Genomic DNA, 54056 nt, shown 5'->3' with positions numbered 1-54056 from the left:
GGGGTTGGATGCACAGCCGCTGCTGACCGGCGAGTTTATTCTTGCAGGTTGCCTCGGCAGCGTCGTGGCAGGAGTGGCGGTTTATTATCTGATTGAGCGGCCGCTCGTTGCGGCGTCCAGGAACGCGTGGGCGGCGGTCCGGCGCGTGCCGCCAACCGCTGCGAAACAAGTCACCTGATGCTAATCAGCACCGTCAGTGCCGTCCCCAACGCCGGGTCCGCTGGCGCTGCTGCCGAGCACGCCATAGTCGCTGGATTTCATTCCCGTACGGGTCACGGTCCCGGCAGACGCCAGACCGAGCTTGAGAAGTTCCCGCACGGCGGCGGCCCGGGTCGGCATCCGGTGGTTGAAGCGAAAGTCGTCGACCGCGGACAATTCCTCAGGCGAAAGCATGATCTGCAGGCGTTCGCCGCGCAAATCGCTCATTTTAGCCTCCTGTGGGGGGCGCTTTGTTGCCAAGGTCTTGGCGAGACGATGGGTTAGTAAATTACTCAATTCACTCACGTGGACAAAGTTCCCCACTCCGCTGCGGAATCCCAAAATTAGTAAAAAACTCCTTTAATTTCAATTAGTTAAGTCTTGTCACATGGTTCGTTCAGTGCGATATTGGCTCAGGAGGGGCGCTCACGTCTGATTGGATATTTCGATGCTCAACAATAATTCCGCTGAACTGCGCGAATGGGCAGCGCGCTGTGAGAAGATGGCCGCATCGGCGACCAGCGAAAACGAGCGCGCGGACCTGCTCCGCAAGCGCGACGCGCTGCATGCCTTGGCAGACTCTGAAGACTGGCTGGCAGGGCTGTCGCCAGGTGAAACGCCGGCAATTTCCTCAATCTGAGGGCTGATGGCCTGATCCCGGCGCCGGAAAAAGCCGCTCTAAAATCCGCTCATTTCCTTGTGTTTCTGGCCCTTTGGGGCTAAGAACCCGCCACGTCAGCGGCCCCCGCACCCCTGGAGGCTCGCCGCGATGTAAAACCGGGCCGCTTTGCGGCCCTTCACTTTTAAATCTTGAGGAACTTAACAATGGCGACCGTCAAGGAATTGAAGGCGACCGCTCGTCCGAAGGCCGGCAAGGGGGCCGCCCGGGCTGAACGTCGCGCTGGCCGTATCCCTGCAGTGATCTATGGCAACAACCAGCCCCCGCTGACCATCTCGCTCGACGATGCTGAACTGCGCCTGCGCATTCAGGCCGGGCGTTTTCTGACCACGATTCACGACATCGAACTCGACGGCAAAAAGCACCGCGTGATTCCGCGCGACTTCAGCCTCGATCCGGTGCGCGACTTCCCGCTGCACGTGGACTTCCTGCGTCTCGGCGAAGGCTCCAAGATCCGCGTCAGCGTTCCGTTGCACGTGCTGAATTCGGAAACCTCGCCAGGCGTGAAGCGCGGCGGCACGGTCAACATCGTGACCCACAACATCGACCTCGAAGTGCCGGCGGACAACATCCCGCAGTATCTCGAAGCTGACGTGGGCAAGCTCGATATCGGCAGCTCGCTGCACATCACCGACATCAAGCTGCCGAACGGCGTGAAGCTGTTCACCCGCGAAGACGCGACACTGGTCACCATCGTTCCGCCGTCGGGCTATAACGAAGAACTGAAGGCTGCGGCTGCTGCCGGTGGTGCTGCGCCTGCGGCCGGTGCTGCTCCTGCGGCCGGTGCTGCGGCGGCTGCTCCTGCGGCTGGTGCTGCGAAGGCTCCCGCGGCTGCTGCTGCCAAGGCGCCTGCTGCCGACAAGAAGAAGTAAGCGGCCGGGAGAGCCCGTGCCATGCGTCTGTTCGTCGGACTGGGGAATCCCGGCGCGAAGTATCAGGGCAACCGGCACAACATCGGGTTCATGGCTGTCGACGAGATCGCACGGCGTCACGGATTTGGTCCGTGGCGCCGTCGCTTTCAGGGGGAGACCTCCGAAGGCAATCTCGGCAACGGGCGCGTCATTCTGCTGAAGCCCACGACTTATATGAACGAGTCGGGCAACGCTGTCGGCGAGGCAACCAAGTTCTTCAAGATGGGCGTCGGCGACATCACGGTGTTTCACGACGAGATCGAACTGCCGCCCGCGAAGCTGCGGGTCAAGATCGGCGGCGGCATCGCGGGACACAACGGACTTCGCTCGATCTCCGCGCATGTCGGCAACGATTATCGCCGCGTGAGGCTCGGTGTCGGGCATCCCGGCGTCAAGGATCTGGTGCATCAGCACGTTCTGTCCGATTTCGCCAAAAGCGAAATGCCCTGGATCAGCGCGCTGTGCGAGGCGATTGCCGACAACGCGGCGTTTATCGTCACCGGGCAGGACGCGTCGTTTGCAAACAAGGTGCATCTTGCAATGGATGCAAAGGGATTCACATCGAAGGACGACAGCGAACCGTCGCCCAAAAAATGATTGTCATCGCCGGACTTGATCCGGCGATCCATCTTTCCAAAGAAGATGGATACGCGGGTCAAGCCCGCGTATGACGAAATGAAATCGAAGCGGTCACCGCACGTCAAAGTCGAAAGAAGATCATGGGTTTCAAATGCGGCATCGTCGGACTGCCCAACGTCGGCAAGTCCACACTGTTCAACGCGCTGACGGAAACGGCGGCGGCACAGGCGGCGAACTATCCGTTCTGCACCATCGAGCCGAATGTCGGCGCGGTCGCGGTGCCTGATCCGCGTCTCGACAAGCTGTCGGCGATCGCGAAGTCGCAGCAGATCATTCCGACACAATTGACGTTCGTGGACATCGCGGGTCTGGTCAAAGGCGCGTCGAAGGGCGAAGGCCTCGGCAACCAGTTTCTCGCCACCATCCGCGAAGTCGATGCGGTGGCGCATGTGGTGCGCTGCTTTGAGGATTCCGACATCACCCACGTCGAAGGCAAGATCGCGCCGCTGGCCGATATCGAGACCATCGAGACCGAGTTGATGCTGGCCGATCTCGACAGCCTCGAAAAACGCGTCGACAGCCTGTCAAAGAAGGCCAAGGGCAACGACAAGGACGCCAAGGAGCAGCTCGAACTGGTCGAGCGCGCGCTGAAGCTGCTGCGCGACGGAAAGCCGGCGCGTTTCCTCGAGCGCAAGGCCGAGGAAGAGCGCGCATTCCGCATGCTCGGTCTTCTGACGTCCAAGCCTGTTCTTTATGTCTGCAACGTCGAGGAAGGCGCGGCCGCCACCGGCAATAGTTTCTCGCAGCAGGTATTCGAGCATGCGAAAAAGGAAGGTGCGGTCGCGGTGGCGATTTCCGCCAAGATCGAATCCGAGATCGCGACGCTGTCACGCGAGGAGCGGGTGGACTTCCTCGACACGCTGGGACTGGAAGAAGCTGGTCTCGACCGCCTGATCCGCGCCGGTTACGAGTTGCTGCATCTCATCACGTATTTCACGGTCGGTCCCAAGGAAGCCCGCGCCTGGACCATCACCAAGGGCACCAAGGCGCCTGCGGCGGCCGGTGTGATTCATACCGATTTCGAGAAAGGCTTTATCCGCGCCGAAACCATCGCCTATGACGACTACATCGCGAATGGTGGTGAAGCCGGCGCGCGCGACACCGGCAAGCTGCGGCTGGAAGGCAAGGAATATGTCGTCGCCGACGGCGACGTGATGCACTTCCGGTTCAATACGTAATTGCACGGCGGTCCGTCATCCGGAGGTGCGGGTTCTTGCGAGCCTTGAAGGATGACGGATAAACAGAAGGCCATCGCCCTTCGAGGCCCATAGCCGTTCGAAGAACGGCGTTCTTTCGAACGCCTGTTGCTTCGCTCCGGCACCTCAGGGTGACGGCGGGAAAATATCTACCGTTCGTGGTCGCGGCCCTGGTCGCGGATCGCGCCGAGATGTTCGTTGATCCTGAATATGATCAGGATCAGTTCGGCGCTGATGCGCGAGAAAATGATTCCGACGACAATGCCTGCCAGTGCTGACAGCAACTGGATGAAGCCGCCGAACGGGCTGATCGCCATCAAAGTCAGCGCGGAGAATATTCCGGCGATGCCGAACAGGATGATCAGTGCGATCACCAGCCAGTAGAAGACCTTGATGATGGTGGGCGTGATGAACCTGTCCCACTGGAAGAGATCCTGGAAATGAAACATGGGCTTTCTCCAGATGAGGCGCAAAAGATCGAGGACGGTAGGCGAATCAGCGACCGGCTGAATCGCTCCGGATGGTGAAGGTTGTCGCATATCGCCGAAAAGGACGGAAGCTGACCGCGAAACGCACCGCTTGAGGTGTCCTCAAATAACGGCCAAACTGCGCCTATCCACAGCACGATAGAAACGATGAAACTGACATTCGAAGACTTCAAGCCCGGCCATTTCGGCACATTCGGCCCGCACCACGTCTCCCGCGACGATATTATCGCCTTCGCTTCAGAGTTCGATCCGCAGCCGATGCATCTGGATGAGGAGGCCGCCCGCCGCACGATCCTCAAGGGGCTGTCGGGCTCAGGCTGGCACATGTGCTCGCTGCTGATGCGGATCTGCTGGGACGGTTTCATCCACAACATCGCCTCCGCCGGCTCGCCCGGTGTCGATGAGGTGCGCTGGGTTTCGCCATTGCGTCCTGGCGACGATCTCACGATATCCGTCGACGTGGTCTCGACGCGTGAATCCAAGAGCCGTTCTGACGTCGGGTTCGTTTACATCAAGAACGACATGCGCAACGCATCTGGACAGACGCTGATGCTGGCGACGCTGCCTCTGATGGTGTTGCGCCGCGCCGCGGCCGGCGCGAAGTAGGACAAGCCATGCCATATTTCGAAGACATGAATATCGGCGATCGCCGCGAACTCGGATCGTTCACGTTCACGCCGGAAGGCATCAAGGCCTTCGCCGCCAAGTTCGATCCGCAGCCGTTTCATCTCGACGAGGAAGCCGGGCGCCATTCCGTGTTCGGCGGTCTCGCTGCTTCGGGCTGGCATGTGGCGGCGACTTACATGCGGCTCACGGTGGCGAGCTTCCAGCGTGAAGCCGCTGAACTGGCGGCGCGCGGCGAGAAGCCGATCGTGTCGGGACCGTCGCCGGGATTTCGCGAACTGAAATGGCTCAAGCCCGTGCTGGCGGGTGATACGCTGACCTACGTTTCCGAGATCACGTCGAAGCGCCCGCTGGAGTCGCGGCCGCAATTCGGCTTCGTCGGTTTCTACAACACCGGCGTCAATCAGCGCGGCGAACTGGCATTCTCGTTCATGGGCTCGGTGTTCGCAGCTCGGCGCCCCATCTCCTGACAGAAAAATGCCGCCCGCTCTGTTCGAGGGGCGGCAAGTCTCAGGGAGGTTACCAAGGCACGATCCGCGGGATCGTGCAGCGGTCAGAGTATCGTTCAGTATCGTTTAGTCCTGGCGCGGCTCGGGAGCCGAGCGCTTCCACTGCGCCAGATTGTCGGCGATCATTCGGGTTGATTTCATCGCGGTCTGCCCGAGCTGAGCATAGCCCGCCAGTTCGCGCTGGATGCGCTGACCTTCATTATGCATCAGTGTGCGCAGCCCTTCGAGCTCCGCAATCAACGTTTCGATTTCGCTAACCGAAGCTCCTGCGACACGGTGGATCAGCGTGTTGACGCTGCTGACAGCGGCCTCGGCGGTGGCGTCCGAAGGTGTCTCGGTGCCAGGAGCGGCCGGCGTGCGCCGAAGGTAGGCGACATCCTTGCGGACGAAGTCGCGAATGCCCGCTTCGACGTCGGTGACGGCGGCGAGGGTCTTGTCTTCATCGGTCATTTCGGACTTTTCTGCTGGCAAAGCGTTCATCGGCTGTTCCTTGTTTCGCAGGTTGAGCGAGCGCGGAGTCCCCCGCACGACGAGTACCGGTATAAGTGTCCAGCCGATCGTGACCGAAACGCGGCGAGGATGCGGCTAAGGCGCATTCATACAGTGGACAAAACGGGAAAGCCCGGGATGGTAGCCACCCGGTTAAGTGGAACCTACCAGCGTGTCTTGAAGCCAGCGGTCAGGCTGCTGTTTGGAGCGCCGCTTGGGGTTTCGCTGACCGATCCGGTCACAGTGACGCCGCCGAACAGTTTCTGCTCCGCACCAATCCGGCGCAGCCATTTGTCGTCGGCGCTGGAATGTGTCTGGCCTGCGATGAAACTGGTGCCGGTTTCGGCGATGCCGAGCTTGGCGGACTGATCGATTTCATAAATGCGCGATGACGCGCCGAGGCCGAACACCGGCACCAGCGTTTGCTGTGTGACATTGTATCCGTGCTGCAGGGTGAGTGCGTACTGATCGCCGCCGAACGGCAGCGACTTGCTCAGCGACGTTCCGAACTTGCTTTGCTCCTGCGACGGATCGGTGCGCGCCTCGATGGCGGTCTTGTCCCAGATCGAGCCGACGCCCGGCGCGGTCATCGCAGCCCATGCGCTGCCGGATGATTGCGAGATCTGATTGTTGTGCGCGATTTTTTCCGCGAGCACTTCCGACGATGTCATCGGCATCTTCGTTGTGACGTTGAGGTCCGCGCCGACGCGGGTGTCCAAGAAAGGAGTAATCGGCTGCTTGATCGCGACGGCGGAGGAGCCGTCGGGTTTGTCGGTGCGGCTCCACGACCACGGGTCGTCGATCGCGGCGCGGATCTTGCGGTCGATTGCAGCGGGGGATTCGTAAAGCGATCTCGGATCGCTGTTGAGCACGCTCCAGTCGAGATCCGCCGGTTCGACGAATTCCGGCGCGGCTGTCTCGGTGTTTTCCGCAGGCGTGCCGTCTTCCGCCCGTGCATGCCCGGCTACGGCAGCCCAGAGGCCGCAGGCAATCGCCAGTGCGGTCACGATCCTTGGGGATTTCGCTGGCTGCGGCATTTTCGGCGTCATTGCATTGCGTCCGGCAAATCGATCAGGCGGATCAGGCGCTATGCAGGTTAATATCGTCTTTCGACGCAGCAGTCGCGACTTCCGGCGATCATCTTTCAATGGTGTTTGTCGCAATTGTGTTGCGCGGGTTCAAGCCGCTGTGATCGTCGCGCGTTATCCCGTCCAAACAAAAAGCCCCGCGCGGGCGGGGCTTGTCATCCAGCATTTATACACTTGGTTAGGCGATCTTCGGCAGATGAATCTGGCGGCCAAGAGTCTGTTCGACGAGGTCGAAGGTATCGATCACGGCGCGGAGGCTGCTCAGGCGTCCCGCCTTGAACTGGACGAAGAGGGCGACGCGGACACTGATCGGATTGCCGTTGGCTTCCGGCATCAGCGAATACCTCATCATCGACGCAGCCGAGTCCTCGCCGAGCATGATGGATTCCCGTTCGCTGCGGTGGAGTGTCACGATGCTGGAAATCTCGCGGACGACATCGACCACGGCCCGCTTGCCGCGCCGGGGCCCGAAAAAGGCAAACATGTCGATCGGGCCATAGATCGCCCAATCGACATTGTCGTCGAGGACGGATTCAAGCTGATCGGTCTGACGCTCACTCAGCGCGCGGTGAAACGCGCGCGATACACGCCAGAGACTGTGCTCTGTCATTTTTTTGAAGTCCTGAAATGTAACTTAACAAACAGCAGACGGTCTAAGGGCGTCCGCGCTGACGCCGTGCCAGAAAGCTGGAATTCCACTTGATGATACGGGTCATAATGGATTTCAGCAGATTGACCACTCGTGATATTGCAATGCACAAATGCCCAAAGCGCGGGTTCGGCTTAAATTTCAATCAAGGCGTGTGGAGCGCCCAAAGCAGTGGCAGGCGATCGGCTGATCCGGCTCTAGGCGTCGCCTTCCATGCGGATTCGTGCGCGTGACGCGGCATAGGCAGCCCAAATCGCGCCGGTAAGTCCGCCGAACAGGGCGCCGACCGGGGCAAAGGTAAAAAACACCAGCATCGCGCTGTAACCTTCGAAATCGCTGATCCCGAAAATGCTGACCCAGGCGATTCCGGCCAGGATGCCGGCCGCGGCGCCGAGAACGAGACCGACAACGGTCCCCAAGGTGGCGAGAACAACTGCTTTCATCATATCCCCCGTGATCCGGGGGCTAACTCCCGGACAACGGTTGGTCGGGCGAGGGGGCCGGCAGGTTCATCCGCTTGAACGCCGGACCGTCCCGCGCCATCCTCGCTGCATAATCACGAAGGGCTTTTCAGCAAACCTCCGAGACACCGATGACATTTTCATCCGCTCTGTATTCGTTACGTGCGGCGGCATGCGTCTGCGTGCTGCTGGCCGGTGGCGCGTCTGCAAAGGCGGCCTGCGAGCCGTCATTCTCCCGTTCCGGACCGGATGCCGAGGCCTATGGCGCCGCCGAAAACTATCCGCTTGGCACCATCGCCGACCGCACGAAGCAGAACTACATGGTCGCGACATTCAGCAATTTCGACAAACTGCTTCCGGCCCATGCGGTGTTTCCGCCAGCCACGCCTTCGCCGCTGGCCCGCGACTGCGATCGTACGGCCTGGACCTATGACTTCGATGGCGAGCGCCGCACCATCGATCAGTACCTTGCCCGTCATCCCACGACGGGACTGCTGATCGTCAGGGATTCGACGATCCTGTTCGAGCGCTATCAATACGGACGCCGCGACACCGATCGCCTGCTGTCCAACTCCATGGTGAAGACCATGGTGGCGATGCTGGTGGGGATTGCCATCAAGGAAGGCAAGATCCGCTCCATTGAGGACAAGGCGCAGGACTATGTGCCGGAGATGAAGGGCAGCGCCTACGGCCAGACCTCGCTGCGCGCGCTCCTGACCATGAGCGCGGGGATCGAATTTTCCGAACGATACGACGGCACCGATGATGCCTTTGCGTTCAGCCGCGACCTGCGCCGCTCCGATCTGCCGAGCGCCGCTAACCTGCTCCGCCGCTACAACACCCGTGCCGCGCCGCCCGAGACGAAATTCGCCTATGCGGGATCGCAGACCGAAACGCTCGGCCTTGTGCTGATGGCTGCGACCGGCAAGCGCCTGTCGGATTATCTGTCGGAAAAAATCTGGAAGCCGATGGGCGCGGAAGATGAAGCAAGCTGGACCGTCGACGGGCACAATCAGGAGCAGGCCTATTGCTGTCTCGCTGCGCGGCTGCGCGACTATGCGCGCTTTGGTCTTCTGCTTGCGCGAGACGGCGGCGGAATCATTCCGGAAGCATGGGTGATCGAGGCGACCACCGCGCCTGAAGGTTCATTCCGTGCGCCGCGCGTGGCGACGCCGTTTTATGGCTATGGTTACCAGACCTGGATCATGCCGGCCAAGCGCCGCATGTTCGCGATGCTAGGGACCAATGGCCAGGCGATCTTCGTCGATCCGGCGTCGAAGCTTGTGCTGGTGCATACCGCCGTCCGGCTGAAGCCGAGCAAGGATCCAGCGGCGCGCGAACTGACTGCGCTGTGGTTCGGACTGGTGCGGGAGCTTGGCGTCTCGGCGGCGCGGTGAGACCCGGGTCGAGACCGCGCGGCGTGGCTACTGCCGCATCGCGTTTCTGACGCGGATGGAGAATTCACCGGTCAGATCTTCACCGATCAATTGCTGTACCAGATCGAAGGAATCGAACAGCGAGCGATATTCGACGATGAGGCCGTCGCGCAGTGTAAAGAATTCTCCGATATTGAGCCGGATGATGCGCTGATCGCTGCGTTTGGTCAGAGTCGCCTGCACGAATGCTGCGCCGTGCGTTTCATTCGCGATCACAAAATCGATGATGTGATGCCTGCTCGAATAGCGCTCGCGCTGGATCTGGATGGCCTTTGCGATCCACGCCTTGCTTTGCTTGAGGCCGAGATGCGGAAAAATTTCCACGGGCGCATAGGTGATCGAGGTAAACGCGTCGTCGCAGCATTGCTCCATGCGCGGCGCGTCACCGGCATAGAAAGCGTCGAGAAAAGTCCGCACGCACTGTTCGGACCGATGATCGTTCATTGCGTTTGTCTCCCCAAGCTGGCGGTTCCGTAAGTGGGAACCGCCGGAGGATCAAGCCGCATGCGATGCGAGGTTTAACGAAGTCTCTCTAATGTGCCGACGATTTTCGCGACGGCATCCGTCGCGTGCGGACGGCGACGCAGCGAAAATTTACCGATAGTTGAGGCTCCACTGCAAAACCTGTGGGCGCACCCGGCGCAGAAGCAGATTCTTCGAGACGATGAGTTGGTCTCCCGTTACCGCCGCAAAACGCGGCGGCAATGGACTGGCAATGCCGGGCTCGAAACGGATCTTCAGCGTGCAGTCCCCCGCCAGGTTGACGAACGGACCGCTGAGTTTCGACACTTCGCCGCCGCCGATGCCGCCAAATCCGGTGATGCTGAAGGTCTCGCCGTTGAGCTTCTCCAGTTCTTTCAGCGACAGGCCATTGCGCACGCCGCCGGGGCCGGTCCATGTCGAAGGCGCTTCGATCGAGATGGAGGCGGGTCTGGCGCGGGCCTTGTCGTCCTTCCAGTAGATCACCAAGCGCCGGGTCGGATCATCGTCGAAAATGACAGTCGCCTTGGTCAGGACGCCGCTGGTGACTTCGACGTCCTTGAACACGACGTGTTTCGTGCCGAATTCGGTAACCAGCTTGGCGTGCGTCGCATCCTTCGCAAATGATCCTTCGCAGGCCAGCGACGGAGCCTTCGGCGCATCCTTCACATTGTTAAGCGACGTATCCTGCGCCATCGGCTCCGCCGGTTTGGCGGGCTTGTCGGCTTTCTTCGCGGCGTCAGCGGGGGCTGCCACAACGCAAAACAGGACAAGAAATGCGCAAAGGCTGGCCGGTCGCAGATGCATCGTCATGTGTCCGTCGAGAGCCGGAGTCAGCAATAGTCATATGAGAAACTGTTACCCCCGCCAAGGCGCGATGACGTGATCGGTCACGATGAAACCACAACTTCCAGACAAACCCAATCAGGCGCTATATTTGCGCCAGTCCAGGCGCAAGCTCTGGACTTAGCAATGCCAAGGGGCCTCATGTCCGATACTCTCGATTTGCCCACCCGCCAACTCGTCCAGCCACCAGACATCGACCTTCGCCGCATCGGCTCACATCCCGATCACTGGTACCCGCTGGCGTGGTCGAAAGAACTCAAGCCCGGCAAGACCTATGCCGCGCAATTCGCCGGCGAGCCCATCGTGCTCATCCGTCCGAAGGACGGTGGAGCGGTCTTTGCACTCGAGGATCGCTGCGCCCACCGGCAGGTGCCGTTGTCGAAGGGCGTCGTGGAAGGCTGTGCGGTGCGCTGCTGCTACCATGGCTGGACTTATGACGCGTCCGGCAAATGCATTGATGTGCCTTATCTGGGCAAGGACAAGCTGCCGAACGGCGTTCGCGCCTATCCCTGCCGCGAGCAGGACGGCCTGATCCTGATCTGGCCCGGCGATCCGAAAGCGATAACCGAGCTGGGCCCGCTTGGCTCGGCGCATGACAAGGCTTTCAAGACCCGCCGCTTCGGCAAGCAGGTTCGTTGTCACTATACGTTCATGCACGAGAACCTGATGGACATGAACCATCAGTTTCTGCATCGCCGCCAGATGGGCAAGATCGCGCCGCGCTATCTTGGCCGCCGCAAGGGCGAGGACTGGATCGAAGTCGATTACAGCTTTGCGCGCACCGAAGGCAGCCAGCCGCTCGGGGAAGCGCTGATCCTGAGCAGCCGCCGCGGTGCTTCCAAAGTCAGTCAGGATCTGATGACGATCCGCACCGAGTATCCCTATCAGACATTGCGGATCTGGACCTCCGGCGACGAGCCGGTGATGCACCTGTGGATCGCCTATACCCCGGTGGATGCCGAGCAGAAATTCAATCGTACGTTTGGATTGCTGTCAGTGCGCCGTCCGAAAATACCTGGTCTGCTCGATCTTGCGTGGCCGGCCTTGGTTTGGTTCACCGAACGGATCTTCGCCGAGGATCGCGAAATCGTCGAAATGGAGCAGCGTGCGCACGATGCCCAGGGGGCGGATTGGAATGTCGAGGTGTTTCCGCCCATTCGCGATCTGCGCGCGCTGCTGGCGGCCAACGGTCAGCCGATGACGGGCCCTGCCAAGTCTGTCTAGACCCGCTCCCGAAACGGAAGCCGTCGTCAGGAACGGGCTGTTGTGTCATGCGTTGTCGTTCTGCCGGAGGCATCATAGAGTCCGGGTGATCCGGTTCACGGGGCACGTTTCATGAAAGCAATTGCGATTCTGACCAGCGGCGGCGACGCCCCCGGCATGAATGCGGCGATTCGTGCGGTGACGCGTAGCGCGCTCAATCGCGACATCGCGGTCTATGGTGTGCGTGAAGGCTGGCAGGGCCTGATCGACGATCGCATGACCCGGCTCAGTGCGCGCGATGTCGGCGGCATCATCCAGATCGGCGGGACGTTTCTCGGCAGTGCGCGCTCGAAGGAATTCCGCGAGGAAGGCGGCCGTTCGAAAGCGCTGCGCAATCTGGCGACGCGCGGCATTGATGCCCTGGTGGTGATCGGCGGCAACGGCTCCCAGACGGGCTCCGCAGCGCTGCATGGCGTCGGCTTCCCCGTGGTCGGCATCGCATCGACCATCGACAACGATCTTTACGGCACCGATGTCACCATCGGCTGCGACACCGCCATCAACGTGACGGTCGGAGCCATCGACAATCTGCGCACCACGGGCTCGTCGCACACCCGCGCGTTTCTGGTCGAGACCATGGGGCGCAACTGCGGCTATCTCGCCATGATGGCGGGCCTTGCCGGCGGCGCTGAGGTTATCTCGACGCCTGAATTCGAAGTGTCGGCGTTTGAGATCGCCGAGCGGCTGCGCGCGGCTTATGAACGCGGCAAGACCCATGCGATCGTGGTGCTCGCCGAAGGCGTCAAGGAGAATGCCGCGCGTATCATGCAATATTTCGAAAGCAACGGCGGTATGGCAGGATTCGAACTGCGCGCGACCGTGCTTGGCCATGTCGTGCGCGGCGCGCCGCCGACGGCCTTCGACAGGCTGCTGGCAACGCGGCTTGGCGTCGCTGCGCTCACGTCGCTGGCCGAAGGCGTGTCGGGTGTGCTGATCGGCGAGCAGCGCGGGGAAATCACGCGCACGCCGCTGGCGGAGATCGCCGGACGCACCAAGCCGATCTCCACCAATCTGATCGAACTCGCCCGCGTGCTGGCAAAGTAGATTCTGCGGGTCACGCGTCAGTAAACCTTCGCGCCGGGTGCTACGATGTCGTAGCCGGAGTCATCCTTGCGCGGTGACAGCAGGATGACCTTTCCGTTGGCATCAGGTGCGCCAAGGATCAGCACCTCCGACATGAAGCCTGCGATATTGCGCGGGGGGAAATTGCTCACGCATATCACCAGTGAACCAACAAGCTGCTCCGCCGTGTAGTTGGTGATCTGCGCGCTCGACCATTTCTCGCCAAGCTCACCGAGATCGACACGCACCTTCCACGACGGGTTGCGCGCTTTCGGAAACGGCTGAACTTCAAGAACACGTCCGACGCGCAGGTCGACCTTGGCGAAGTCGTCATAGGTGATGGGGGAGGAGGTCATAGTCCTCGATTGCATTCGCGTCTCGGAAACAAATGCGTCCTGTAGACGCATGTTAAGTGGAACACCTGGGTTCCAGATAGACAGGATGATGTCCGGTGCTAATATGCTTTAGCTCCCGACGGGACGATGGGACCGCTGTCCTTAACCAGAGACAGCATGATCGCTGCAATCCGTCCTGTCCGGCGCACCGAGTTTTCTCGGAGAAAGCCCGCGATGACGCGGTGCGAACTGAGAATTCAGGCGAAAAACGTGGCGACGAAAAACGTCGGCGGCGGGATTTGTGATGAGTCCCTACGTTTCGCCAGTTTCGGCTATCGCCATTGAGGCATCCGCCCGTCATTACCGGGCTTGACCCGGCAATCCATCTTCAAGGACTTGCAGCAGGGCGGCGTAACTTCCATTCAGCTTCCGGATTTCACCGGCTTTTTCTTCGTGCCCTTCTTCGAAGAGGTCTTCGGCTTGCCGTCCTTTGTCTCCTTCACGGCTTTCTTCGCGGCCTCCTTGGCCGCGTCAACCGCCTGCCGCATCGATCGTGCGTGGCTGTAAGCGGCATTGTCCGCCGACATCTGCAGCCGCTTCACCGTTGAAGTGCCGATCTCCAGCGCATCCTTTGCAAGCTGCCTGTTGAGCTGCCTGCCCTGGGCGTCCTTCGCCTTGGCGGCGAGGGCCGCGTAGCGGTCCCGCTGCTTCTTGACGGCGGCGGTCAGAGTCTTGTGCTGCTGCTTCGCAAGCTGCCGGATGAGCGCATCGAGATCGGCGTCGGCCATTTGGTCAGTCCCCCAGGTCGGAAATCTGACGATGACCTAGCAGGGGGCGAGGGGGGATGGCAAATCTGTCATCACGCAGACGTTGTGCCGTCGTTCCGTTAACGGGCCGCGTCGGCGATCATCTCAAACGACCTCAAGCGCGTTGGATGGTCATAGACATCGGAGACCACGATCAGTTCGTCGGCGCCGGTCTCTTTCACCAGCGCATCGATCCCGGCGCGAACCGTCTGCGGCGAGCCGATGATGGAGCGTGCGAGCATGCGCATGGCCTGCGCCTTTTCCGACGGCGTCCAATAGGTCTCGATGTCATCGATGGGCGGCTGGCTGAGGCCGCGTGCGCCGCGGAAAAGATTGGTGAAGGACATCTGCTGCGTCGTTGCGAGCCGCCGGGCTTCGCCGTCGCTTCCGGCTGCGATCACATTGACGCCGACCATGGCGTAGGGCCGGTCCAGTTGCTCCGAAGGCTTGAAGCGGCTGCGATAAATCTCCAGCGCCGGGATCAGTTCGTCGGGTGCGAAATGCGAGGCGAATGCATATGGCAGTCCGAGTTCAGCGGCGAGCATCGCACCGAAATGGCTTGACCCGAGAATCCACAGCGGCACGTTCGTGCCGGCAGCGGGCACCGCCTGGATGCGCTGGTTCGGACCGGCGGGCGCCAGGAAGGCCTGCACTTCCAGCACGTCCTGAGGAAAATTGTCGGCAGCTTCGGGCGAGCGCCGCAACGCGCGCAGCGTAAGTTGATCGGTCCCCGGCGCACGGCCCAGCCCAAGATCGATGCGTCCGGGAAACAGCCGCTCCAATGTTCCGAACTGCTCGGCGATCACATAGGGCGCATGGTTCGGCAGCATGATGCCGCCTGCGCCGACGCGGATGGTCTTCGTTCCGGCGGCGATATGCGCCAGCACGATCGAGGTCGCGGCGCTGGCAATCCCAGCCATGTTGTGATGCTCGGCCACCCAGATGCGGCGATAGCCCCAGCCTTCGGCGTGAGAGGCAAGATCGCGGGCGTTGTCGAGCGCGCCGCGTGCGTCGGTTTCTTCCGTGACGCGCACAAGGTCGAGGATGGACAGAGGTGTCATGGTGCTCTCGGGCTGGAAGCGGGCCGTCAGGAGGATGCGCGGAGCGGCGTCCAGCGAGACAAGCACGCGGGATGGTCTGATCCCGCTTTATATGGAGACGGATTCTACAACCGCCATGCCGCCCAGTAGGCGAAGTTCGCCTACCGCTTCTTCCATCCGCCGCGCTTGCCCGGCGCGCCGCCGGTGGAGCGGCCGGAGAATTCAGGCCCGGACTGGCGCGAGTTGGTGGGCTGGAAAATCTTGCTTTCCATCCCCGGACCCATCTCGTCCAGCGTCGGCTTGCGCGCGCGCGATTTCATTTTAGCCGCGGCCTTGTCCAGTTGCGCCGGTAAATTCGCAGCGTCGCCGTACTTCTTCTTGCCGGCATAGGCGCCGGCCTTCGCCGCGACGCCGCGCTGCTTGATGGTCGGATCGTCCACCACGGCCAGCTCAGTGGCGCGCAGGCGCTTGACCTCGTCGCGCAGGCGTGCGGCTTCTTCGAAGTTCAGATCGGCAGCGGCTTCGCGCATCCGGGTCTCGAGATCGGCCAGCACCGCCTCGAAGTTGTGGCCGATGGCGACCGCGTCGTCGGCCATGCCGCCGTCGCCGATTTCCACCAGCACATGGTCGCGCTCATAGACGCTGCCGAGAATATCGCCGATGTCGCGCTTGATGCTTTCCGGCGTGATGCCGTGGGCGGTGTTGTATTCAACCTGCTTCTCGCGGCGGCGATCGGTCTCGGCGATGGCGCGTTCCATCGATCCGGTGATTTGATCCGCATACAGGATGACCTTGCCGTCAACGTTACGCGCGGCGCGGCCGATGGTCTGGATCAGTGAAGTTTCAGAGCGCAGAAAACCTTCCTTGTCGGCATCGAGAATGGCGACCAGCGCGCATTCCGGAATGTCGAGGCCTTCGCGCAGCAGGTTGATGCCGACCAGCGCGTCGAATGCGCCGAGGCGCAGGTCGCGGATGATCTCGATGCGCTCGATGGTGTCGATGTCCGAGTGCATGTAGCGCACGCGTATGCCCTGCTCGTGCAGATATTCGGTGAGGTCTTCCGCCATGCGCTTGGTCAGCACGGTGATCAGCGAGCGATAGCCGGCCTGCGCCGTGGCGCGGACCTCGCCGACCAGATCGTCGACCTGCGTGCGGGCGGGGCGGATATTGACCGGCGGGTCAATCAGTCCGGTCGGGCGGATCACCTGTTCGACGAACACGCCGCCGGACTCGTTCAACTCCCAGGCGCCGGGCGTCGCCGATACTGCGATCGACTGCGGGCGCATCATGTCCCACTCTTCAAAGCGCAGCGGACGGTTGTCCATGCAGGAGGGCAGGCGGAAGCCGTATTCGGCGAGCGTCGCCTTGCGGCGGAAGTCGCCTTTGAACATCGCGCCGATCTGCGGCACGCTGACATGGCTTTCGTCCGCGAAGACCAGCGCGTTGTCCGGCACATATTCGAACAGCGTCGGCGGCGGCTCGCCCGGTTTGCGGCCGGTGAGATAGCGGGAATAGTTTTCGATGCCGGCGCAGCTTCCGGTCGCTTCCATCATTTCGAGATCGAAGGTGGTGCGCTGTTCAAGGCGCTGCGCTTCGAGCAGACGGCCCTGCGCGTTCAACTGGTCGAGCCGCCATTTCAATTCGGTCTTGATGCCCTTGATGGCCTGGATCAGCGTCGGCCGCGGCGTGACATAGTGCGAGTTGGCGTAGATCTTGATGAATTCGAGCTCGTCCTGCTTGTGGCCGGTGAGCGGATCGAACTCCTCGATGCTCTCGATGGTGTCGCCGAACATGTTCACGCGCCAAGCGCGGTCTTCATAGTGCGCCGGGAAGATGTCGAGCGTGTCGCCGCGCACGCGGAAGGTGCCGCGGGTGAAATCCGCCGAGGTGCGCTTGTATTGCAGGGCGACGAGGTCGGCGATGAGCTGGCGCTGGTCGACGCGCTCGCCGCGCTTCATCGCGAAGGTCATCGCGGTGTAGGTCTCGACCGAGCCGATACCGTAGATGCACGACACCGAGGCGACGATGATGACGTCGTCGCGCTCCAGCAGCGCGCGCGTCGCCGAGTGGCGCATCCGGTCGATCTGCTCGTTGATCGAGGAATCCTTCTCGATATAGGTGTCGGTGCGGGGGACGTAGGCTTCGGGCTGATAGTAGTCGTAGTACGAGACGAAATATTCCACCGCATTGTCGGGAAAAAAGCTCTTGAACTCGCCGTAGAGCTGCGCCGCCAGCGTCTTGTTGGGCGCGAGGATGATCGCGGGGCGCTGCGTGGCCTCGATCACCTTCGCCATGGTGTAGGTCTTGCCCGAGCCGGTGACGCCGAGCAGCACCTGCGTGCGGTCGTTGCGCTGGATGCCTTCGACCAGTTCCTTGATCGCGGTCGGCTGGTCGCCCTTCGGCTCATAGGCGGACTTGAGCTCAAAGCGCACGCCGCCTTCGGATTTCTCCGGGCGGGGCGGGCGATGCGGCGTCCAGACCTTCAGTGAGCCGTCATTCTTGCGAAATTCAGGGCGGCCGTCGCGGATCAGGTTTTCCAGTGCGTCGGCGGTGGCCTGAACGCCCAGCGATTCCATCTTGTTGCGTGCCGGACGAAACGAGTCGTCGTCATCGACATCGTAGCCGAGCTGCTTCGCCAGTTCAGGATCGAGGGTCGGGATCGGCGCGCTTGTGCCGTAGTTGGCCTGCGGGGCTTCGTCGAACCCGCGGCTCGCACCGGCTGGCTGCGGAGCGGGCTGGAGCGGGGTCGGGCGGGGCTCGCCCTCGACAAAACCCTTCGGCGTCGATTTGCGCGCGCGATGGATCGCGGCCTCGCCGCCGGAGCGCCGGTCCTTTGAATTGTCCGGCGGCGGCTGCAAACCGGTGCCGGAGCCCATGCCTGCATCGCCGCGGTTGATCGCCGGGTTCAAAAGCTCCGCCAGCGCGGGCCCGATCGGCTGCACATCTGGACGATGGGCTTTCGATTTCGGGGTTTTGGGAGGCTTCTTCGCGGAATCGGGGTTCTTCGCCATGAGCGGAATATGGGGCGCGGAGTGCGGAGAGAAAAGGGCGTTTTCTTCGCCGCCGTGAACGAAGTTTGCGATGAAATTTACGCGTTTGTCCTGATAGGCTGGAACCAACGCGTGGCGCATGCCGAGGACCACGCGGCAGCCGGGAGTGTTTCATGTCGTCATCGCGCATCGCCAGCCTGCTGGCCGCCGCTTTGTTTACCGCCGCACCGCTTCCCTCCGCATTTGCACAGTCCAAGGACGCCGAACCCGCGAGCCGCGCGGTGAACGACGCTTTCCTCAGGACGCTGCCGTTCAGCGACCGCGCCGATTTCGAAGATGCCAGGCGCGGCTTCATCGCGACGCTGCCGGACGGCATCATTCCAGGCCCGACTGACAAGCCGGCGTTCAATACAAAGCAGTATGATTTCCTGAAAAACGATCAGGTGCCGGCTACGGTCAATCCCAGCCTGTGGCGGCAGGCGCAGCTCAACGCCATCAACGGCCTCTTCAAGGTGACCGAGCGCGTCTATCAGGTGCGCGGACTGGACATCGCCAATCTCACCATTATCGAGGGTGACAACGGCCTGATCCTGATCGATCCGCTGCTCTCCAACGAGACCGCGAAGGCCGCGCTCGACCTCTATCTGAAGAACCGCCCCGCAAAGCCGGTCGCGGCGGTGATCTACACCCACAGCCATGCCGATCACTTCGGCGGAGCCAAGGGCGTCATTACCGAGGAGGATGCCAAGTCCGGCAAGGTGAAGGTGATCGCGCCGGACGGCTTCATGGAGCATGCCGTGGCGGAGAACGTCATCGCCGGCAACGCCATGTCACGCCGCGCGCAGTATCAGTTCGGCAGCGCGCTGCCGGTCGGCGACCGGGCGCAGATCGACACGGGCCTCGGCAAGGCGCTGGCGCGAGGGTCGATTTCGCTGATCCCGCCGAACGACGTGATCAAGCAGGCGTCGGAGAAACGCACCGTCGACGGCGTCGAGATCGAGTTTCATCTCGTGCCGGGATCGGAAGCCCCGAGCGAGATGATCATGTACTTCCCGCAGTTCAAACTTCTGAACATGGCGGAAGACGCCACCCACAACATGCATAATCTCTACACCATCCGCGGCGCGGAGATTCGCGACGGACGGCTGTGGTCGCGCTATATCAACGATGCGCTTGCGCGCTACGGCGACAGGACCGAGATCGTGATCGCGCAGCATCACTGGCCGATCTGGGACAACGCGCGCGTGGTCTCGTTCCTGAAAAAGCAGCGCGACCTTTACAAGTTCATCCACGACCAGACGGTGCGGCTGCTCAACCATGGCCTGACGTCGACGGAAATCGCGGAGCAGTTGAAGCTGCCGCCGTCGCTGGCGAACGACTGGGCCTCACGCGGCTATTACGGCACGCTGAGCCACAACGCCAAGGCGGTCTACCAGTTCTATCTCGGCTGGTACGACGCCAATCCCGCCGATCTCAATCCGCTGCCGCGCGCCGAAGAAGCCAGGAAGCAGGTGGAGTATATGGGCGGCGCGGAGGCCACGATCAAACGTGCGCGCGAGGACTACAAGGCCGGGCAGTATCGATGGGTCGCCAGCGTGATGAGCAAGGTGGTCTTTGCCGATCCCGCCAACAAGGACGCGCGCGAGCTTGGCGCCGATGCGCTCGAACAGCTCGGGTATCAGAGCGAGGCGGCGACCTGGCGTAACGCCTACCTGCTAGGCGCGCTGGAATTACGTGGCGGTGTCGGCCCGCAGCCGCCGGCGCTGGTCAATGCAGAACTGCTGAAGGGCATTTCGATCGATCTGGCGTTCGATTTCCTTGGCGTGCGGCTCAACGCAGCAAAGGCCGAAGGCAAGACCATCGTGATCAACTGGACCTTCACAGATCTCAACGAGACCTATGTGATGAATCTGGAGAACTCGGCGCTGACGCATACCGCGGGCAAGCTGTCCGACAAGGCCGACGCCAGCGTGACGCTCACCCGTGCCGCGTTCGATGCCATCACGCTCAAGCAGCGGACCTTCCTCGGCAGCGTGCTGACCGGCGATGTGTCCGTCGGCGGCAATCCGCTGAAACTGCGCGAACTGTTCGGTCTGCTCGATGAATTCTCCACCGGCTTCGAGATCGTGGAGCCGAGAAAGGTGAGCGTGGAGTAAGATAAATGTCAGCCGTCATTGCGAGGAGCGAAGCGACGAAGCAATCCATTTCCTTTGAATTCAAAGAGTGGATTGCTTCGCTTCGCTCGCAATGACGACCCGGGGTCGCAATGACGACCCGGGCTGGCATGGTGAAACGAGCGTGGACAGCCGCGATAAGCCCGGCCACAACGAAATTGTTTACCGCTCCGCGCTACCCCTCACATGCGGCCTGATCATCTCGACCAGCCGCGGCGCATCCGTGCCGGGCGGAAAGAAGCCGAGATACCTGCCGTCGCGGTCGACAAGATAGATGAAGGCGGAGTGGTCCACGGTGTAGTCGCCGGGCTTGTCGCCGGTTTTGACCCGCTTGTAGTAAACCCTGTAGGCGTCGGCTGCTGTCGCAATATCAGCGTCGCTGCCGGTCAGGCCGAGCAGCCGCGGATGAAACAGCGGGACGTATTGCGCGAGATGCTCGGCCGTGTCGCGCTCGGGATCGAGCGTGACGAACAGCGGCTGGACATGCTTCGCATCGTCGCCGAGTTGCTCCATCGCCAGCCCGATTTGCTGAAGATCCGTCGGGCAGATGTCCGGGCAATACGTGAATCCGAAATAGACCAGCATGAACTGGCCGCGGAAATCGGCGTCAGTCCGCGTCTTGCCGGTCTGGTCCTTGAGCGTGAACGCGCCGCCGATCGGCTCGCGATTCCACATCACCGCGTCCATCAGTTCGGCGGCGGAGCGCGTGGAGCCTTGGGCCGATGCGGGGGATACAGTCAGGACGCCAAACAGCAGCGCGGCCATCAGGGGCGCGCTGCGTGTCAGAGGATGGCGAATGCTCACGCGCTGAAAGTCAGGCGGCTGCCGGTGGAGACGTTGATGACGCTGCCCGGCATCTGTTCCCGCGCTTCGAGCAGGAAGTTCAAGCCGCTGCAATGCATCGGAATCACCACGTCCGGCTGGAGCGCCTTGATCTCGCCGACGATCTGCTTGAGGTAGCCGGCGGGCGCGGGGCCCAGATGGAAGCCGCCGACGATGGCGTGAACCTTCTGCACGCCGGAGACCTCCTGTGCCTGCCGCACCGAATTGACAATGCCGACATGGCCGCAGGAACTGATCACCACGAGGCCTTTGCCACGAATGTTGAAGCAGGTGGCATGTTCATGGACATGCTCGTCCGGCGTGAACTTGCCCTGCAGTTCGGCGGGCGTGTAGTGGCCGTAGTCACAGCCCGCGCTGGCCGGGGTGTAGTCGACAAAGCTGTTCGGAAGAATCTTCTCCACACTGTTGCGCTTGATCTTGCCGGTGGTGAAGGCGTGGCCTTCGATCACGGTCGGCGTCTCGCACAGCACGGTCTGCACCTTCTGGGCGGTGATCTGCTTGCGGTCGAGAATGCCGAACTCGCCATACTGTCCGGTCGATGTGCGGCTGACGCGGTGACAGAAGTTGTCTTCGCCGCCGGCATAGAGCTTCACGTCGGCGGGAAGCACGCTGCGGTACTTGTCGAGAAATCCGATCAGGCCGCCGTAGTGGTCGATATGGCCGTGGCTGACGATCAGTGCGTTGATCTTCGACGGGTCGACATTCAGCAGGCCGATATTGTTGATGATCGCCGGCGAGGTGTAGCCGAAGTCGAGAAGGATGTTCCGCGCTTCCTGTTCGCGCTGCGATTCAAGGAACAGCGACAGGCCCCATTCGTTATGCAGGACGTTGCGGGCATCGGCGCTGCGGCCGCCGCCTGGACCCTCGTGCACGACACCGTTCACGGTCGAGCCTTTCAGGAACTGATCGTGCTGCTGGTCGACAAGCACGCGGATCGACAGCTTGTCGATGGTCGGCACCTGGATCGGCGCCGCGCTCGCAACGCCCATGCATGAGAAGCCGCCTGTCGCGGCGAGCCCCATTGCGGTGGAAAGTTTCAGGAAATCACGCCGTGCGAATTCTTTCGTCATTGTCGACCTTTCTTGATCCCGAGTCGGGATTTTCCGGAACTCTATCGTCAGGACGCGAGAGGGACTGTTTCTTGTTTGGAGTGAAGCGATGAAAATCTTTCACGAGCCTCGGCTCCGGGCAATGAAATTTACTTGATATGCGCGGCGCGGCATTGACTTCGCAGGCGCGAAGCGCAAGGTTCATGCAATCGCATTGACTTTGCGTCGCCTGCCGACGCCCTGCATCCAGAGATAACGACAAGGATAGCAAGATGATCGACCTCTATTATTGGCCGACGCCGAATGGCCACAAGATCACGATGTTTCTCGAAGAAACCGGCCTCGCCTACACAATTCATCCGATCAACATCGGCACCGGCGACCAGTTCAAGCCGGAATTCCTGGCGTTCTCGCCCAACAACCGCATGCCGGCGATGATCGATCAGGCGCCGGCCGATGGCGGCGCGCCGGTGAAAATCTTCGAATCCGGCGCGATCCTGATCTATCTGGCGGAGAAGACCGGCAGGTTCATGCCCTCCGATCTGCGCAAGCGGTTCGATGTCATTCAGTGGCTGATGTGGCAGATGGGCGGCCTCGGCCCGATGCTCGGCCAGAACCATCATTTCAGCAACTATGCGCCGGAGAAGATTCCTTACGCCATCGACCGTTATGTCAACGAAACCAACCGTCTGTACGGCGTGCTCAACAAGCGGCTGGCGGATCGCGAGTTTGTCGCGGGCGATTATTCGATCGCGGACATGGCGGCGTATCCGTGGATCGTGCCGTATGAGCGGCAGGGCCAGAAGCTCGAGGACTTTCCCCATCTCAAGCGCTGGTTCGAGGCCATCCGCGCCCGGCCTGCGACGGTTCGCGCCTACGCGGTCGGCCCGACGGTGAACCCCAGCCTTGGCAAAACCTTCACCGACGAGCAGAAGAAGGTGCTGTTCGGTCAGACCGCCGCAGTCGTGAAGGCCTGAGTCCTTTTAACCCCTCCCCGCACGCGGGGAGGGGGATTCAGCAAGCGAAAATCAACAAGGTGAGGGATGACACGAAAACTGTTCGAACTTTGCGGCACGGAAACCGAGCGTGTGTTCAGCCCGTTCTGCTGGCGCACGCGTATGGCGCTGGCGCACAAGGATATCAAGGCTGAAACGATCCCGTGGCGCTTTTCGGAAAAAGACGCCATCGCGCCGCATCAGTCCGACAAGGTGCCGGTGTTGATCGACGGCGAAACGTCCATCGCGGACTCGTGGGCGATCGCGAACTATCTCGAAGACACCTATCCCGACCGCCCGTCACTGTTCGGCGGCGAAGGCGGCCGCGCCATGGGCCGGATGCTGAACTGGTGGGGCGATACGGTTGTCCTTGGCGGCATCTTTCCGATGATCGCAGCAGATATTCACGGCCTGCTCCGTCCTGCCGACCAGGCTTATTTCCGCAAGACGCGGGAAGCGCGTCTGGGCAAAACGCTGGAAGAAGCCGCGGCCAATCGCGATCAGGCAGTCGAGGGATTTCGCAACGCGCTGAACCCGATGCGCCTGACGCTGAAGACGCAGACTTATCTCGGCGGCACCTCACCGAATTATGCCGACTACATCGTGTTCGGCCCGTTCCAGTGGGCGCGCGCCACCAGCCCGTTCAAGCTCTTGAAGGAAGACGATCCGGTCTATGCCTGGCGCGAGAAATTGCTCGATGCCTTTGGCGGCATGGCGCGGAATTCGCCGGGATACGTGGTATAGTCTAATGTCATTCCGGACGGCTCGCGAAGCGGGCCGATCCGGAATCCGGAAATGAAAAACATGGATTCCGGGTTCGCTCGTTTCACTCGCGCCCCGGAATGACGGATGGGGTTACTGTGGCTCGTTGGCCGCCGCCGCCCGCAGGCAGGCCTGACACAAACAATCCTCACCCTCGGCGGGCATGGGCAGCTTCGCGGTCTCGTCCATGCACCAGCAATGACCGGACAGGTCGCAGGTGAAGGGCATACCGCAGCGTGCGCAGCTCAGCGTCCGCTGCGTTGCGGGATTTTCTGACGTTTTTGTCACGATCCCGTTCACGATTCTGCCGAATCCTTCATGTGACGTTCATGCCCCGGAAGCGCATAATTTACGCGATCGATTCAGAGTTGGCCAACCCGTTTGCGGCTTCAAGCATGAGAATCAGCAATGGCGCGTGACCCGCAAGGTGCTCTTGTCGCACTCAACCGCTTCGGATTCGGCGCGCGCGGCGGTGCGGCCAGCGATTTTTCCAGTGCAGCTTCCGATCCGCGCGGCTTCGTGAAGGCGGAACTGGGACGGCCCAACGCGGCTCTGCTCGATGCGCCGGGTTTGCAGCCGACGCCTGTTCTGGCGCAGGCGGTGTTCGACTATCAGAAAGACGTGAAGCAGCAGCGCGAGAACGCCGCGAGGACTGCCGAAGCGATGGCATCCTCATCTGCCGGAAAGCCTTCCGAGACGAAAGCTGCGGCGGGCGGCGAGATACAGGGCGAGTCAAGGACGGACATGATGTCCAACGGCGCAATGCCGGATGCGATGTCGCCAGAAGCAGCACCGCCCAAGGAACCGCCGAAGCCGCTCAACATCATCCAGAAAACATTCCGCGCCGAGGCGCTGGCCCGGCTGCAGCGCGCCACCATGGCGGAGAGCGGATTCGTCGAACGGCTGGTGACGTTCTGGTCGAACCATTTCTGCACCTCCGCCAACAAGGGCGAACTGGCGCGAATATGGGCCGGTGCATTCGAGCGCGAAGCGATCCGGCCCCATGTGCTGGGAAATTTCGGCGAGATGCTGCGCGCGGTCGAGCAGCATCCGGCGATGATCTTCTTTCTCGACAACCAGCAGTCGATCGGGCCGGACTCGCGCGCCGGGCAAAACCGTAAGAAGGGCCTGAACGAAAACCTCGCCCGCGAGATCATGGAACTGCATACGCTCGGCGTGAACGGCGGCTACACCCAGGCGGACGTGACGTCGCTGGCGCGCATCATCACCGGCTGGACCTTCGCCGGGCGGCAGGCAAAGCTGGGCGCGCCCGGCACCTTCATCTTCAACGCCAATGCCCATGAGCCAGGACCGCAGAAGCTGCTCGGCAAGGTTTATGAGGACACTGGTCTGGCGCAGGGCGAGGCGGCGCTTGCCGACATCGCGCGGCATCCGGCGACGGCAAAATTCATCGCGACGAAATTCGTGCGTCATTTCATAGCCGACGATCCGCCGTCCGCGCTGGTAGCGAAGCTCGAAGCCACCTTCAGGAAGACCGGCGGCGACCTGCGCGCCATGACGCTGGCGCTGGTGGACGCGGACGAGGCGTGGCGCGCGCCGATGACCAAGATCCGCATGCCGTATGAATATCTGGTGGCGAGCGGGCGGATGATGGGACGCATCCCCGAAGACCCGCAGCGTTATCTCGGCGGCCTCAATGTGCTCGGCCAGCCGCTGTGGACGCCTGCCGGGCCGAATGGCTTCGCCGACACCAATGCGGCCTGGGCCGCGCCTGAAAACATCAAGCTGCGGCTCGACATCGCCTCGCAGATTTCGTCGCGCATCGCCGACAGCATCGATCCGCGCGGGCTGCTCGATGTGGTCGCCGGAGAGGCCGCCTCGACCGAGACGAGGCAAACCATCGAGCGCGCGGAATCAAAACAGCAGGCGTTCGCGCTTTTGCTGATGTCGCCCGAATTCCAGAGGAGATGAGCATGTCCAGCTTTCCGACCGATTGCTGCGAAAGCCATACCGCGCGCGGGCTGACGCGTCGCTCGCTGTTGCTCGGCTCGGCGACCTTGGCCGCCTGGGCCTACCTGCCAAAATTCGCCCGTGCGAAAGACGGCCGCGATCCGCGCTTCGTCACCATCATCCTGCGCGGCGCGCTTGATGGTCTCGCCACTGTCGCGCCGGTCGGCGATCCCGATTATGCGGCCTTGCATGGATCGATCGCGCTCTCGCTGGATGGCGCGCATGCCGCGACCGCACTCGATTCCTTCTTCGCGCTGCATCCGTCGATGCCGGAATTCGCGCGGATGTATAGGGACAAGAAGGCCGCGGTGGTTCATGCGGTCGCGACATCGTATCGCGAGCGCTCGCATTTCGACGGGCAGGACGTGCTGGAGAGCGGCTTCGGCGGACCGGGCCGCGTGCAAAGCGGATGGCTCAATCGCGCGCTGGAGGCACTGCCGCGCGGCGAGCGCGTGATGAGCGGACTGGCGGTGGGCCCCACAACGCCGCTGGTGCTGCGCGGTGCCGCCCCGACGGTGGGCTGGGTGCCGCCGACATTGCCGCAGGCCGCCGACGACACCGCGATGCGTCTGATGAATCTTTATACCCACCGCGATCCCGCACTGGCGGCTGCGCTGTCGCAAGGCCTGCAGATCGACAAGATCGCGGCGCGCGACGATGCCATGAAGCCGAAGCCCGGCATGAACGGCGCAGGCGCGATGCGGCTCGCGGCGAAGGGCGCGGCTCGCCTGATGGCGGCGGACGACGGTCCGCGTATCGCGGCACTGGCGTTCGACGGCTGGGATACCCACGCCAATGAGGGCGGGCCGGTCGGGCGACTCGCGCAGTTGTTGAGCGGACTCGACGGCGCGCTGGCGGAATTCGAGAGCGGTCTCGGAGACCGTTGGAAGGACACCGTGATCTTGGTGGCCACCGAGTTTGGCCGCACCGCGCGAATCAACGGCACCGATGGGACCGACCATGGCACCGGCACGATTGCGCTGCTGGCAGGCGGCGCGGTCAATGGCGGGCGGGTGATTTCGGACTGGCCGGGACTGAAGCTGGCGAATCTTTACGAGAGCCGCGATCTCAAGCCGACCACCGATCTGCGCGGTGTCATCAAGGGTGTGCTGCGCGATCACCTCGGCCTCGGCGAGCGCGTGCTGGCGGAGGCGGTGTTTCCCGACAGCGGGGCGGTGAAAGCGATGCAGGGGCTGGTGGTTTAGCGCAAGATTGGAGGAAAGCCGTCATTGCGAGGAGCGCAAGCGACGGAGCAATCCAGCTTTCAGGAGTGGATTGCTTCGGTTCGCTCGCAATGACGGGAGCGAGTGAAACAGTCAGCCCAGCGTGATCTTGTCTATCTGCGCCATCTCGTCCGCAGTCAGCTTCCAGTTGATCGCCTTGGCATTCTGCTCGATCTGTTCGGCGCTGGACGCTCCGGCGATCACGCTCGACACCTGCGGCCGCGCCGCGAGCCACGAGAACGCCAGCTCGATCATCGTCTTGCCATGGGCATTGGCGAAGTCCTGAAGCTTCGCCACGATGTCGAAATTCCTGTCCGTCATGTAGCGCTCGCCGAGAGACGTCACCTTGCCGAACCGGGAGTCGGCGGATGGCTTCTCGCCGCGTTTGTATTTTCCGGTCAGCAGGCTGCTGGCCAGCGGGAAGAAAGGCAGCAGGCCGAGATTGTAGGCCTGCGCTGCCGGCAGCAGATCCTTCTCGATATCGCGCACGATCAGGCTGTATTCGTCCTGGCACGACACGAAGGCATGAGTGTTGATGCCGCGCGCGGTGAACTGCGCTTCGGCAATGCGCCACGCCGGAAAATTCGAGCAGCCGATGTAGCGCACCTTGCCCTGACGGATCAGGTCTTCCAGTGCACGCAGCGTCTCCTCGATCGGCGTCAGCGGATCAAAATCATGCTGCTGGTAGAGATCGATGTAATCGGTCTTGAGGCGGCGCAGGCTGTCTTCCACGGCGGTCATGATGTAGCGGCGCGATGCGCCCTGCCTGGTGCCGTCGTCGCTCATCGCCTTGGAGTACTTCGTCGCCAGCACAATGTCCTTGCGCCGGTTGCCGAGCACTTCGCCAAGCACGGTCTCCGAGCCGCCGCGCCCGGCATAGATGTCGGCGGTGTCGAACAGCGTGATGCCGAGATCGATGGCCTTGTGAATGATCTTGCGCGAAGTCTCGAGATCGCTGCGCTGGCCGAAATTGTTGCAGCCGATGCCGACGGCGGACACGCGCAGGCCAGAGCCGCCGAGATTTCTGATTTCCATGATCTTACCTGTCAGGTTTGGTCGAAGGCTGGGACGGCCGGAGGCAGTCCTTCTTCCGTACCTGACGGCAGCGCCGGAGGCGAGCGCAAAGCGCGCGCTGTCATTCGCCGCACTGCGGTTTCGGCATCCCGCGCGATGTCCTTGCGGTTCGCAGTCATGCCATACGCAACGGCTTCGCCCCAACTGACAGTCACGTCGACAGCGCCGGTCGCCAGGATGTTCAGCAGATGCGGCACCAGTTCGGCTTCGCCGTACCACGCCACCTTGTCGCGCAGCGCGCGGCCGACCGGGACGCCGCCATAACGGACATAGGCGATCGATACCGGTTGCACCGTGACGCGATCGTGATGGGTGGAATCGCCGATGGCGTGATGCACCGCGCCGATCAGCGCCGACCGGAACGGCAGGATGCGGATGCCGTCGCTCGACGTGCCTTCCGGAAACAGCACGACAGCGTCGCCGCCGAGCAGACGGTCGCCCATGGCCCGCGCGGCATCGCCGGTCTTGTGGCGGCGTTCGCGCTCGACAAAAACCGTGCGCTGCAGTTTTGCCAACTGGCCGAACAGCGGCCAGTTCGCGACTTCGGACTTCGCGACGAACACCACCGGCGCCACCGCGCCGAGCACGGTGATGTCGAGCCACGAAGCATGGTTCGACAGGATCAGCACCGGGCTTTCGCGCGTGCGCTCGCCGACCTGCGTGATGCGGATGCCGATGATCGCGCAGGCGGCGCGATGAAACAGGTTCGGCACGATGCGCTGGAGTCTGCTGTTGAACAGGATGCCGGCCAATTGAAACGGCAGCAGCAGAAGGGCGATGAGAACGAGAAGGGCGCTGGTGTAGATAGTTCGGATCATGAAGTGTTCGTCAGTCTCAAGGAAGGCCAGCTCGTTGGTGCATTGAACCCGTATTATACCGGACGCTGTGCGACTGGCGAAAGCGAAACCCGCAACGGGCAGGGCGGCAGTTCAGGTGGTAAAAAAGCGCGGCCCCGGTCGGATACGGCGCAGAGGGGATTTACGCGACCAGGGCCGCTTGAGCGCGTGATCGATGACGGGGGGCGGACCACACGCCATTGAAACCTAGGGGCTGACCGTAACAGGGCTGTGACAGGCCGAGTTGTCCACAGGGCGGGAACCATTTTCATCACCGGACATTTCCGATGGTGCGTAGAAGGAAGCCCACCAGGTGCCACCCATCGCTGCCCAGCAAGCCCAGCGGCCCCTGGACGCGCTCAACTTCTTTCTGGCCGATGTCCGTGATGGACTTGGGCCGTATCTGGCGATCTATCTCCTGACCGAGCAGAAGTGGAATGAAGCCAGCATCGGCGCTGTCATGTCGATTGCCGGGCTGGCCGGAATCGCGGCGCAAACCCCGGCCGGCGCACTCATCGACATCAGCAAGGCCAAGCGGGGCCTTGTCGTTGCCGCTGCCATCGTTGTGACGATTGCCTGTCTGGTGCTGCCACTGGTCCCGCAGTTCTGGCTGGTCGCGGCGACACAGGCTGTCGCGGGTGCATCCGCCGCGATCTTCGCGCCGGCGGTCGCCGCTATCGCATTGGGTATCGTGGGGCCCAAAGCATTTGCCGCACGTATCGGACGCAACGAAGCCTACAATCACGCGGGAAACGCCGTGTCTGCGATCCTCGCGGGTGGGCTGGCTTATTTCTATGGACCTGTCGTGGTGTTCTGGCTGCTCGCCGCAATGGCCGTCGCCAGCATCTTCGCGACGCTGTCGATTCCGGCCGAAAGTATTGATGATCGCATGGCGCGGGGGCTGGCCGATGTGTCGCATGGCGGCGAACAGGACATGAGGAACAAAGCGTCCGGATTCCGCGTTCTCCTGACCTGCCGACCGCTTCTGATTTTCGCAGTTGCCACCGTGCTGTTTCATTTCTCGAATGCGGCGATGCTGCCACTGGTCGGGCAGAAACTGGCGCTGGCAAATCCCGCACTCGGCACCACGCTGATGTCCGCCTGCATCGTCGCCGCTCAGCTTGCGATGGTGCCGGTGGCGATCGTTGTCGGCAAGAGGGCCGATGTCTGGGGGCGAAAGCCGATTTTCGCGGTGGCGCTGGCCGTGCTGGCCTTTCGCGGAGCGATGTATCCGCTTTCCGACAATCCCGCGTGGCTGGTCGGCGTGCAACTGCTCGACGGCATCGGGGCCGGGATCTATGGCGCGATGTTTCCGCTGGTGGTGGCGGACCTCACCAGAGGCACCGGCCATTTCAACGTCAGCCAGGGGGCGATTGCGACGGCGGCCGGTCTGGGCGGCGCATTGAGCACGGCGGTCGCCGGAATAATTATCATGGCCGCCGGATACAGTGCGGCATTCTACTTTCTCGCCGCTGTTGCCGGGACCGCTCTCGTGCTGTTTTACCTATGGATGCCGGAAACGCTTCCAGACCAACCCGTTCCTGCCGTGCCGCTACAACCCGCGGTTCAACCTTAGCTCGCCAGATCATTACCCGAAAGGACACCCATGCCCACGACGGTCTCGCCGTTTCTCCTGCCGATCCTGATGTTGCTCGCCTCCAACGTTTTCATGACCTTCGCCTGGTACGGCCATTTGAAGTTCAAGGATCATTCGCTGCCGCTGGTCATCATGGTGAGCTGGGGCATCGCTTTCTTCGAATACTGGCTCGCGGTGCCGGCCAATCGCTGGGGCAGCGCGGTCTATTCGGCGGCGCAGCTCAAGACCATGCAGGAAGTGATCACGCTGATCGTGTTTGCCGGATTCTCGGTGCTGTATCTGAAGGAGCCGCTCGGCTGGAATCACGCGATCGGCTTTGCCTTCATCGCCGCCGGTGCGTTCTTTATTTTCCACAAATGGTGAGTGCCGCCGTCATAGATGTCATGGCCGCGCGCCTGCGTCGCGATCAGGAATCCTGCGACGAGGATGATCGCGAGCGTCAGCGACGCTGAAACCACAACGAGAGACGTTTTCATCCGTTATCTCCACCGCGCACGTCATCGCGCGGCCGCGGGGCAGTCTCGGTGTGCAGGGGAAAGTGGCTCAGCCGGCGATCGGCATGGCGGCCACGACCTTGATCGACAACGCCGTGACGGTGACGAGCAGGCACAACGACAGCGACGCCACCGCGAGCGAGGCGGCGACGGCATTCGTCAGTCGGAACGATGCAACACGCGCGGACCGCAGTCCGAAACCAATTCCTGAAACGGGCGACCGGATCATGGTCGGGCATCCTCAAAATCGGGCGGCGAATCACCACTGCCCGGAATGTATCAGGAATCGCTGTCGAGATTGCGGCACGCCGCGGTCAAACGTGGCGGAAGCGAGGCAAGATGAGGAAAATCAGCAGGTTATGCCCGCTATCCTCCCGCGAATCGGCTGGTTTAAGCCTCGGCAGTCAGGCCGGTTTCGGTTCCGGGAGCCGTTTCCGGGGCCGCGATTTCGGCGGGCTTCCAGGCCATCGAAACGAAGCGCGGCTCGCTTTCCACCCGCTTCAGCCAGGCCTTCACGGACGGATAGCCGGAGAGATCGAAGTCGCACTGGTTGGCAACGTGGGTGTAGCCATACATCGCGATGTCCGCCACGGTCAGATGCCCTGCGGCGAAGTAGTCGTTGGTCTTGAGGTGATTTTCCATCACCCGCAGCGCGGCGTAGCCCCGCTCCATCCAGTCTTCCAGCGAATGGGTCTGCAGGTCGCGGCCGCCGCGCACCAGCACCAGCCAGAAATATGCAGCGCCGACGCTCGGCTCCAGCGCGTGCTGTTCGAAGAACATCCATTGCAGCGCCTGCGCGCGATCGATGCGGTCTTCGGGCGCGAGCGATGTGCCGATCGCGACATACCAGAGGATCGCGTTGGACTCTGCGAGATAGCGTCCATCGGCAACTTCGAGCAGCGGCACCTGTCCGCTCGGATTGCGCGCGAGAAACTCCGGCGTGCGGCTTTCGCCGCGCAGAATGTCGACCTCGATGGCTTTATACGGCGCATTCAACAGCGCCAGCGCAAGGCGGACCTTGTAGCTGTTGCCGGAGCGCTGCATCGAGTAAAGTTTGTACATACAGGCTTTCGAAAGTACCGCCGGAGACATGCGGCGCGAACCGGACTGCCACCCCTGCCTGCCCCCAGGCCGGTGTAACAATGAGGTTCCGGGACCCTCGCCGCAAGGCCTTTGCGTTAGAAAAAGTCAAATCGCGCACAGCCGCGCAGCCATAAGAGATTTTATTCTGCGGAGCATGCGCGCGGTGTCAATTTCACGCAATTTGGCGTGAAAAAATGCCGGTAATCCGTGATCGTCAGGGTTTGTTCGCAACTGCGTCAAGATCGAGATAGCGCATGCGCTTGGCTTCGCGGCGGCCCTGCGCAATGGCCTCAAGCACGAGACCGATGGCGAAAGAGAGGAAGCCGAGCTGCGCGATGGCGGCGGCGAGTATCGCGGTGGGAAAACGCGGCACGAGGCCGGTTTCCAGATACGTGACGATCAGCGGTGCACCGAGACCAAGGCAGATCAGCAGCAGCATGGCGCCGATCGCGCTGAAGAAACGCAGCGGCCGCGTCTCCTTGTAGAGTTTGATCAGCGTCAGCAGGATTCGCGTGCCGTCGCGATAGGTCCGCAGCTTGCTCTGCGAACCTTCGGGCCGCGTCGCATAAGGCAGCGGCATCTCGCCGGTGGCGATCTTGAGATCGAGCGCATGAACCGACAGTTCCGCCTCGATTTCGAATCCGCTGGACGTGACCGGAAACGATTTCGCGAAGCGCCGCGACAGCACGCGGTAGCCCGAGAGAATATCGGTGAACCCGTCGCCGAACATATTTGCGAGAATGCGGTTGAACAGGTGATTGCCGAAACGGTGTCCGCGCGGAAACGCGCCGTCGCCGCCGTTGCGGGTGCCGACCATCATGTCGAGATTGCGCGTCACCAGCGCCTCGATCAGCGCGCCGGCGGCGGTCGGATCGTAGGTCGCATCGCCGTCGGCGAGGATGTAGATGTCGGCCTCGATGTCGGCCAGCATGCGGCGGACCACGTTGCCTTTGCCTTGCAGCGTTTCGCGGCGGACGATGGCGCCGGCAGCGACTGCGGCCTCATAGGTGCCGTCGGTGGAATTGTTGTCGTAGACGTAAATCCGCGCGCCGGGCAGCGCGCGCTTGAAGCCGTCGATCACGCCGGCGATGGCGGTCTCTTCGTTGTAGCAGGGCAGCAGCACCGCGATGGAGCGGTTGCGCACCATCGCGCTGTGCGGGAACAGGTCATCGATTTCGTCGCGGACGCGATCAAGCTTTGACAAGACGGCTGCTCCCGATTGCATGAATGCCGAGGTCGCTCGCTGCGCGGCGCAGGGTCATGGCGTAAAGCGCGATCATGACGAGGAGGCCGAGCGGAATGCCGCTGAGGCCCGCGATGCTGCGGGTCAGGAACGGCGCAGCCCAGGCCAGCGCGAGCAGCGAGATTTCATAAGGATGAAAGCCGCGTGCGAAGCCGTGACGTGCAAGAAACGCAATGGCGATGCCGAGCACGACGAGGTCGTAATCCAGCACATAGGGCGTCGCCAGAAGGCTCGCGATGGCAAGCGCCGCGGCCTTGAGTTCAAACGCTGCCTGCGAACGCCACAGCCTGATGATCGTCACCGCGAGCACCAGCGCGAGCGCGGCTTGCGCGGCGTAAGCGAGATCGATGCCGCCGCCCCACATCCGCACGGCGGAGAACAGCGACTGGATCTTCTCCCAGCCGGTGCCGCCTGCCTCGAGTACGATCGTGCGCGTGAAGGTCGCGGACTCGGCGAAGGCGTGCCAGACATTCATGCCGAACAGCAGCGTCGACATCGCGATCAGCGCGATCACGGTCGCGGCGGCGCTGACGATCGTGGTCCAGCGACCGGTCGCGAGCAGCACGAGCGGAATCAGGATTCCGAATTGCGGCTTGTAGGAGAGAAGGCCGAGGCACAGGCCTGCGAGTGCGGGGCGCCGGTCCAGCAAGGTGAGAAAGCCACCGAGCAGGGCCGCTGTGAAAAATCCGTTCTGGCCGTGGCCGACATTGACGAACACTGCCGGAAATGCCGCCGTGACCAGCCATGTCTCGCGCCTCGGCACGATCGAATGGACGGCTGCCATGAAAGCGGGGAGGGACACCGCGAGCCAGCACGCGAGCGCGAAGCCGTAAGGCATCAGCGCCAGCAGCGCGGCCACCATCAGGAAAAACGGCGGATAGTGCCAGCCGAAGAACGGGACATCGCGGCCCTCGAACACGGCGATTTCGGCGGCGTGCTGAAGCTTCGGATCGTAGGCATCGGACGCCTTGCCTGACAGGGTCAGGACACCGGCCGCGTAGACATTGGAGAAATCGGTTCCGATCGGCTTGCCGTTGCGATCGATCATGTGATCCGAGGTGGCGAGCAGCCCGATCAGTCCGGCCACCGAAATGGCGAGGACCAGCAATGCATAGTTGCGGATACGGGCCGGCGTGAGCCAGTTTCCCGTCCGCAGGTCTTGCCAGATATGGCTCATTTTCTCGCCAGGATTTACGAATGTTACAGGGCGCGGGCACATCGGCCCCTGGGCGCATCGACCCTAAGGCGGGCGCTTTAAGGTTTCCTTAGTCTGCGGCGCAATTTCGTGTGTTTCGGGCGAAGTTTCTTGCGATGCAGCGTCGCCCGTTTTAGGGTGCCCCGCCCGCTAAAACCTGCGAATCCGGGCCTTCGCGACCCTCACCATCCTTTAGGAGAACACGATGCCGTTTCTGTCCGCTGCGCTTGACCGTGTGAAGCCGTCCGCGACCATCGCGGTCACGGATAAAGCACGTCAGCTCAAAGCTGCGGGCCGCAATGTCATCGGCCTTGGCGCAGGCGAGCCGGACTTCGACACGCCCGCCAACATCAAGCTGGCGGCGATCCATGCCATCGAGGCCGGCAAGACCAAATACACGGCGGTGGACGGCATTCCCGAACTGAAGGACGCGATCATCGCGAAGTTTCAGCGCGAGAACGGCCTGACCTACAAGCCGAACCAGATCACGGTCGGCACCGGCGGCAAGCAGGTGCTGTACAACGCGCTGATGGCGACGCTGAACCCCGGCGACGAAGTCATCATCCCGGCGCCGTACTGGGTGAGCTACCCGGAAATGGTGGCGCTTGCCGGCGGCGAGAGCGTGCCGGTGGTCTGCACGGCGGAGTTCGGCTTCAAGCTACAGCCGGCCGCGCTGGAGAAGGCGATCACGCCGAAGACCAAGTGGATCATCCTCAACTCGCCGTCGAACCCGACCGGCTCGGCCTATACGCACGCCGAACTGAAGGCGCTCACCGACGTGCTGGTGAAGCATCCGCATGTCTGGGTGATGACCGACGACATGTACGAGCATCTCGTCTACGACGATTTTGAGTTCACCACCCCGGCGCAGGTCGAGCCGAAACTGTTCGATCGCACGCTGACCGTGAACGGCGTATCGAAAGCCTACTGCATGACCGGCTGGCGTATCGGTTATGCGGGCGGGCCGCAGCAGCTCATCTCGGCAATGGCGACCATCCAGTCGCAATCGACCTCGAACCCGTCGTCGATCGCGCAGTGGGCGGCCGTCGAGGCGCTCAACGGTCCGCAGGACTTCATCGCGGCGAACAACAAGGTGTTCAAGGAGCGCCGCGATCTCGTGGTCGCCATGCTCAATCAGGCGAGCGGCATCGACTGTCCGCGCCCCGAAGGCGCGTTCTACGTCTATCCGTCCTGCGCGGGCACCATCGGCAAGACCGCGCCATCGGGAAAAAAGATCGCGACCGACGAGGACTTCGTAACCGAGCTTCTGGAGACCGAAGGCGTCGCGGTGGTGCAGGGGTCCGCATTCGGCCTTGGCCCGGCGTTCCGCATCTCCTACGCGACGAAGACCTCAGACCTCGAGGAAGCCTGCAAGCGCATCCAGCGTTTCTGCGGAAACCTGCGCTGAGGCGCTGATGATATGTCGAGGCTGCTGTCGTGACCGCGCCTCGACATTTCGCTCACGGCGTCTATCGCCCTGACGTCGATGGCCTGCGCTGCATTGCAGTCCTCGGCGTCATCTTCTGTCATCTCAAGTTCTCGGCGCTGCCCGGAGGATTCGTCGGTGTCGACGTGTTCTTCGTCATTTCCGGTTACCTGATTTCGCGAAATATCCTGAACGATCTGCAGGATGGCCGCTTCTCGCTGCTGACTTTCTACGATCGCCGGATCCGGCGCATTTTCCCGGCGCTGTTCGTCACCATCGCAGCTTCGTTCGCAGTGGGGCTGGTGCTGTCTTCGCCGGAGCAGTTGCGTGTCCTGGCCGGCGACGTCGTCTCGTCGCTGTTCTCCATCGTCAACATCCGTTTCTGGAAAGGGGCGCACGACTATTTCGCCGCCTCGAGCGACGAGCGCACGCTACTGCATTTGTGGTCGTTGTCGGTGGAAGAACAGTTCTACCTGGTCTGGCCCGCGCTGCTGCTGCTCCTGACAAGGGCGAAGCACTCGGCTTTCCTCTTTGTCGCGATCACGACGCTCGCGGCTGCTTCATTGATCGCGGCCCAGCTCTGGCTGCCGCGCGACACTGCAGCCGCCTTCTACCTGACCCCCTTCCGCGTGTTCGAGTTTGCGTTCGGGACGATCGTGGTTCTGGCCGAGCGGCGCGGATCTCCCGGACCTCGACAGGCTATTGCGATGTTCGCAATGGGGCTGGTTCTGATCTTCGCGTCCATGATCTTCTACACGGCGGCGACGCCGTTCCCGGGACTGACCGCTGCGATCCCTGCCGCCGGGACTGCGCTTGCGATCTACGGTGGCCGCGGCTCCACGCAGTTGCGCATTCTCGGTAACCCCGCCGCCGTCTGGGTCGGGACCATCTCCTATTCGCTGTATCTGTGCCATTGGCCCGTGATCGTGTTCGGCCGCCATGTCATCGGCGACTGGATGGAGGTGGTCTGGGTCAAACTCGTGGCCCTTGCCGTGATGTTCGGGCTGGCGACGATGCTTCATCGTCTGGTCGAAGTGCCATTCCGGTCGCGTGCGCCTGAGGTGAGGCCGTTCTGGAAACTTCTCGGTGCCTGCGGTGTGGCGATTGCCGTTGTCGCTGTTCCGGCGCACACAGCCTTCCGTCAGGATGGCTGGTCATGGCGCTTCAACGAGGCGCAGCGAGCGGTCATGCACAAGCAGGCTTTCGCCTTCGCGCCGTGCTCGGAGTATCTGTGCGTGTTTGGCGACACGGCCGGACCGCTCGGCGTGCAGATCATCGGCGACTCCTATGCACAGCAGTATGTCGCCGCGTTGCAGCCGCTGCTGCTCAAGCTTGGCATGCGGGGCGAATCCTACGCTTACGGCGGGTGCCTGATGCTCGACGGCATCCGGCTGGGCCATGCTTCCACCGCGGCGCGTTGTGCCGCCGAGCGGGACGCTACATTCGACAAGGTACGCAGCAGCGCTGCGCCAGTGTTGATCGCACAGGCGTGGCGGTCCTATCGCAATCTCGCCGGAGAGGATGGCCGCCCGCTGCCGGCGAACACCGACAATCAGTACCGCGAAGCGATTGCGGCGGCGCTGTCCCGGACGATTGATAAGATGGGTGGCCCGGACCGGCGCATCTTGCTGATCGGCGGCGAAGTGCTGACCCACTGCAAAAAGTACGAAACGGAAATCAGGCGTCTGTCCATCGCCCCGCCGCCGGATTGCGCTCCTCCGACCCTGGCCGAAGTGCGAACGCAGACGGCGCCATGGAATGAGACGTTCCGCAGTATCAAGGCGCGGTATCCTGACAAAGTGACGACACTGTTTCCGGAAGATTACCTCTGCCCGAGTGTGTGCGAGGTGATGAATGGCGGCCTTTGGCTGTTTCGGGACACCGGTCACCTGACTGTGATGGGATCGGAGCTTCTGGGCGCGCGTGCAGAAGACACTTTGGTGAGCTTCTTGCTAGGCAAACCGGCAACGAGCGTTGGCGGACACCTGCGATAAGGCAACACTGCTGAATAATGTCGGCAGTTTGATAGGAAATAAGCAGGCTGCCATGTTTTTGACACGGCGCTTCCCTTTTGTCCGCGCGCCTATCAAAACAAGCAATCCGGAGTTGAATTCCATGCGTCTTTCATCAGTTCTCGGTACCGCGTTCGCGGCACTCGTCGCCTCGTTCGCCACGGCGAACGCACAGCAGGCCGTTCAGGTCGGCGTGCTGGAATGCCGGGGCGGCCCGAACGTCGGTATGGTCGTCGCGTCCAAAACCACGCTTGAGTGCGTTTTCCGCAGCGAAGGCCGCCGTCCCGAGCCTTATCTGGCGCATGTCACCCGCGTCGGCGTCGACCTCGGCGTGACCGAAAACACCAGCTTTGCGTGGGCGGTGCACGCCCCGACCCAGCGTCTCGGCCGCGGCGATCTTGCCGGCAACTACGGCGGCGTCGGCGGCAACGTCTCCTTCGGTCTCGGCGGCGGCGGCAACCTGATGTGGGGCGGCTCGCAGAATTCCTACGCGCTCCAGCCGCTCAGCCTGCAGGGCCAGACCGGCCTGAACGTGGCCGGCGGCGTTGTCGGCCTCGAACTTGAGCCGGCCGGCCTGGTGAAGCGCAAGCATCGCCGCCACCACCATCGCGGTTGAGTTAACAAACCGGAATGAAAAAGGCCCGCACATGCGGGCCTTTTTTGTTGCTCTTTAAGGGCTATCGGCAGGGCGGGAATTGAACATTACCCGCCGGTATGACTAGATGCGCGGACCTTTCACGGTCTTTTTCGCATCGATCCTTCAATTCGCGCCATACAGCCGGAGACATCCCATGCGCCGCCTTTCCACCGTCCTGTCCGTTGCTTCGGCAGCCCTCGTCGCGACGGCTGTCCTCGTTCATGCTCAGTCAGGGCGCACCCAGGTCGGCGTGCTTGAATGCCGCGGCGGTCCGAATGTCGGCATGATTGTCGGTTCGGTCACCAATCTCGGATGCGTCTTCCGCGCCGACGGCCGCCCGGACGATCTCTATACCGCGCGCATCACCAAGATCGGCGTCGATCTCGGCATCACGACTGAGACCGCGTTGTCATGGGCGGTGTTCGCACCGACCGCACGTATCGGCATGGGCGACCTGTCCGGCAATTACGCCGGCGTCGACGCCAGCGCCGCGGTGGGCGTTGGTCTTGGCGGCAACGCCATGCTCGGCGGTTCGGCCAATTCCTTCGCCCTGCAACCGCTGAGCGTGCAGGGACAGACCGGCTTGAGCGTCGCCGGCGGCGTGCAGAGCATGGAACTGCGTCCCGGCCGCTTCTGAGGTTCGCGCACAGAATATTTTTTGCAAAGGCCCGCCGCCTTGGCGGGCCTTTGTTTTCGATAATGTCTCCAATGGGACAGCAATTTTAGGTGATCGCGCGATGCTGCGCAGCGGCATGTTTCCCGCTTGCCAACCGTACCGCGCCTTGAGACGATCCTGAGGCCGACCCGCGTGAACGCATTCCGCAGAAGTGGGAGCGGTGCGAGCGGAATGCGCGTAGCTATGAAGTGAGAGCGTTCCGGCGGCGACCGGATGAACCCTTCGCCGGGAAGTGCTCGATGCGGGCCGTACTCCATGAGGAGACGGCAAATGGGACAAGACAACCTGAGAAGTCCCCGTGGTCCCCGGTGCATTGCGCTGGTGGGCCCGTTCCAGAGTGGCAAGACCACATTACTTGAAGCGATCCTGGCCCGGACCGGGGCCATTCCCAAAGCAGGCACCGTTGAAGCATGCAACACCGTCGGAGATCAGTCTCCGGAGGCACGTAACCATCGCATGAGTGTCGGGCTGACAGCCGCGACCACCACCTTTATGGGCGACAGCTACACCTTCATCGATTGTCCGGGGTCCGTTGAATTCGCGCACGACATGCGTGCCGCGCTGCCGGCGGTCGATGCCGCGGTCATCGTGTGCGAGGCCGACGAGCGCAAGCTGCCGCAATTGCAGATCATCATGCGCGAGCTCGAAGACCTCGGGATTCCGCGCTTCCTGTTCCTCAACAAGATCGACAAGGCGAACAAGCGCATCCGCGAAACGCTGGCGACGTTGCAGCCGGCCTCGCGTACGCCGCTGGTGCTGCGGCAGATTCCGATCTGGAAGGGCGATCTCATCGCAGGCTTCGTCGATCTCGCGCTGGAGCGCGCCTTTGTCTATCGCGAGCATATGCCGTCCGAGGTTATCGACCTTGAGGCAGGCGATGTCGATCGCGAGAAGGAAGCACGGCTCACCATGCTGGAAAAACTCGCCGATCATGATGACCGGCTGCTCGAACAGTTGCTTGAGGATATTCCGCCGCCGCGCGACGAGGTGTTCGACGATCTCGCCAACGAATTGCGCGAGGGTCAGATCTGTCCGGTGCTGCTCGGCTGCGCGACGCGCGAGAACGGTGTCCTGCGGCTGATGAAGGCGCTGCGCCATGAAGCTCCCAATGTCACGGCCACCGCCAAACGCCTCGGTGTTGATGACGAGAAGACGGGGCTCGCCTATGTCATGAAGACCACGCATCTTCAGCATGGCGGCAAGCTGTCGCTGGCGCGCGTCCTGCGCGGGCATATCACCGACGGCGACACCGTGCAGTCGTCCGGCGGCGGAAGCGGCCGGGTCTCGGGAATTGCCGTGCCGAATGGCGGTGCCGACGGCAAGCGTGCATCCGCGGCTGCCGGCGAGACGGTTTCGCTCGGCAAGCTTGATCCGGTCCACACTGGTGAGACGCTGACGACGGGCAAGACCACGCCCGCTGCACTCGCCGATGTGGTGGCAACGCCGCCTGTTCTGGCGACGGCACTGTCCGCGCTGGACCGCAAGGACGACGTCAAGCTCGGGCAGGCGCTGACGCGTCTGATCGAGGAAGATCCGTCGCTGAGCGTCGTCCACAATCCTCTCACACACGAAATGGTGCTGTGGGGGCAGGGCGAGATGCATCTGCGCGTCGCGGTCGAACGGCTGAAGGACCGCTTCGGCGTCACCGTGAAGCAGCACGCGCCGCCGGTCGGTTATCAGGAGACCATCCGCAAGACCATCACCCAGCGCGGGCGTCACAAGAAGCAGTCCGGTGGCCATGGCCAGTTCGGCGACGTGGTGCTCGACATCAAGCCGTTGCCGCGCGGCAGCGGCGTCGTGTTCCGCGAAAAGATCGTCGGCGGCGCCGTGCCGAAGAACTATATCGGCGCGGTGGAAGAAGGCGTCGGCGACGGCATGATGCGCGGGCCGCTCGGCTTCCCGGTGATCGATCTCGAAGTGACGCTGACCGACGGCTCGTATCACAGCGTCGACTCGTCCGATCAGGCGTTCCGCACGGCGGCGCGTATCGGTGTCACCGAAGCGTTGCCGCAATGCGCGCCGGTGTTGCTGGAGCCGATCCATGTGGTCGAGATCGTCTGTCCGACCGATGCGACCGCGAAGATCAACTCCATCCTGTCGGGGCGGCGTGGCCAGATTCTCGGCTTCGATACCCGCGAGGGCTGGACCGGTTGGGACCGGGTGCGGGCGATGATGCCCGAAGCCGAAATCGGCGATCTGATCGTGGAATTGCGCTCGGCGACAGCGGGAGCCGGCGGCTTCACCCGGCAGTTCGACCACATGTCGGAAGTCACCGGCCGTGCGGCGGAGCAGATCATCGCCGCCCATCGCACGGCGGCATAGGCAACGTCTCGCAAACATCTCGCGTGAAATGCGAGATTCTTCACCTCTCCCCGTCGAACGGGGAGAGGTGAAACCGCCGCGCTCATTGCAAAAATCAGCCTACAAAACGGCTCTGGATGATGTATAATACATCATTAAGGCCGTTTTTTACTTGCATTATGGTCTCTCAAGACGGAATTTTGTCATTGATCACATCTTCGCAGATGCGGGCCGCGCGGGCTCTTCTGGGCATCGACCAAAAGACTCTCGCGGAAATGTCCGGTGTGTCGCTTCCGACCATCCAGCGGATGGAGGCCAGCGGCGGCGTTGTTCGCGGTGTTGTCGACTCTCTGACCAAGGTTGTCGACGCACTGAACCGGGCCGGCGTGGATCTGATCGGCGACAACGCCAGGAGCGAGGGCGGGGGCCGGGGCGTGCGGTTCAGGGAGCCGCCGCAAGGTTAAAAGCCGGCGACACGCCGGCATGACACGCGGGCGCAGAACACATGGACGCATCGAGCGCACAGCCGAGCCAGCGGCAGCCGACATTCGCTGAACTGTACACACCGAAATTCGTCACGGTCCTGCGCGAGGGCTACGGCCTCGATGTCTTTCGCGCCGATGTGGTTGCGGGCCTGACCGTCGCCATCGTCGCGCTGCCGCTGTCGATGGCGATTGCGATCGCCTCCGGCACCACGCCTGACCGCGGACTTTACGCAGCGATCTTCGGCGGCTTTCTCGTCTCGCTGCTCGGCGGCAGCCGCTTCCAGATCGGCGGCCCCGCCGGTGCGTTCATCGTGCTGGTTGCGGCATCGATGGCGCGCCATGGAATCGACGGCGTGCTGCTGGCGACGATGATCGCCGGACTGATTCTGATCGCCGCCGGATTCCTGCGGCTCGGCACCTATATCAAGTTCATTCCCTATCCGGTGACGGTAGGCTTCACCGCCGGAATCGCCGTCATCATCTTCGCGAGCCAGATCCGCGATCTGCTCGGCCTCACGCTTGCGGGCAAGGAACCGGGCGAACTGATCCCGAAACTTGAAACACTGGGACGCGCCATCGGCACTACGAACGTTGCCGCGGTGGCGATCTCGGTTGCGACCATCGCCATCATCGCAGGGCTTCGCAGGCTGCGCCCGACGTGGCCTGGCATGCTGATTGCCGTCGTCGTCACCGGCGCTGCAGCGGCGCTGCTATCGCTGCCGGTGGAAACCATCGGCACGCGTTTCGGCGGCATTCCGCAGTCGTTTCCGGTCCCGTCGCTTCCCGTTATCACGCTGGCGAAGATTCAGGCGGTGCTGCCCGACGCGATGGCGTTCGCATTGCTCGGGGCGATCGAGTCGCTGCTGTCCGCCGTCGTCGCTGACGGCATGACCGGTCGCCGTCATCGCTCGAACTCTGAACTGGTGGCGCAGGGTTTTGCCAATATCGGCTCGGCGTTGTTCGGCGGAATCTGCGTCACCGGGACCATCGCACGCACCGCCACCAATGTCCGCGCCGGCGCACGCGGGCCGGTGGCCGGCATGCTGCATTCGGTGTTCCTGCTGGCGTTCATGCTGCTGGCTGCTCCGCTGGCGAGTTACATTCCGCTGGCGACGCTCGCAGGCGTGCTCGCCGTGGTGGCGTGGAACATGGCGGAGAAGCATGAGTTCGCGACACTCATCCGCTCGTCATGGGGCGATGCCGTCGTGCTGCTCGCGACATTCCTGCTCACCGTGTTCCGCGATCTGACCGAAGGCATCGTGGTCGGTTTCGCGCTCGGCGCGCTGTTGTTCATTCACCGCATGTCGCAGATCACCGGCATCGACACCTACGCGCCGCTCACCGTCGACGACAAGGCCGACAGGTCGAACGGCGACCGCGAACCCTACGATCCCGCCCTCGCGGCCGACCGCGACATCATGGTGTATCGCATCAGCGGCGCATTCTTTTTCGGCGCGGTCGCCGCCGTGGCCTCGGTGCTCGATCGCCTGTCCGGCTACAAGGCGCTGGTGATCGACTTCAAGGCGGTGCCGCTGCTGGACTCCACAGCGGCGAATGCCATCGCGCAGATCGCGGTCAAGGCGCGGCGTCACGGCGTGCGGGTGTTCATCACCGGCGCATCGCCAAGTGTGCGGCGAACGCTGCTGTCCTATGGCGCGCGGCCGCCGCAGGCGAAATACCGCTCGGACATCGCGAGCGCCGTCGCGGAAATCAAGCGGCTGGATCAAACGATTTGACAGCGCCGGGGGCTGCGTGATTTGACCAATCGACATACCAATTCGTATGTGGATTTGGTCGAACCGGAGCCCGATTTGTGAGCGTGACACCTGCGGCATGTCTGATCGGCTGGCCCGCCGCACATTCGCGGTCGCCGCTGATTCACAAATACTGGCTGACGTCGTTCGGCATCGACGGCGACTATCGCATCGAAGCTGTGGAGCCGGCAGCGTTCGCAGATTTCATCGGACATCTTGCGGAGCGCGGCTACAAGGGCGCGAACGTCACCATCCCGCACAAGGAGCAGGCGCTCGCACTCTCGGCGCCCGATGCGCGTGCGCGTGCGGTGGGCGCGGCCAATACGCTCTACTTCAATGGCGGCGAACTGTATTCGACCAACACCGATGTCGAGGGCTTCATCGGCAATCTCGACGCCAGCGCGCCGGGCTGGGATCGCACCGAAGATGTGCTGGTGCTCGGCGCGGGCGGATCGGCACGCGCGGTGATTTTCGGATTGATCGAACGCGGCATCAGGCGTGTGCATCTGGCCAACCGCACCGCGTCGCGAACGCAGGTGCTGGCCGATCAGTTCGGCGCACATGTGCAGCCGCTGGCATGGGATGCCGTTGGCGATGTGCTCCCGCGTGTAGGCCTTCTGGTGAACACCACATCGCTCGGCATGAAGGGGCAGCCGCCGCTCGATGTGAATGTCGGCGCGCTTCCGGCAAGCGCGACGGTCGCCGATCTGGTCTACGTGCCGCTTGAGACGGATCTGCTGAAGGCAGCCAAGGCGCGCGGCCTGCAAACAGCCGACGGTCTCGGCATGCTACTGCATCAGGCGGTGCGCGGGTTTGAATTGTGGTTTGGCAGGCGTCCCGCAGTGACCCCGGACCTGCGCGCGCTGGTCGAGGCGGATTTGACACGAGTCTGAATCCGCGACACCGGGACAGCTTGAGATTCTCACCGTGCGACGCTAAAGGGGCGCCTTCAGCATGAAGGGATGCCTGTGAACAGAACCGGAAAATTCGTCGTGCTCGCCGCGCTCGCGCTGGTGATCTACAGCGCCACCACCGTCTATCAGGGTGCGCAGGGTTTCAACCCGGCGTTCATCGAAGACGTCAAGAAGCGCATGCAGGATGACTTTGCTGCCAAGAACATCACCGTCACGGAAATCAGTATGCTCCGTCGCGGTCCCCGCGAACTTGCCGGTTTCGTGAAGTTGAAGACGCCGGGCTCGAACGAAATTGAGCAGAAAAACTGCACGGCGACCATGGCCGAGGACAAGGTGACCACGTCCTGGAGTTGTCAGTAACGCCTGCCTGACCAACGGCGCGGTCGATGATCGCACCGTCGCGGGCAACGACGGCCTCGCGCCGCCGATGTGAACTTCACCTCTCCCCGTTCTTGCGGGGAGAGGTCGCGAGCAAAGCGAGCGGGTGAGGGGCATTTCGCCAATGGAACGCAGAGGCCCCTCACCCGGAGACTTCGCTGCGCTCAGCCTCCGACCTCTCCCCGCGAGCGGGGAGAGGTAAAGGAATCAATCCCCGATTCAATTCCGCGGGCTGCTCACCGCATTGGTCTGCATATAGTCCGTCAGCACGCGGCGATCGATCTCGTCGATATGGTTGATGCCGGTGAGGCCCATCGTGGTGCTGAGCTCCTTGCCGATCAGATCGAGCGCCAATTCCACGCCAGCCTGTCCGCCCGCGCCGAGGCCATAGATATAGGCGCGGCCGATCATGCAGGACTTGGCGCCCAGCGCCAGCGCGCGCATCACGTCCTGGCCGGTGCGGATGCCGCCGTCGAACATGATCTCGGTTTGCGAGCCGACATCCTGCACGATCTCCGGCAACACCGAAATCGAAGACGGTGCGCCGTCAAGCTGACGTCCGCCATGGTTCGAGACCACGATGGCTTCCGCGCCGGTCTTCACAGCTTCACGCGCATCGACGACATCGAGAATGCCCTTGATGATGAGTTTGCCGGGCCAGATCGAGCGAATCCATTCGACATCCTTCCAGTTCAGTGACTGGTCGAATTGCGACGCAACCCACGCCGAGGTTGAGCCGAGATCGCCCGCGCCCTTCACATGGCCGGTGATGTTGCCGAAATTTCGGCTCTTCCCTTTGAGCATACCCATGACCCAGGCCGGCTTGGTGGCGAAGTCGATGAGGTTTCTCAGCGTCGCGAGTTTCGGCGGCACCGTCAGGCCGTTCTTGACGTCGGCGTGGCGCTGGCCGAGCACCTGCAGGTCGACCGTGAGCACCAGCGCGCTGCACTTCGCGGCGATGGCGCGTTCGATCAGCGATTTCGCGAAGCCGCGGTCCTTCATCACATAGAGCTGGAACCAGAACGGCTTCTCGACATTCGCGGCAACGTCTTCGATCGAGCAGATCGACATGGTCGAAAGCGTATAGGGAATGCCCACCTTCTGCGCAGCACGGCAGGCGTAGATTTCGCCGTCCATATACTGAAGTCCGCCCGAGCCGATCGGGGCGAGGATCAGCGGCAGCGCAGCCGGTTCGCCGAGAATGGTCGTGTTGAGTTGCCGCTTCGAAATGTCGACGAGGATGCGCTGGCGAAACTTGAACTTCTGCATGTCGCTGATGTTGGCGCGCAGGGTTTCTTCCGCATAGGATCCGCCGTCCACATAATCGAAAAACGGCTTCGGCACGCGGCGCTTGTGAATCTGCCGCAGGTCCTCGATGCAGGTAATGTTCTTCATGGACGCGTCCTCATTGAATTTTTTGTTGTGACAATCATCTACCATGGCTGGAGCGTGTGCAAACACCTGCCATGCCGGGAGATCGTCATGACCACGAAAAAGGCCGATCCGGAAGCCGTCAAAAAGGCTGAAGCCGAAAAGCGCAAACTGGACGACGAACTCAATGAGGCGCTTGAAGAGACCTTTCCCGCCTCTGACCCCGTCAAACTCACCCAGCCGGACCCGCACGTCGAACCCCGTCCGAAGGACTAAAATCCGGAACAGGCGGCATCCCCGGACGTTATCCCTGCGAACCCACGCAGGAGCACATCATGGCCGAGGCCGGCACCAAGCCAAAAAACCCGAACAAGCCGAAAGACCCGGAGAAGAAGAAGCTCGACGACGACCTCGAGGCCGGGCTGGAAGAATCATTTCCGGGCTCTGACCCGGTCAGCGTGACCCAGCCGTCGCCGTCCAGGCACGATGAGGACAGCAGACGGAAGGGCTAGCCCCCAGGCCGGTTTTCCGGCTGGAGGGCCGGAGTGCGGACAACACGTTATAAATCAATGAGATAGGAACCGTCGCCTCTGCCGGGCGGCGGTAATGATTCATCATATTATTTGAAGAAATCCCGTCCCCAGAGGCTTTATAACGAGCTCTCCGCTAGAATGGGGCGTTCGCCAGAGCCAAGCAGGTGTTTTTCGGAGCCTGGCCAGAGACTCGGCGGAACAGGGGAATTCATGGTGCGCAAATATTTCGGGACCGACGGTATCCGCGGTCGTGCCAACAGCCTGATCACGCCGGAACTGGCGCTCAAGGTCGGGCAGGCGGCCGGTCTGGTGTTTCAGCGCGGCGACCATCGTCATCGCGTGGTGATCGGCAAGGACACCCGTCTGTCCGGTTACATGATCGAAAACGCCATGGTGGCCGGATTCACGTCTGTCGGCATGGATGTGCTGTTGCTCGGCCCGATGCCGACGCCGGCCGTGGCGATGCTCACCAAATCGATGCGCGCCGATCTCGGCGTGATGATCTCCGCCTCGCACAATCTGTTCGACGACAACGGCATCAAGCTGTTCGGCCCTGCCGGCTTCAAGCTGTCCGACGATGTCGAGACGCAGATCGAACAGTTGATGGACGAGAACCTCGACAAGCGCCTCGCCCAGAGCGCCAGTCTCGGCCGCGCCCGCCGCATCGATGGCGTGCACGATCGCTACATCGAATTCGCCAAGCGCACCCTGCCGCGCGATCTCAGCCTCGACGGCCTGCGCGTCGTGGTGGATTGCGCCAATGGCGCGGCCTACAAGGTGGTGCCTGAAGCGCTGTGGGAGCTGGGCGCGGACGTCATCTCCATCGGCGTCGAGCCGGACGGCTTCAACATCAACAAGGACTGCGGTTCGACCTCGCCGGAAGCGCTGTCGCGCAAGGTGCGCGAGATGCGCGCCGACATCGGCATCGCGCTCGACGGCGACGCCGATCGCGTCATCATCACCGACGAACGCGGACATGTGGTCGACGGCGACCAGCTTCTCGCCGTGATCGCGCAGAGCTGGAAGGACGATGGACGGCTGGCGAAGCCCGGCATCGTCGCCACCGTGATGTCCAATCTCGGCCTTGAACGTTATCTGAAAGAGCAGGGCATCGAACTGCTGCGCACGCCGGTCGGCGATCGCTATGTGCTCGAGCAGATGCAGAAGGGCGGCTACAATCTCGGCGGCGAGCCGTCGGGCCACATCATCATGTCCGACTTCGCAACCACCGGCGACGGCTTCGTCGCGGCGTTGCAGGTTCTCGCCGTGGTGCAGCGCCTCGGCCGTCCGGTCTCGGAGGTCTGCCACCGCTTCGAGCCGATGCCGCAGATTCTCAAGAACGTGCGCTACCGCACCGGCAAGCCGCTCGACAATCCCGGCGTGAAATCCGCGATCGTCGATGCGGAGAAACGCCTGAACGGCAGCGGCCGTTTGCTGATCCGCCCCAGCGGGACCGAGCCGGTCATCCGCGTGATGGGCGAGGGCGACAATCGCGATCTGGTCGAGGAAGCCGTGGACATGATCGTCTCGGCGCTCGGGACGGCGTCCGCGGCGGCTTAAAATTCTACGTCGTCCCGGCCAACGGATCGGCGCAAAGCGTCGTCCGATGACAGGCTCCGGCCGGGACCCATTTTGCACAGTGCCGCGTCATGCTGAGGTGCGAGCCGCGTTTGCGGCGAGCCTCGAAGGATGCGCGAATGCAGGACGCAGATCTCACCGCCATCCTTCGAGGCTCGCAAGTGCTCGCACCTCAGGATGACGGGGTCTGCGCGACTTGCCGCCAGTCTGATCAATCCGGCACATCAGCCATGGGGAATCGCGACTGGTGACCTTGCCGCCGAATTTGTATTTGAAGTCAATTCGATTTTGAATTTGCCGGAATCTGCCGTGAACAAGCCCGTTGTCCTGTCGGAAGACACCCTCGCCGCGCCGATCGTTGTGGATGCTCCGGCGGCCCCCGCCCCGGTTTCGAGCGCACCCGCATACGCTATCATCGGTGCCATCAGCTTTTCTCATCTCCTCAACGACCTGATGCAGTCGCTGATTCCGTCGGTCTATCCGATCCTGAAGGACAACTACGCGCTCGACTTCGGCCAGATCGGCATGATCACGCTGGCCTTCATGTTCACCTCGTCGCTGTTGCAGCCGTTCGTCGGCGCCTACACCGACAAGTATCCAAAGCCGTTCTCGCTCGCGCTCGGCATGGGCTTTACCTTCGCTGGCCTGATCCTGCTCAGCGTCGCCAATCATTACTGGGTCATCCTGCTGGCGGCCGGTCTGGTCGGCACCGGATCAGCGGTCTTCCATCCGGAATCCTCGCGCATCGCGCGCATGGCCTCTGGCGGCCGGGTCGGCATGGCGCAATCGGTGTTCCAGGTCGGCGGCAATATCGGCAGCGCGGTCGGTCCCGTGCTCGCGGCGCTGATCGTCGTGCCGTTCGGGCAGGGCAGCATCGCCTGGTTCTCGCTGGTTGCCGCGCTCGCCATCGTTGTGCTGTGGCAGATCGGGCGCTGGTACAGGCCGCGCGTCGCACAGCGCAAGGTCAGCCATGCCGTGGCCGACGAAGAGCGATCATTGGCGCGCACTCTGGTTGCGCTGACCGTGCTGATGGTGCTGCTGTTCTCCAAGGCGTTCTACTCGGGCAGCATCGGCAGCTACTACACGTTTTTCCTGATTCAGAAATTCGGCATCACCACGCAGGCGTCGCAGATCTATCTGTTCCTGTTTCTCGCCGCGAGCGCGGTCGGCGTGTTCTTCGGTGGTCCGCTCGGCGACCGGTTCGGCCGCAAGTATGTGATCTGGTTCTCGATCATCGGCGCGCTGCCGTTCACGCTGGCGCTGCCACATGTCGGCCTGTTCGCCAGCGCGATGCTGAGCATCCTGATCGGATTCATCATCTCGTCGGCAACGCCTGCGATCATCGTCTATGCGCAGGAACTGATGCCGCATCGTCTCGGCATGATCTCGGGATTGTTTTACGGCATGACGTTCGGCTTCGGCGGTCTCGGCGCTGCCGTGCTCGGTCAGGTGGCGGACTGGAAGGGCATCGATTTCGTGTATCAGGTTTGCGCCTGGCTTCCGGCCATCGGCCTGCTTGCGATCTTCCTGCCGCAGATCAAGCGCCACAAGCTCTGACGCTCGCACTTTAAGTTGCACAACTATCGACGTCATGCCGGGCCTCGTGTCTGGCATTTGTCTCGTCATTGCGAGGAGCGCAGCGACGAAGCAATCCATGTCCTGGATAGAAGAATGGATTGCTTCGCTTCGCTCGCAATGACGGAAAAGTCCGAAGCAGACTTCGCCGCCACTACGTCAGCATCGCTGACTCAATCATCAATATATCGTTAGGATTTGCGGCGCGTCAGGCCTGGCGCGTTGTGTAAATGTTTACCGTCTCGCTTAAGCCAGATTAAAAATCGCGGTTAAGAATTAGGGTTAAGTGCCGCTTAAACATTTGGTGCCATGGTCCGCCCATGAGTTTTGAGCGTGAGGCTTTTGTCTGCCTCACCGGCGAAAGGACCGGACCAATGCGTACTCTGAAGAATCTTCTTGCTGCCGGCGCGGCGTCATTCATTTCCTCGGCCGCGCTCGCTGCCGATCTTCCGCCCCCTCCGATGTATGTTCCGCCTCCAGTGGAAGACTTCGGCGGCTGGTATCTGCGCGGCGATATCGGCTTCAGCAATCAGAAGGTCCAGCACCTGAGCAACGCGCTCGAAGCCAACCTGATCAGCCAGAGCCAGAAGGCGGACTTCAACAGCGCGGGCATCTTCGGTCTCGGTGCCGGCTATCGCTTCAACAACTGGTTCCGCGCGGACGTGACCGGTGAATACCGCGCCAGCTCGACGCTGAACGGTTACGAAGTGAACACCTTCAATGGCGGCGGTGCCGTGCAAAACGGCTTCAACAAGTATACCGGCAACAAGTCCGAATGGCTGATCATGGCTAACGCCTATGCCGATCTCGGAACCTGGTGGTGCATCACACCGTTCATCGGTGCCGGTGTCGGTGCCGCTCGCGTGACGATGGCAAACTACACTGACGTCGGACAAACGACGAGCAACGGTGGTTTCGCCGGCGGGCCAAGCTCCGCTTACGCAGCAGATGCATCGAAGTGGAATTTCGCCTGGGCGGTTCACGCCGGCCTTGCCTACAAGATCAATCCGAGCCTGACGCTCGAACTGGCCTACCGTTACCTCGACATGGGTGACGGCATCACCGGCGACGTCATCGCTTACGATGGCACCAACAACATCAACAATCCGACGACCTTCAAGCATCTCACGTCGCACGACCTGAAGCTCGGCGTGCGCTGGGCGATCGACCCGGTGCCGGCTTACGCTCCGCCGATGCTGCCTCCGCTGATCCGCAAGGGCTGATTGGATTTCTTCTCGCTTCGTCTCTCCTGCCAAACTTTAACGGCGCGGATTTTTCCGCGCCGTTTTCTTTTGCGCAGAGTGCGCGGCGATAACGAATGATTAGGGTTAACGCGGCATGATCGAACGTAGTTAAGCGTTGGTAACGGGAGTTTCGTGATGCGTCGGATCGTGTTGGCGATGATGATGGCGGCAGCCGCGCAGGGTGCGCAGGCCGCCGATTATCCCGAGGACTTGCCGGTCCTGCGCGGAATGCTCCGCGAAAGTCCGCGCTATGTCAGATGGCAGGGCTTCTACGCCGGCGGGCAGGCGGCTTACGGCTCGTCCGACCACAATTTCAATGGTGCGACGAGCAACATGACGGCGCAACAACTGGCGCTGACGACGATCGAAAAGGAATTCCAGGTTTCGAGCTGGCCGGTGATCGGCGGGAAGGTTTCGCATCAGAGCAGCGCCTTTGGCGGCTTCGCCGGCTATAACGCGCAGTGGGGCGACGCCGTGCTCGGCGTCGATGCGAGCTATATGCACGGTAACTTCGGGGGCGCCGCAGCCGGCAGTATGGGGCGCCAGTTCACCACCTCGGACGGTATCAACAACAATGTGCTCGTGACGTCGTCGGCGTCCATCAAGTTCACGGACATTCTTACGTTCCGTGGCCGCGCCGCATACGCCATCGGCAGTTTCCTTCCTTATCTGTTTGGCGGCGTTGCGTTCGGACTCGCCGACAGCACGAGAACCAACGTGATCGATGCGCAGGGCACGAATCCCGGTCCGCCGCCGACAAACGCTTACGGCCCCGTCACGTACACGGCTTCCGAAAACCAGCACGGCCGGTTGAAGGTCGGATACACGATGGGTCTTGGCACCGAAGTGATGCTGTTTGGAAACGTGTTCGGCCGCGCCGAATGGGAATACATCCGCTTCACCGGTCCCATCGATACCAACATCAACACCGTGCGCGGCGGTCTCGGCTACAGGTTCTGACCGAACCGTTTCTCCGAAATTCTCTTTTGCGGCTCCTGTCGTTGACAGGGGCCGTTTTGCCTGTTGGGCTATCGCTCCATTCGGAGGCGGCAGCCATCGGGAAGGTGCGGTCATGAAGATCTATGGCGATCTGAAATCCGGCAATTGCCTGAAAGTGAAGTGGGTGTGCGACAAGCTTTCTCGCCGCTACACCTGGATCGATGTCGACACCATGAAAAGTGAAAGCCGCACGCCCGAGTTTCTCAAGCTGAACGGGGCGGGGCAGGTGCCGGTGCTCGAACTCGACGACGGTCGCACGCTGGCGCAATCCAATGCCATCATCCGCTATCTGGCGCGCGGCACCGACCTGATCCCCGCGGAGGCGTTCCTGTCGGCGAAGATGGATGAGTGGCTGTTCTGGGAGCAGTACAGCCACGAGCCTTACATCGCGGTCTGCCGGTTTCTGATGGTCTATCTCGGCAAGTCGCTGGGCGATCTCGATCCGGAGAAGGTCAAGCGGGGCTATGCCGCGCTGGCGCTGATGGAGCACCAGTTGCAGAAAACGAAGTTCCTGGTCGAGGACGTGTTCTCGCTCGCGGATGTGGCGCTGCTGGCCTACACCCGCGCGGCCCATGAAGGCGGCTTTCATCTCGACGGTTATGACGCCGTGCGGCGCTGGATCGGCGAGTCCGAAAAGCGGCTCGGCCTCTGATTCCGGGGACGGAAGGCGGCGAATGCAGGCTAAGCTCGGGCCGGTTCGTCATCCAGCCGAGGAAGCGCCCATGCCGGCCATCAATCCCCTGACCGCCGTTGCCGTTCTGCTCGCCACCGCCGCGACCGATGCCGTCTATGTCATGTTCACGTCGGCGGTGGTAGCGCGCAAACGCGTCCCCGCTGCATCCTGGAGCAGCATCTGGTATCTGCTCTCGTCTTACGCCGTGATCAGCTACACCGAGAACTGGATCTATGTGGCCTTTGCCGCGGTCGGATCGTGGGTCGGGGCTTTCGCCACCATCACCTTCCTGCACCGTCCGCCCGGCGGACCGCCGGTGGGCGCGGCGCCGGAATAACAGGTCCTGACAGCGAGGGCAGATCGCCCATGTGCGGGTGAATCTCCGTCCAGCGTTGTAAGTTCCAAAAAAGCATCTAGTCTGGCCGCGTTGATCCGGCTTGCGAATTGCAAGTCACTCAAGACGGCGGCGTTGCCGCGAGCGGCTTTGCGCGAGGAGGACCCATGCAATTCGATTTCGAAGCAATGACGCCCGGCGAACGCTACAAGCTGCTGCTGGCCACCGTGCTGCCGCGGCCGATCGCATGGATCACCACGCGTGACAGCAGCGGCGCCGTGAACGCCGCGCCGTTCTCGTTCTTCAATGTGTTCGGATCGGAGCCCGCGACAGTCGGCGTCGGAATCGGCAGCAAGGGGCCCGGCGAGCCGAAGGATACCCGCGCCAACATTCGCGCCAACGAACAGTTCGTGGTCAATCTTGTGCCTTACAGTCTCG

The 54056-nt window shown here is 62.3% G+C and carries 59 protein-coding genes (2 of these 59 only partly in view); 36 read left to right on the top strand and 23 right to left on the bottom strand.

The annotated features are described in order from the left end of the window. Window positions 1–178: the 3' portion of an acyltransferase family protein gene (locus tag HMPREF9695_RS16430; RefSeq protein WP_006021999.1), read on the top strand. 878 nt of this gene lie to the left of the window's left edge; the window shows 178 of its 1056 coding nt (coding positions 879–1056); its start codon lies off the left edge, out of view; it ends in the stop codon at window positions 176–178. A gap of 2 nt (window positions 179–180) precedes the next feature. Here HMPREF9695_RS16430 and HMPREF9695_RS16425 read toward each other — a convergent pair whose 3' ends face one another. After that, window positions 181–426 (bottom strand): hypothetical protein, encoded by a 246-nt coding sequence (locus HMPREF9695_RS16425; RefSeq protein WP_006021998.1) that lies wholly within the window; start codon window positions 424–426, stop codon window positions 181–183. Between the two features lie 220 nt (window positions 427–646). Here HMPREF9695_RS16425 and HMPREF9695_RS16420 point away from each other — a divergent pair, with 220 nt between their 5' ends. From HMPREF9695_RS16420 to ychF, 4 genes are all read left to right on the top strand, one after another. Continuing rightward, window positions 647–838: a hypothetical protein gene (locus HMPREF9695_RS16420; protein WP_006021997.1), complete on the top strand. Its 192-nt coding sequence runs from the start codon at window positions 647–649 to the stop codon at window positions 836–838. Between the two features lie 185 nt (window positions 839–1023). Further along, entirely contained in the window at window positions 1024–1749 is a 726-nt protein-coding gene (locus HMPREF9695_RS16415) for a 50S ribosomal protein L25/general stress protein Ctc (protein ID WP_006021996.1), read from the top strand. 21 nt (window positions 1750–1770) lie between these two features. Beyond that, the gene (gene pth, locus HMPREF9695_RS16410; protein ID WP_006021995.1) at window positions 1771–2385 is read left to right on the top strand and encodes an aminoacyl-tRNA hydrolase; all 615 of its coding nucleotides are present in this window, start codon (window positions 1771–1773) and stop codon (window positions 2383–2385) included. Between the two features lie 122 nt (window positions 2386–2507). Beyond that, window positions 2508–3605, top strand: a complete 1098-nt coding sequence (ychF, locus tag HMPREF9695_RS16405) for a redox-regulated ATPase YchF (protein ID WP_006021994.1) — start codon at window positions 2508–2510, stop codon at window positions 3603–3605. Window positions 3606–3772: 167 nt separating this feature from the next. Here the strand turns inward: ychF and HMPREF9695_RS16400 are convergent, their stop codons facing one another. Next, window positions 3773–4072, bottom strand: coding sequence for a DUF4282 domain-containing protein (locus HMPREF9695_RS16400; RefSeq protein WP_006021993.1), 300 nt, complete (start codon window positions 4070–4072; stop codon window positions 3773–3775). A 186-nt stretch (window positions 4073–4258) separates the two neighbouring features. Between HMPREF9695_RS16400 and HMPREF9695_RS16395 the strand changes: the two genes are divergently transcribed. Both HMPREF9695_RS16395 and HMPREF9695_RS16390 read left to right on the top strand, forming a co-directional pair. Next, window positions 4259–4717 carry a MaoC family dehydratase gene (locus HMPREF9695_RS16395; protein WP_006021992.1) on the top strand — a complete coding sequence of 153 codons (459 nt, stop codon included), beginning with the start codon at window positions 4259–4261 and terminating at the stop codon, window positions 4715–4717. 8 nt (window positions 4718–4725) lie between these two features. Further along, entirely contained in the window at window positions 4726–5205 is a 480-nt protein-coding gene (locus tag HMPREF9695_RS16390; protein WP_006021991.1) for a MaoC family dehydratase, read from the top strand. A gap of 105 nt (window positions 5206–5310) precedes the next feature. Here HMPREF9695_RS16390 and HMPREF9695_RS16385 read toward each other — a convergent pair whose 3' ends face one another. From HMPREF9695_RS16385 to HMPREF9695_RS16370, 4 genes are all read right to left on the bottom strand, one after another. Further along, a complete protein-coding gene (locus HMPREF9695_RS16385) occupies window positions 5311–5724 on the bottom strand; it encodes a hypothetical protein (RefSeq protein ID WP_006021990.1) in 414 nt (137 codons plus the stop codon). 173 nt (window positions 5725–5897) lie between these two features. After that, the gene (locus tag HMPREF9695_RS16380; protein WP_006021989.1) at window positions 5898–6782 is read right to left on the bottom strand and encodes a hypothetical protein; all 885 of its coding nucleotides are present in this window, start codon (window positions 6780–6782) and stop codon (window positions 5898–5900) included. Window positions 6783–6999: 217 nt separating this feature from the next. Then, a complete protein-coding gene (locus HMPREF9695_RS16375; protein WP_006021988.1) occupies window positions 7000–7431 on the bottom strand; it encodes a nuclear transport factor 2 family protein in 432 nt (143 codons plus the stop codon). Between the two features lie 236 nt (window positions 7432–7667). Then, a complete protein-coding gene (locus HMPREF9695_RS16370; RefSeq protein WP_006021987.1) occupies window positions 7668–7913 on the bottom strand; it encodes a hypothetical protein in 246 nt (81 codons plus the stop codon). Window positions 7914–8062: 149 nt separating this feature from the next. On the opposite strand from HMPREF9695_RS16370, the gene HMPREF9695_RS16365 reads away from it, so the two are divergent. Next, entirely contained in the window at window positions 8063–9328 is a 1266-nt protein-coding gene (locus HMPREF9695_RS16365; RefSeq protein WP_006021986.1) for a serine hydrolase domain-containing protein, read from the top strand. Window positions 9329–9355: 27 nt separating this feature from the next. Here HMPREF9695_RS16365 and HMPREF9695_RS16360 read toward each other — a convergent pair whose 3' ends face one another. Both HMPREF9695_RS16360 and HMPREF9695_RS16355 read right to left on the bottom strand, forming a co-directional pair. Continuing rightward, window positions 9356–9811 (bottom strand): nuclear transport factor 2 family protein, encoded by a 456-nt coding sequence (locus HMPREF9695_RS16360; protein WP_006021985.1) that lies wholly within the window; start codon window positions 9809–9811, stop codon window positions 9356–9358. Window positions 9812–9961: 150 nt separating this feature from the next. Beyond that, on the bottom strand, window positions 9962–10654 hold the full coding sequence (locus HMPREF9695_RS16355) for a hypothetical protein (protein ID WP_006021984.1): 693 nt from the start codon (window positions 10652–10654) through the stop codon (window positions 9962–9964). 180 nt (window positions 10655–10834) lie between these two features. Between HMPREF9695_RS16355 and HMPREF9695_RS16350 the strand changes: the two genes are divergently transcribed. Together HMPREF9695_RS16350 and HMPREF9695_RS16345 are read left to right on the top strand one after the other, a co-directional pair. Further along, window positions 10835–11917, top strand: a complete 1083-nt coding sequence (locus tag HMPREF9695_RS16350; RefSeq protein ID WP_006021983.1) for an aromatic ring-hydroxylating oxygenase subunit alpha — start codon at window positions 10835–10837, stop codon at window positions 11915–11917. Between the two features lie 111 nt (window positions 11918–12028). Next, window positions 12029–13000, top strand: coding sequence for an ATP-dependent 6-phosphofructokinase (locus HMPREF9695_RS16345; protein ID WP_006021982.1), 972 nt, complete (start codon window positions 12029–12031; stop codon window positions 12998–13000). A 17-nt stretch (window positions 13001–13017) separates the two neighbouring features. Here the strand turns inward: HMPREF9695_RS16345 and HMPREF9695_RS16340 are convergent, their stop codons facing one another. Continuing rightward, entirely contained in the window at window positions 13018–13389 is a 372-nt protein-coding gene (locus HMPREF9695_RS16340) for a tRNA-binding protein (protein ID WP_006021981.1), read from the bottom strand. Window positions 13390–13530: 141 nt separating this feature from the next. Here HMPREF9695_RS16340 and HMPREF9695_RS26430 point away from each other — a divergent pair, with 141 nt between their 5' ends. After that, the gene (locus HMPREF9695_RS26430) at window positions 13531–13698 is read left to right on the top strand and encodes a hypothetical protein (protein WP_157223973.1); all 168 of its coding nucleotides are present in this window, start codon (window positions 13531–13533) and stop codon (window positions 13696–13698) included. A gap of 77 nt (window positions 13699–13775) precedes the next feature. Here the strand turns inward: HMPREF9695_RS26430 and HMPREF9695_RS16335 are convergent, their stop codons facing one another. From HMPREF9695_RS16335 to uvrB, 3 genes are all read right to left on the bottom strand, one after another. Beyond that, on the bottom strand, window positions 13776–14141 hold the full coding sequence (locus tag HMPREF9695_RS16335) for a hypothetical protein (protein WP_006021979.1): 366 nt from the start codon (window positions 14139–14141) through the stop codon (window positions 13776–13778). Window positions 14142–14239: 98 nt separating this feature from the next. After that, the gene (locus HMPREF9695_RS16330) at window positions 14240–15220 is read right to left on the bottom strand and encodes an LLM class flavin-dependent oxidoreductase (protein WP_041712842.1); all 981 of its coding nucleotides are present in this window, start codon (window positions 15218–15220) and stop codon (window positions 14240–14242) included. Between the two features lie 140 nt (window positions 15221–15360). Further along, window positions 15361–18210 carry an excinuclease ABC subunit UvrB gene (gene uvrB, locus HMPREF9695_RS16325; protein WP_051055024.1) on the bottom strand — a complete coding sequence of 950 codons (2850 nt, stop codon included), beginning with the start codon at window positions 18208–18210 and terminating at the stop codon, window positions 15361–15363. A 152-nt stretch (window positions 18211–18362) separates the two neighbouring features. On the opposite strand from uvrB, the gene HMPREF9695_RS16320 reads away from it, so the two are divergent. Then, window positions 18363–20345 (top strand): alkyl/aryl-sulfatase, encoded by a 1983-nt coding sequence (locus HMPREF9695_RS16320; RefSeq protein WP_006021976.1) that lies wholly within the window; start codon window positions 18363–18365, stop codon window positions 20343–20345. A 180-nt stretch (window positions 20346–20525) separates the two neighbouring features. Here the strand turns inward: HMPREF9695_RS16320 and HMPREF9695_RS16315 are convergent, their stop codons facing one another. Together HMPREF9695_RS16315 and HMPREF9695_RS16310 are read right to left on the bottom strand one after the other, a co-directional pair. After that, on the bottom strand, window positions 20526–21128 hold the full coding sequence (locus HMPREF9695_RS16315) for an SCO family protein (protein ID WP_006021975.1): 603 nt from the start codon (window positions 21126–21128) through the stop codon (window positions 20526–20528). A gap of 35 nt (window positions 21129–21163) precedes the next feature. After that, window positions 21164–22276 (bottom strand): MBL fold metallo-hydrolase, encoded by a 1113-nt coding sequence (locus HMPREF9695_RS16310; RefSeq protein WP_006021974.1) that lies wholly within the window; start codon window positions 22274–22276, stop codon window positions 21164–21166. 251 nt (window positions 22277–22527) lie between these two features. On the opposite strand from HMPREF9695_RS16310, the gene HMPREF9695_RS16305 reads away from it, so the two are divergent. Together HMPREF9695_RS16305 and HMPREF9695_RS16300 are read left to right on the top strand one after the other, a co-directional pair. Beyond that, complete coding sequence (locus tag HMPREF9695_RS16305) at window positions 22528–23232, top strand: glutathione binding-like protein (RefSeq protein ID WP_006021973.1); 705 nt, start codon at window positions 22528–22530, stop codon at window positions 23230–23232. A 66-nt stretch (window positions 23233–23298) separates the two neighbouring features. Beyond that, window positions 23299–23994 (top strand): glutathione S-transferase family protein, encoded by a 696-nt coding sequence (locus HMPREF9695_RS16300; protein ID WP_006021972.1) that lies wholly within the window; start codon window positions 23299–23301, stop codon window positions 23992–23994. A 111-nt stretch (window positions 23995–24105) separates the two neighbouring features. On the opposite strand, the gene HMPREF9695_RS26985 is transcribed toward HMPREF9695_RS16300, so the two are convergent. Beyond that, on the bottom strand, window positions 24106–24300 hold the full coding sequence (locus HMPREF9695_RS26985) for a cysteine-rich CWC family protein (protein WP_041712838.1): 195 nt from the start codon (window positions 24298–24300) through the stop codon (window positions 24106–24108). Window positions 24301–24420: 120 nt separating this feature from the next. On the opposite strand from HMPREF9695_RS26985, the gene HMPREF9695_RS16290 reads away from it, so the two are divergent. Together HMPREF9695_RS16290 and HMPREF9695_RS16285 are read left to right on the top strand one after the other, a co-directional pair. Then, the gene (locus tag HMPREF9695_RS16290) at window positions 24421–25944 is read left to right on the top strand and encodes a DUF1800 domain-containing protein (RefSeq protein ID WP_006021971.1); all 1524 of its coding nucleotides are present in this window, start codon (window positions 24421–24423) and stop codon (window positions 25942–25944) included. Window positions 25945–25946: 2 nt separating this feature from the next. After that, window positions 25947–27188, top strand: coding sequence for a DUF1501 domain-containing protein (locus HMPREF9695_RS16285; protein WP_006021970.1), 1242 nt, complete (start codon window positions 25947–25949; stop codon window positions 27186–27188). A gap of 111 nt (window positions 27189–27299) precedes the next feature. Here the strand turns inward: HMPREF9695_RS16285 and HMPREF9695_RS16280 are convergent, their stop codons facing one another. Next, entirely contained in the window at window positions 27300–28241 is a 942-nt protein-coding gene (locus HMPREF9695_RS16280; protein ID WP_006021969.1) for an aldo/keto reductase, read from the bottom strand. Window positions 28242–28252: 11 nt separating this feature from the next. Continuing rightward, on the bottom strand, window positions 28253–29098 hold the full coding sequence (gene olsA, locus HMPREF9695_RS16275; RefSeq protein ID WP_006021968.1) for a lyso-ornithine lipid O-acyltransferase: 846 nt from the start codon (window positions 29096–29098) through the stop codon (window positions 28253–28255). 331 nt (window positions 29099–29429) lie between these two features. Between olsA and HMPREF9695_RS16270 the strand changes: the two genes are divergently transcribed. Both HMPREF9695_RS16270 and HMPREF9695_RS16265 read left to right on the top strand, forming a co-directional pair. Next, window positions 29430–30692: an MFS transporter gene (locus HMPREF9695_RS16270; protein WP_006021967.1), complete on the top strand. Its 1263-nt coding sequence runs from the start codon at window positions 29430–29432 to the stop codon at window positions 30690–30692. A 30-nt stretch (window positions 30693–30722) separates the two neighbouring features. After that, window positions 30723–31076, top strand: a complete 354-nt coding sequence (locus HMPREF9695_RS16265; protein ID WP_006021966.1) for a DMT family protein — start codon at window positions 30723–30725, stop codon at window positions 31074–31076. Here HMPREF9695_RS16265 and HMPREF9695_RS26715 read toward each other — a convergent pair. From HMPREF9695_RS26715 to HMPREF9695_RS16245, 5 genes are all read right to left on the bottom strand, one after another. Further along, window positions 31016–31189 carry a hypothetical protein gene (locus tag HMPREF9695_RS26715; protein ID WP_006021965.1) on the bottom strand — a complete coding sequence of 58 codons (174 nt, stop codon included), beginning with the start codon at window positions 31187–31189 and terminating at the stop codon, window positions 31016–31018. The genes HMPREF9695_RS16265 and HMPREF9695_RS26715 overlap by 61 nt on opposite strands. 67 nt (window positions 31190–31256) lie before the next feature. Then, window positions 31257–31436: a hypothetical protein gene (locus HMPREF9695_RS16260; RefSeq protein WP_006021964.1), complete on the bottom strand. Its 180-nt coding sequence runs from the start codon at window positions 31434–31436 to the stop codon at window positions 31257–31259. Window positions 31437–31597: 161 nt separating this feature from the next. Next, window positions 31598–32269 (bottom strand): glutathione S-transferase family protein, encoded by a 672-nt coding sequence (locus HMPREF9695_RS16255; protein ID WP_006021963.1) that lies wholly within the window; start codon window positions 32267–32269, stop codon window positions 31598–31600. Window positions 32270–32504: 235 nt separating this feature from the next. Then, window positions 32505–33515, bottom strand: a complete 1011-nt coding sequence (locus HMPREF9695_RS16250; RefSeq protein ID WP_083875198.1) for a glycosyltransferase family 2 protein — start codon at window positions 33513–33515, stop codon at window positions 32505–32507. Further along, window positions 33481–34710: a glycosyltransferase family 87 protein gene (locus HMPREF9695_RS16245; protein ID WP_041712562.1), complete on the bottom strand. Its 1230-nt coding sequence runs from the start codon at window positions 34708–34710 to the stop codon at window positions 33481–33483. Before HMPREF9695_RS16245 ends, HMPREF9695_RS16250 begins: the two co-directional genes overlap by 35 nt. Window positions 34711–34933: 223 nt before the next feature. Between HMPREF9695_RS16245 and HMPREF9695_RS16240 the strand changes: the two genes are divergently transcribed. The 9 genes from HMPREF9695_RS16240 to HMPREF9695_RS16200 all read left to right on the top strand — a co-directional run bounded on the left by HMPREF9695_RS16240 (window position 34934) and on the right by HMPREF9695_RS16200 (window position 45293). Then, window positions 34934–36136, top strand: a complete 1203-nt coding sequence (locus tag HMPREF9695_RS16240) for a pyridoxal phosphate-dependent aminotransferase (RefSeq protein ID WP_006021960.1) — start codon at window positions 34934–34936, stop codon at window positions 36134–36136. A gap of 29 nt (window positions 36137–36165) precedes the next feature. After that, a complete protein-coding gene (locus tag HMPREF9695_RS16235; RefSeq protein ID WP_006021959.1) occupies window positions 36166–38148 on the top strand; it encodes an acyltransferase family protein in 1983 nt (660 codons plus the stop codon). A gap of 121 nt (window positions 38149–38269) precedes the next feature. Beyond that, window positions 38270–38782: a DUF992 domain-containing protein gene (locus tag HMPREF9695_RS16230; protein ID WP_006021958.1), complete on the top strand. Its 513-nt coding sequence runs from the start codon at window positions 38270–38272 to the stop codon at window positions 38780–38782. A gap of 175 nt (window positions 38783–38957) precedes the next feature. Further along, window positions 38958–39440, top strand: a complete 483-nt coding sequence (locus HMPREF9695_RS16225; protein WP_006021957.1) for a DUF992 domain-containing protein — start codon at window positions 38958–38960, stop codon at window positions 39438–39440. Between the two features lie 309 nt (window positions 39441–39749). After that, window positions 39750–41801, top strand: coding sequence for an elongation factor G (locus HMPREF9695_RS16220; protein ID WP_006021956.1), 2052 nt, complete (start codon window positions 39750–39752; stop codon window positions 41799–41801). 185 nt (window positions 41802–41986) lie between these two features. After that, window positions 41987–42244 carry a helix-turn-helix domain-containing protein gene (locus HMPREF9695_RS16215; protein WP_041712560.1) on the top strand — a complete coding sequence of 86 codons (258 nt, stop codon included), beginning with the start codon at window positions 41987–41989 and terminating at the stop codon, window positions 42242–42244. Between the two features lie 41 nt (window positions 42245–42285). After that, entirely contained in the window at window positions 42286–44001 is a 1716-nt protein-coding gene (locus HMPREF9695_RS16210) for a SulP family inorganic anion transporter (protein WP_006021954.1), read from the top strand. A gap of 77 nt (window positions 44002–44078) precedes the next feature. Further along, window positions 44079–44912 (top strand): shikimate dehydrogenase, encoded by an 834-nt coding sequence (locus HMPREF9695_RS16205; protein ID WP_006021953.1) that lies wholly within the window; start codon window positions 44079–44081, stop codon window positions 44910–44912. A gap of 69 nt (window positions 44913–44981) precedes the next feature. Continuing rightward, window positions 44982–45293 (top strand): hypothetical protein, encoded by a 312-nt coding sequence (locus tag HMPREF9695_RS16200; protein WP_244434533.1) that lies wholly within the window; start codon window positions 44982–44984, stop codon window positions 45291–45293. A 237-nt stretch (window positions 45294–45530) separates the two neighbouring features. Here the strand turns inward: HMPREF9695_RS16200 and HMPREF9695_RS16195 are convergent, their stop codons facing one another. Continuing rightward, the gene (locus HMPREF9695_RS16195; RefSeq protein ID WP_006021951.1) at window positions 45531–46706 is read right to left on the bottom strand and encodes an alpha-hydroxy acid oxidase; all 1176 of its coding nucleotides are present in this window, start codon (window positions 46704–46706) and stop codon (window positions 45531–45533) included. Between the two features lie 87 nt (window positions 46707–46793). On the opposite strand from HMPREF9695_RS16195, the gene HMPREF9695_RS26710 reads away from it, so the two are divergent. The 9 genes from HMPREF9695_RS26710 to HMPREF9695_RS16160 form a co-directional block, all read left to right on the top strand. Next, complete coding sequence (locus HMPREF9695_RS26710; protein WP_006021950.1) at window positions 46794–46958, top strand: hypothetical protein; 165 nt, start codon at window positions 46794–46796, stop codon at window positions 46956–46958. Window positions 46959–47017: 59 nt separating this feature from the next. Then, window positions 47018–47194, top strand: coding sequence for a hypothetical protein (locus HMPREF9695_RS26705; RefSeq protein WP_006021949.1), 177 nt, complete (start codon window positions 47018–47020; stop codon window positions 47192–47194). A gap of 231 nt (window positions 47195–47425) precedes the next feature. Next, window positions 47426–48775, top strand: a complete 1350-nt coding sequence (gene glmM / locus HMPREF9695_RS16190) for a phosphoglucosamine mutase (protein ID WP_006021948.1) — start codon at window positions 47426–47428, stop codon at window positions 48773–48775. A 327-nt stretch (window positions 48776–49102) separates the two neighbouring features. After that, window positions 49103–50350 (top strand): MFS transporter, encoded by a 1248-nt coding sequence (locus tag HMPREF9695_RS16185; protein WP_041712834.1) that lies wholly within the window; start codon window positions 49103–49105, stop codon window positions 50348–50350. A gap of 392 nt (window positions 50351–50742) precedes the next feature. Next, entirely contained in the window at window positions 50743–51591 is an 849-nt protein-coding gene (locus tag HMPREF9695_RS16180; RefSeq protein ID WP_006021946.1) for an outer membrane protein, read from the top strand. Between the two features lie 156 nt (window positions 51592–51747). After that, the gene (locus HMPREF9695_RS16175; protein WP_006021945.1) at window positions 51748–52572 is read left to right on the top strand and encodes an outer membrane protein; all 825 of its coding nucleotides are present in this window, start codon (window positions 51748–51750) and stop codon (window positions 52570–52572) included. A gap of 112 nt (window positions 52573–52684) precedes the next feature. Then, the gene (locus tag HMPREF9695_RS16170; RefSeq protein ID WP_006021944.1) at window positions 52685–53263 is read left to right on the top strand and encodes a glutathione S-transferase family protein; all 579 of its coding nucleotides are present in this window, start codon (window positions 52685–52687) and stop codon (window positions 53261–53263) included. 70 nt (window positions 53264–53333) lie between these two features. Next, entirely contained in the window at window positions 53334–53621 is a 288-nt protein-coding gene (locus tag HMPREF9695_RS16165; protein ID WP_006021943.1) for a hypothetical protein, read from the top strand. 164 nt (window positions 53622–53785) lie between these two features. Next, window positions 53786–54056, top strand: the start of a protein-coding gene (locus HMPREF9695_RS16160; RefSeq protein WP_006021942.1) for a flavin reductase family protein. Its footprint extends 356 nt past the window's final position; the window shows 271 of its 627 coding nt (coding positions 1–271); its start codon is at window positions 53786–53788; its stop codon lies off the right edge, out of view.

The organism is Afipia broomeae ATCC 49717, from assembly GCF_000314675.2.
GTDB classification, from domain to species: Bacteria; Pseudomonadota; Alphaproteobacteria; order Rhizobiales; family Xanthobacteraceae; genus Afipia; species Afipia broomeae.
Note: the sequence above shows the minus strand (reverse complement) of the source record. Positions and strands in the feature narration are given on the sequence as shown.

What these genes read in the sequence shown, in the direction of transcription:
- uvrB (WP_051055024.1), bottom strand. Translation starts at nt 18,210, where the DNA reads ATGGCGAAGAACCCCGATTCCGCGAAGAAGCCTCCCAAAACCCCGAAA.
- HMPREF9695_RS16420 (WP_006021997.1), top strand. Translation starts at nt 647, where the DNA reads ATGCTCAACAATAATTCCGCTGAACTGCGCGAATGGGCAGCGCGCTGT.
- HMPREF9695_RS16220 (WP_006021956.1), top strand. Translation starts at nt 39,750, where the DNA reads ATGGGACAAGACAACCTGAGAAGTCCCCGTGGTCCCCGGTGCATTGCG.
- HMPREF9695_RS16350 (WP_006021983.1), top strand. Translation starts at nt 10,835, where the DNA reads ATGTCCGATACTCTCGATTTGCCCACCCGCCAACTCGTCCAGCCACCA.
- HMPREF9695_RS16180 (WP_006021946.1), top strand. Translation starts at nt 50,743, where the DNA reads ATGCGTACTCTGAAGAATCTTCTTGCTGCCGGCGCGGCGTCATTCATT.
- HMPREF9695_RS16395 (WP_006021992.1), top strand. Translation starts at nt 4,259, where the DNA reads ATGAAACTGACATTCGAAGACTTCAAGCCCGGCCATTTCGGCACATTC.
- HMPREF9695_RS16195 (WP_006021951.1), bottom strand. Translation starts at nt 46,706, where the DNA reads ATGAAGAACATTACCTGCATCGAGGACCTGCGGCAGATTCACAAGCGC.
- HMPREF9695_RS16260 (WP_006021964.1), bottom strand. Translation starts at nt 31,436, where the DNA reads ATGATCCGGTCGCCCGTTTCAGGAATTGGTTTCGGACTGCGGTCCGCG.
- HMPREF9695_RS16240 (WP_006021960.1), top strand. Translation starts at nt 34,934, where the DNA reads ATGCCGTTTCTGTCCGCTGCGCTTGACCGTGTGAAGCCGTCCGCGACC.
- HMPREF9695_RS16390 (WP_006021991.1), top strand. Translation starts at nt 4,726, where the DNA reads ATGCCATATTTCGAAGACATGAATATCGGCGATCGCCGCGAACTCGGA.
- HMPREF9695_RS16200 (WP_244434533.1), top strand. Translation starts at nt 44,982, where the DNA reads ATGCCTGTGAACAGAACCGGAAAATTCGTCGTGCTCGCCGCGCTCGCG.
- HMPREF9695_RS16175 (WP_006021945.1), top strand. Translation starts at nt 51,748, where the DNA reads ATGCGTCGGATCGTGTTGGCGATGATGATGGCGGCAGCCGCGCAGGGT.
- HMPREF9695_RS16355 (WP_006021984.1), bottom strand. Translation starts at nt 10,654, where the DNA reads ATGCATCTGCGACCGGCCAGCCTTTGCGCATTTCTTGTCCTGTTTTGC.
- HMPREF9695_RS26710 (WP_006021950.1), top strand. Translation starts at nt 46,794, where the DNA reads ATGACCACGAAAAAGGCCGATCCGGAAGCCGTCAAAAAGGCTGAAGCC.
- HMPREF9695_RS26705 (WP_006021949.1), top strand. Translation starts at nt 47,018, where the DNA reads ATGGCCGAGGCCGGCACCAAGCCAAAAAACCCGAACAAGCCGAAAGAC.
- HMPREF9695_RS26715 (WP_006021965.1), bottom strand. Translation starts at nt 31,189, where the DNA reads ATGAAAACGTCTCTCGTTGTGGTTTCAGCGTCGCTGACGCTCGCGATC.
- HMPREF9695_RS16210 (WP_006021954.1), top strand. Translation starts at nt 42,286, where the DNA reads ATGGACGCATCGAGCGCACAGCCGAGCCAGCGGCAGCCGACATTCGCT.
- HMPREF9695_RS26430 (WP_157223973.1), top strand. Translation starts at nt 13,531, where the DNA reads ATGATCGCTGCAATCCGTCCTGTCCGGCGCACCGAGTTTTCTCGGAGA.
- HMPREF9695_RS16290 (WP_006021971.1), top strand. Translation starts at nt 24,421, where the DNA reads ATGGCGCGTGACCCGCAAGGTGCTCTTGTCGCACTCAACCGCTTCGGA.
- HMPREF9695_RS16375 (WP_006021988.1), bottom strand. Translation starts at nt 7,431, where the DNA reads ATGACAGAGCACAGTCTCTGGCGTGTATCGCGCGCGTTTCACCGCGCG.
- HMPREF9695_RS16165 (WP_006021943.1), top strand. Translation starts at nt 53,334, where the DNA reads ATGCCGGCCATCAATCCCCTGACCGCCGTTGCCGTTCTGCTCGCCACC.
- ychF (WP_006021994.1), top strand. Translation starts at nt 2,508, where the DNA reads ATGGGTTTCAAATGCGGCATCGTCGGACTGCCCAACGTCGGCAAGTCC.
- HMPREF9695_RS16310 (WP_006021974.1), bottom strand. Translation starts at nt 22,276, where the DNA reads ATGACGAAAGAATTCGCACGGCGTGATTTCCTGAAACTTTCCACCGCA.
- HMPREF9695_RS16385 (WP_006021990.1), bottom strand. Translation starts at nt 5,724, where the DNA reads ATGAACGCTTTGCCAGCAGAAAAGTCCGAAATGACCGATGAAGACAAG.
- HMPREF9695_RS16255 (WP_006021963.1), bottom strand. Translation starts at nt 32,269, where the DNA reads ATGTACAAACTTTACTCGATGCAGCGCTCCGGCAACAGCTACAAGGTC.
- glmM (WP_006021948.1), top strand. Translation starts at nt 47,426, where the DNA reads ATGGTGCGCAAATATTTCGGGACCGACGGTATCCGCGGTCGTGCCAAC.
- HMPREF9695_RS16335 (WP_006021979.1), bottom strand. Translation starts at nt 14,141, where the DNA reads ATGGCCGACGCCGATCTCGATGCGCTCATCCGGCAGCTTGCGAAGCAG.
- HMPREF9695_RS16320 (WP_006021976.1), top strand. Translation starts at nt 18,363, where the DNA reads ATGTCGTCATCGCGCATCGCCAGCCTGCTGGCCGCCGCTTTGTTTACC.
- HMPREF9695_RS16400 (WP_006021993.1), bottom strand. Translation starts at nt 4,072, where the DNA reads ATGTTTCATTTCCAGGATCTCTTCCAGTGGGACAGGTTCATCACGCCC.
- HMPREF9695_RS16360 (WP_006021985.1), bottom strand. Translation starts at nt 9,811, where the DNA reads ATGAACGATCATCGGTCCGAACAGTGCGTGCGGACTTTTCTCGACGCT.
- HMPREF9695_RS16425 (WP_006021998.1), bottom strand. Translation starts at nt 426, where the DNA reads ATGAGCGATTTGCGCGGCGAACGCCTGCAGATCATGCTTTCGCCTGAG.
- HMPREF9695_RS16365 (WP_006021986.1), top strand. Translation starts at nt 8,063, where the DNA reads ATGACATTTTCATCCGCTCTGTATTCGTTACGTGCGGCGGCATGCGTC.
- HMPREF9695_RS16170 (WP_006021944.1), top strand. Translation starts at nt 52,685, where the DNA reads ATGAAGATCTATGGCGATCTGAAATCCGGCAATTGCCTGAAAGTGAAG.
- HMPREF9695_RS16300 (WP_006021972.1), top strand. Translation starts at nt 23,299, where the DNA reads ATGACACGAAAACTGTTCGAACTTTGCGGCACGGAAACCGAGCGTGTG.
- pth (WP_006021995.1), top strand. Translation starts at nt 1,771, where the DNA reads ATGCGTCTGTTCGTCGGACTGGGGAATCCCGGCGCGAAGTATCAGGGC.
- HMPREF9695_RS16245 (WP_041712562.1), bottom strand. Translation starts at nt 34,710, where the DNA reads ATGAGCCATATCTGGCAAGACCTGCGGACGGGAAACTGGCTCACGCCG.
- HMPREF9695_RS16330 (WP_041712842.1), bottom strand. Translation starts at nt 15,220, where the DNA reads ATGACACCTCTGTCCATCCTCGACCTTGTGCGCGTCACGGAAGAAACC.
- olsA (WP_006021968.1), bottom strand. Translation starts at nt 29,098, where the DNA reads ATGATCCGAACTATCTACACCAGCGCCCTTCTCGTTCTCATCGCCCTT.
- HMPREF9695_RS16340 (WP_006021981.1), bottom strand. Translation starts at nt 13,389, where the DNA reads ATGCAATCGAGGACTATGACCTCCTCCCCCATCACCTATGACGACTTC.
- HMPREF9695_RS16315 (WP_006021975.1), bottom strand. Translation starts at nt 21,128, where the DNA reads ATGGCCGCGCTGCTGTTTGGCGTCCTGACTGTATCCCCCGCATCGGCC.
- HMPREF9695_RS16345 (WP_006021982.1), top strand. Translation starts at nt 12,029, where the DNA reads ATGAAAGCAATTGCGATTCTGACCAGCGGCGGCGACGCCCCCGGCATG.
- HMPREF9695_RS16305 (WP_006021973.1), top strand. Translation starts at nt 22,528, where the DNA reads ATGATCGACCTCTATTATTGGCCGACGCCGAATGGCCACAAGATCACG.
- HMPREF9695_RS16225 (WP_006021957.1), top strand. Translation starts at nt 38,958, where the DNA reads ATGCGCCGCCTTTCCACCGTCCTGTCCGTTGCTTCGGCAGCCCTCGTC.
- HMPREF9695_RS16415 (WP_006021996.1), top strand. Translation starts at nt 1,024, where the DNA reads ATGGCGACCGTCAAGGAATTGAAGGCGACCGCTCGTCCGAAGGCCGGC.
- HMPREF9695_RS16280 (WP_006021969.1), bottom strand. Translation starts at nt 28,241, where the DNA reads ATGGAAATCAGAAATCTCGGCGGCTCTGGCCTGCGCGTGTCCGCCGTC.
- HMPREF9695_RS16250 (WP_083875198.1), bottom strand. Translation starts at nt 33,515, where the DNA reads ATGCAATCGGGAGCAGCCGTCTTGTCAAAGCTTGATCGCGTCCGCGAC.
- HMPREF9695_RS16380 (WP_006021989.1), bottom strand. Translation starts at nt 6,782, where the DNA reads ATGACGCCGAAAATGCCGCAGCCAGCGAAATCCCCAAGGATCGTGACC.
- HMPREF9695_RS16265 (WP_006021966.1), top strand. Translation starts at nt 30,723, where the DNA reads ATGCCCACGACGGTCTCGCCGTTTCTCCTGCCGATCCTGATGTTGCTC.
- HMPREF9695_RS16230 (WP_006021958.1), top strand. Translation starts at nt 38,270, where the DNA reads ATGCGTCTTTCATCAGTTCTCGGTACCGCGTTCGCGGCACTCGTCGCC.
- HMPREF9695_RS16370 (WP_006021987.1), bottom strand. Translation starts at nt 7,913, where the DNA reads ATGAAAGCAGTTGTTCTCGCCACCTTGGGGACCGTTGTCGGTCTCGTT.
- HMPREF9695_RS16285 (WP_006021970.1), top strand. Translation starts at nt 25,947, where the DNA reads ATGTCCAGCTTTCCGACCGATTGCTGCGAAAGCCATACCGCGCGCGGG.